We start from the raw sequence: 57,671 nt of genomic DNA, 5'->3' as shown, positions 1-57,671 counted from the left end.
GACCATCCTTTAGTTTACGGATTGCTTTTACAGTGGCGTCGTTCATAACGAATACAGCCTTATTACGGTAAGGTGCCTTTAGTGAATAGAACAGATCAAGTACCTCGTCCATAGTAATTGCCGTAGCACCTGCAGTAGTCACACCAATTTGGGCACCACCTGTAGAAGCAAGTATACCTGTCGGTTTTCCAGATCCATCACCGGTAAAGAACGCCTCTTCCTCTTTGTTACCGATACGTCTAGCAAACTCCTTAGAGATGTAGGCTTCAAGATTGAACACAGAATCGTTGAGAAGTTCCTCGGAAACTTTAATCATGGTAGCGAGTTTGTAAGCTCCTATAGAAACCTGTCCGAAACTATCATCGCTATCTGGGATAGTGCCTTCTTCATCCACCCAGGAAGCAGTACCTTTTGTAGCTACAACAGGAATTTTCCTATCGCCAGAAGATGTATTGATAACATTGGCCAGTGAACGGAAAATGTTCTCTTCCTCAAGAGCCTCTACTAAGGTACGTTCAAACTCGTCAGGCACAAGATAACCACCCTCGGAGTCTGTACCGATTTGAAGGGCATTTCTTACGTTTACATCAAGACCTTCACCTGCACGAGTACGCATAGCATTCCAGAATGCTTTCTTGTACTCTGCAGACGCACGTCCTGTCTTATCTTCAGCATGTTTGGACGGTGTGTTTGTAATAGGGCTACTAGTGGCTTTGGAAAGTTCTAAGTCAATAACCGCCTGACGTTCCAAACGTTCTATTTCCTTACCAAGTGCAACAACTTCAGCCTCCATCTTTTCATAGGTTTGTGTGTCCTCTGCGGATAACAATCCATCACCGCCACGTTTTGAATCAAGGAATGCCTTCGCCGCATCCCAAACCTTAGCGCGTTTCTCGCGCAATTCAAGAATTTTACTCATTGTTATTTCCTCCTTTAAATTAGTGAGAAATTAAAGAAAGCCGCTTATCCAGCGACTCTATAGGTGTACCTGTCTTTTGTTTTTGTTTTTTGGGTAGTTTGCTAATAAGTGAGTTAGTAACCGCCATCCTGCTAAAGATAAGGCTATCTGCCAAATCCGGTGTTTCATTTTCCATAAACATGATCTTATCTGCAAAACCAAGTTCGATGGCTTTATTTGCATTCATCCATGACTCTGCATCCATCAGATGAGAAAGTTTTGTTCGGGAAAGACCGGTCTTCAACTCATAGGCATTAATAATACTTTCCTTGACCTCATCTAATAGAGCTTTAGCTCGCAGCATTTCCTCGCTGTCACCGATGGCAATGGTCGAAGGGTTATGAATCATAATCATGGATACCGGCGACATATATACATCTCCACCCGCCATTGCAATAACAGAAGCCGCACTAGCCGCAAGACCATCAATTTTTACAGTGACCTTACCGGTATAGTCCATAAGCATGTTGTAAATCTGAGCTGCTGCAAACACATCACCGCCAGGGGAGTTAATCCACACTGTAATATCACCGGTGCCAGCCAGCAGTTCATCTTTGAACATCATAGGTGTGACCTCATCACCCCACCACGTTTCTTCAGATATCACTCCATTTAAATAGAGAGTGCGCCCTTCATCAGAATCTCGCACCCAATTCCAGAACTTCTTCATTTACTGACCTCCTTCGGTTTTGGCAAACGCTCCTGCGTCAGCCAGTTTCGTCATATTTCCGTTAACCAGATATAAATCGCCACCTTCCTCAGCTGGGATACGGTTCATGTCCTCCAATTCACGGATATCATTAGCTGACATCCAGCCATTTTGCCGTCCAATAGCATAGCCATTCATTCGGCTTTGATAATCGCCGCGAAGCAGACCATCTAAATTGAACTTGATGAATACTGATGTTTTCTCAGAAGGCAAAATAAGCGATTGCTGGAGACTTTGCTCCCATCTCACTACCCATGGATCGAGAGTGTATTTTACAAACTCCAAAGACTGCTGCTCGATATTGGAGAAACTAGATTTCTCAAGATCTCCTACCATATGGGGAGGCACACGGAAAATCCTTGCAATCTCATTGATTTGAAATTTCCGTGTTTCTAAAAATTGTGCCTGTTCTGGAGGTATACCGATGGCTTGAAACTTCATGCCCTCTTCCAATACAGCGATTTTATGTGCCTTAGCTGTGCCTTGGTAAGCACTATTCCAGCTATCCTTGACTCTCTGTATGTCTTTAATTACTCCTGGGTGCTCCAACACACCGCCGGGATTGGCTCCATTAGCAAAGAATGCCGCACCATACTCTTCGGTAGCAAGTGACATACCGATTGCATTTTTCGCCATAGCAATAGGGCTATAGCCAATGAGTCCATCAAAACCTAAGCCTGGTATGTGAAGTACATCATCTTTGCGAAGTGTGACATAGCCTCCCTTTGGATTCAGGCCACTTTCGTCTGTATCCCGGTAGTAGGTATAAACCAGTTCACCATTTGATGCTCGACTTACTTCCATCTTGTTAGGAAGTAGGGGATAAAGCGCAATTGCCTGGCCACGACCATTTCGAACTATCTGTGCATAAGCATTGCCCCAAAGTAAAAGATGACTCATCAGTGTTTCTCGAAACACAAATGAAGTCATCTCTGGATTTGGTTCATCATGAAGAAGGTAATACAAAGGGTGGAAAGGAATCTTTTCTTTACCTCCATCAGAACGATATCTATATACATGTAGTGGCAGTCCAGCAATCGCTTCAGCTAGTATTCTTACGCAGGCATACACCGCTGTTGCTTGCATTGCAGTACGCTCATTTACTGTTTTGCCAGATGATGTACCGCCAAACAGGAAGGAAAATGCGCTACCCACACGGTTTTGCGGTTTATCCCTTGAACGAAACAGTCCTTTTAATAAATTCATAGGCCTCACCTCCAAATTGAAAGAATTACACCACAAACAATCATTGAAATTTATAGAATTATTAAACCTCTCTCGTCATACACCGAGTCTCCACTATTACCTGGTCCACAGCGGATGGCGCGGTCGAGTGCCATAATAGTTGCCACTGCTCCATCTATTTTTTCTGTACTTTTTTCCTTGTCCGGTTTTATATTTCCAGCCGGATCTGTTTTTATATAGATGTTATCCATCATCCACCGTAGTACTGGATGCCCGCCGTGTGCTATTCTTTCTTCTAATGTCAATTTCATAAGTTCCTTTGTAGGTGGTGACATATCTTTAAAACCTTGACCGAAAGGAACTACAGTAAAGCCTAACCCTTCAAGATTTTGCACCATCTGAACAGCGCCCCAGCGGTCAAAAGCAATCTCTCGAATGTTGTACTTTTCCCCCAGTTCTTCAATGAATTTTTCAATGTATCCATAATGGACTACATTTCCCTCGGTGGTTAAAATATAGCCTTGCTTCTCCCAAAGGTCGTATTGCACGTGGTCTCGTCGCACTCGGAGGTCAATATTATCCTCCGGCATCCAAAAATACGGGAGAACGGTATATTTATCTGTTTCATCTTCCGGTGGGAACACCAGCACGAAGGCTGTAATGTCAGTGGTAGAGGATAAATCAAGTCCTCCATAGCATACTCTACCTTCAAGGCTCTCTGGTTTTACTGGAAACGCACAGGCATCCCACTTTGCCATTGGCATCCAACGGACAGATTGCTTAACCCACTGGTTCAGACGCAGCTGTCGAAAGCTATTTTCCTCAGCAGGGTTCTGCTTTGCACTTTCACAAGCGGCTCTAACTTTATCGATACTTACTGTAATTCCTAAGCTTGGATTTGCTTTCTTCCATACTTTAGGATCAGTCCAATCATCCTCTTCTTTGGCACCGTAGATTACGGGATAAAAAGTAGGATCGTATTTTCTGCCCTCAATAATATCAACCGCTTTTTGGTGTGTTTCATAGCAGATACTCTGGGTATCCGTCCCTGCAGTGGTGATAAGAAAATATAGCGGTTGGGTTCTCGCATCACCGGACCCTTTTGTCATAACATCAAATAGTTTCCTATTTGGCTGAGTATGAAGTTCATCAAATACCACCGCATGCACATTCAGTCCATGCTTAGTATAAGCTTCTGCGGATAGAACTTGATAAAAACTGTTGGTTGGCTGATACACAAGTCGTTTTACTGACATAATCGGTTTAATCCTTTTTTTAAGTGCCGGACATTGATCAACCATATCCACTGCTACATCAAATACAATGGATGCCTGTTGGCGATCAGACGCACAGCCATACACTTCTGCACCCCACTCACTATCACCACATGTCATATATAGGGCAACTGCCGCCGCCAATTCACTTTTACCGTTTTTCTTTGGAATTTCAATGTAAGCCGTGTTATATTGCCGATAACCACTTTCTTTCACGGTTCCAAAAATATCGCAGATTATTTTATCCTGCCAGGGTAAAAGCTCAAAAGGAACTCCTCGCCACTGTCCCTTGGTGTGTTTTAAGCAATTAATAAACTGAACAGTACGCTGCGCCTTATTTTCATCATACATGGCTTTTTCCTCCATGCAGCAAAATAAGCTCCATTGGGTCTGCTTCCTGCGGACTACTTTCGGTAGCAATCCGGCTCCGTGCCGACGGAGTCAGCCCAAACTGCTCACAGAACTTGAGCATAATTTTTAAATTTGTTTGCGCAATCGATACCTGTGGCACCTGCTGCAAATATCCGTTTGGCGTGCGAATCATGGTACCATGCTGACTAATAAACTCTTCAGCTTCCTTCCACCTAGCATAGGCTTGGCAATACCCAGCAAACGCTGCCATATCCATTTCAGTTAATAGACCTAACTGCTCTAGTGTTTTCCCCATACGTTTCCATTCTTTTTTTGCTTCCTCTTCTAGCCAAGCCGGACAGCGAGGGGCTTTTTTATCTGGCTTGGGTTCATTTTTATTGAGCGGTCTGCCGCCTGGATTGCCTTCTAGCACTTTCATCGCGGTTGGTTTTGGCTTTCTTCCTCGTTGCGCCATATTCCCCACCTCCTTCTCTTGGCTTGCAAAGAAAAAAGACCTCCGAAGAAGTCTTTTTTCGATTGGTTCTGTTCAAATATATTACTTTTCAAGTTTCCGACACATGTCCTCACCATAGACCACACTAAGCCTGCCGCCACTGTCCCAAGCAACCATAATACTCCCCATATCATCGACACCATTTACCGTGCCATAAGTTCCAATTGGCGGCGCCTGTTCATCGTTCATGCGAATCAATTCCACTCTCGTACCAACAGGGTACTTCCTACGCAGTTGTTCGACAATTTCTTTCTTAACAAACATCTCCATCCTCCTTGGCTTTGCTGACTACAAAAGCCTTTTGCAAAATATTCTTATAGAGCTTTGTTTTAATCCTTTCATCCACCCTTTCATACGAAGGCATTATTGCCTTCTACTACCTAAAGGCGGTTAAACCGACAAAAGAGTGTTCCTATAATTAATTACTTCAAATGCCTGTCGTAATTTTTTTCATAGTTCGAAATGCAGTTTATCCTATCACTCCTTTTAGTAATGATTTTTGATAACTTGCCTAGGCTTTATTACATACATCACTCTAAGTAGCATATAAGTCAAGAATTTATCAATAATTTAGGTTATCTGTGCAATGGTTTTGCCAATAGCGTATACCACTGTTACTGTCACACCGTTTCCTGCTTGTTTATATAGCTGTGCATCCGAATTCACCTTAGCTGCTTTTTCAAACAGTTCATCGCTAAATCCTTGCAATCGAAAACACTCTTTTGGCGTTAGTCGACGTATTCGTACTAACTTACCATTCCAAACCACCACACCTGTCGCACACGAACAGGAAAGAGTATGCGCAAAGCCGTGTCCAACCCTAGCACGGCGAGTTTCTGACGATGGATAAGAAAGGTCTACCGAATCGCCAGGATATGTCGTCTGATACCCTAGCTTTGTAGCATTGCGCAAAGGAATACCAGCGATAGCAGGCTCTGAGTCCGCTTCGCATGTTTCTTCATGATTTTGCTGAACTTCAATCATGACACCATGCCGATCTTGGCCTGTCAAAGTAAACATCGGCTCATCAGCGCCTTTTATCCTGCGACCATTCTGGCGCTTCTCCGTCCTGTCTGGAGTAATAACGGGATACGCTTGATTATAAGTTGCCCCAAACTCTTCATTCACTTCAAGAACAGCACTATTCATAGCCGTGCGATTGGTTACACCAGCCGTATATCTAGCTGTGATACACCGAGCTTCTTCTGTTATCTTTGGAGCTTTAATCGACTGATCAATAAGATACAACCCTGTTTTTGCGCCAACCCCTCCCGCACTACTGATCAGAGCGCTAGAAATACCAGATGGATCATACACGCGATACCCCTGGCAACCATCTATAATCCGCTTAAGATTTCCACAGCTTTCTGCGCCGATAGGTAATACTTCTCGTCTACCTCTACTTCTAAGATGTCCGATAGTATACACCCGTTCCCGATTTTGGGCGACTCCGTAATCTTTAGAGTTGAAAACCTGCCACTCGATATCGTACCCAACTTCGGCCAGTTCACAGATATATTCGAGGAAATCCCATCCGGCATTGCTTGATAAAAGACCTTTAACATTTTCGAGGATAATCCACTCGGGTTTATCTTCTTCCGCTTTGCCTTTGAGGAGGTCAACGAAGTTAAAAAATAATCCGCTTCTGTCACCGTGAAGCCCGCTTCTTCCCCCTGCAATAGACAAGTTTTGACAAGGACTTCCCGCTGTCCATATATCTGCTTGAGGAATGTCATCTGATTGGAGTTTTGTAATATCGCCTCCATACCATTCTCCTTCCGTATCATACATAGCACGGTAAGACCGTACCGCAAATTTATCATTTTCGCAAAATCCTATACACTTCATTCCCGCTAATTCTAGCCCTCGGCGAAAACCGCCAATACCGGAAAAAAAATCAATGAACGTCAACTGCCTTACATCAGCCATCATGTTCCGCCCCCTTTAAAAACAAAAGGCACAGAACATTCCATGCCTCACTCAATTTCTTCAGTTTTATGTTCTACTGCTTTCTTAACATCCTCATAGGAAAATCGCATCCCCTTACGCAGTAAAAATACACCAGATGAGTCTCCATTAACTTCAATAAATCTATTAACTATCACATCCGCAAATTTTCCTTCCAGTTCAACCCCATAGCAAATTCGTCCTGTTTGTTCACAAGCTATCAAAGTAGAGCCACTTCCTAAAAAAGGATCAAGAACGATACAATTGCTCATACTGGAATTTTGAATAGGGTAAGCCATTAAAGCCACAGGCTTCATGGTCGGATGTTGTTTCGACGAAGTTGGACGATCATACTCCCATACGGTGGTTTGCTTACGATCCGAGTACCACTGATGTCTACCAGCCTTCTTCCATCCAAACAAGCACGGCTCATGTTGCCATTGATAGGGCGAGCGTCCAAACACCAGTGAGTTCTTCTTCCAAATACAGCATCCCGAAAGATAAAAACCTGCATCAGCAAAAGCCTTGCGAAAGTTAATTCCCTGCGTATCTGCATGAAATACATAAATAGAAGCATCGCTTTCCAGGTTCTGCTCCATATTGACGAATGCTGCAAATAGGAATTTATAAAAATCTGCATCTGGCATATTGTCGTTTTGAATTTTCCCAGCAGTTTCCTCGACGTTAACATTGTATGGCGGGTCGGTTACGACTAAATTAGCTTTAATACCATTCATAAGCGCTGTATACGTCTCTGGTAAAATAGCATCACCGCAAATAAGTCGATGTTTGCCGAGTAGCCATATGTCTCCTTTTTGTGAAATGGTCGGCTTCTTTAAAGCTGCATCCACATCGAAATCGTCTTCCTTGATTTCCTTGTTGTGGACCTTTGAAAAAAGTTGCTCAATTTCCGGCGCTTCAAATCCTGTGAAGTCCGTATTAAAATTAGCAGTCTGCAAATCCAGAATCAAGTCAGCAAGAAGCTCTTCATTCCAAGCACCTGTAATTTTATTAAGCGCAATATTGAGCGCCTTGACTTTATTTTCGTCTTTAATATCGACTACCACACACTGCACTTTTTCGTAGCCAAGGTCTTTCAGTACGGTCAGGCGTTGGTGACCACCGATAACCGTCATATCATAATTCACAATAATAGGCTCTACATAGCCAAATTCCAAAATAGAATTTTTAATCTTCGCGTATTCCTTATCTCCTGCTTTCAACTTTTTGCGCGGATTATATGCCGCCGGGCGAAGAACTTCTATCGGCAACAATTGCCATGTCATTTCACTCATGCTATATCTCCTCACTTTTCTCGGGAACTACATAGGGTTCTCTACCTTCTTCCTCCCGCCAGAATCGATCATGAACATAACATTCATGACGACAATATCTTCTATTTTTATTTCCATATGCCGTAAATTGCTTCCCGCAGTATATACAATACTTTTCATAAAAAGCCGTTTTACTTTTCTTCGAATCCTCTGGATGATCAGCCCACCATTCGCGCCTGCATGCTTCTGTGCAAAATTTTCGCTTTCGGCCTATATTTGGTTGCTCTATTACTTGTCCACAGCGTGGGCATGTAATTTCCATTTGAGTTTGTTCCTGTATATTTGCTGCTACTTCTGTAGCATAACCATCTAATCCGTGGCTTTTGCAGTAGTTTCTCACACTATCTCTAGACAGCCCCAGAACAGAAGCAATGGATTTATAGCCTACACCCTTCATGCGAAACTCACGTATCTGTTTTGATTGAATGTCTGTCATTGTTTCACATCCTTTCTGCGTAATTTGAATATAAAAAAGCTGCAAAACGTTGCATTTAAACAATTGTTTTACAGCTTTTTTACTAATATTTTAGCAAAAGTAATATTACTTAGAAACCCTTCCAAGCGCCATACTTTCGCGATAATTTAATGTTGAGGAGCAAAAGAATCTAGCCTTAGGTATCCCCCCTTGCTAATTCTGCGATTTTTCACGCGAAGGGGGGCGGCGGTCTTGGCGTTGGCGGCTCACAGAGATTCAGACCGCCCCTGGGGGTTAGTACTTGAATTCCTGGTACCGGTCCTCGGTCATTGTTTTGGTATCGTGGCATGATTTGCACAATGGTTGCCAGTTGCTTTCATCCCAGAATAGTTTGCGGTCGCCTCGATGGGGAACAATGTGATCCACCACCGTGGCTTTCTCAAGTCGCCCGTTCTCAAGGCACTTTGCGCACAATGGATGTGCTTTTAAGAACCTTGCTCTTACCGCACGCCAGCGACTATTATATCCTTTTTCCTTTGTGCCTTTCGCATCTTGACGATGCATCGGTGCGTGTTCCTCACAGTACTGCGAACCATAAGGAATAAGTCTTGCACAGCAGGGATGCTTGCACGGGGTGTTAGGACGTTTCGGCATAATTATTTCTCCCTTCTTATGTACGGATGCGTGAAAGGATGAAAGACGCATCCGGCCAAAGAAAAAGAGACTGGGGGAGAACCCAGACTCTGTATGCTTTCCTGGCAATTATAAGTATAGCGCGGTCGAAATGAAAAAGCAGTACACCTTTAGTACACCTTCAGTAAACCATTCAGCAGAATATAACCTTATTCTTTAAATGATACGTATCCAAAATGATATTGAGAATTTGAAATTGTTTGTTTTAAATCTCTTCCAGTACTTGTTATTTGCATCATGCTCGCATTAATTTTTGTTTCATCTTGAATGTTAACAAGTTTAATCCAAATGCGCGCCTTTTCACCATCAAATTCAACCGGAAGTCTTTCTTCAGGACATTCCACCGGAAGCTTAGCAGAAAACACTTCAACAACATCAGCGCTAAATGCGATGTCATTATCGAAATTTTCGTTGTTGACTGCAAAAAGGATTTTCACCTTTTTCCCAGCCGCAATCTGATTGTTGTAATATTTCACTCGATCCTGACTCATCCCATAAAACAAAGACTGTGTAGAAAACCAAGTAAAGCCTCTGATCTTTTCATCGTTCATATAAACCCTAACTGTTTCTTCTCCATCAAGTTCATCGCCTTCATTTGTTGCGGATATTCCCAGCTTCATAAACAAGTACTCTGGTATTGAATCATCAATCTTACTATCTCGATCAGCAATCATGTTCTTCATCCCCTCAACATTTAAGTATTTTTTTTTGAGGTTCAAATACAATTCTTCGTCTTTAGCCAGCATATACATTTCTACCACATCATTAAGTGCTGCCGTTTTTGTAATCCCCTTGATTGTCACAAACTCGTTAAACATATCCTGAATTGTGTCCGCTACGGTAATCGTCATATAATTTTGTCTTCCCATATTACACCTCCATATTTTTGTACCATATATCCGGTATACTTATCTTGAGATAAATGTACCATGCTACCGTTAGAGTGTCAATGGTAAAACAAAAAATCTTTTAATGCTAAAATTCAATCAGTTATATTCTTCGTACGCTCCGATCTGTATCTGTATCGCCTTTGTGATTTTCTCCATTATGACATCGCTGCTTATGTAGCCCTTCTTTTCAAGAAGGCGATCTTTGTCTACTGCTTCCACCTGCTCAGCAAGAGCTAGGCTTCCACGACTCAATCCACACCCGGCTGTTACTGGAATATACACATGGGTTGGAAGAAATCGCTTCTTGTGTATTTTTGAAGTTAGAGGCACAACGGTGATAACCGGAGAATAGGCATTGGCTCTATTATTGCTTACTACAATCACAGGACGGACTCCACACTGTTTTCGCGTATCTATGTTCTTGCCGAAATCAACGAAATAAATATCTCCTCTTTTACACATCACATTCACCTCAACTCAAAATGTATTCTGCTATTTCTTTGTCGTGGATGGCATATAAGATTTGCAATTCCCGAATTGCCTTCTTTCGGTACTTTGCCACCATCGTCCGGCTGACATGGTACTTGTCGGCTAGATCATCCCATGTCAGCCCTTCGATGACCATATCAGAAATGAAGTCCGGGAGAATGCCACTCAAGGAAAGAACAGCTGTTTCGAAAAAGATTAATTCCTCTGCAAGCATCGAATGCTTCTTTTCCAAATGCTCCCGCCAATCAAGGTTGATTCGCTCCATCTTGTTTCTATATGTCATGGCGATGGTTGCTGTCTTTTCTGAAACACCGCTTGTCTGAACACGCTCACCCTCTGGATGGGAAAAGTACATAGAGTCAATCATCTCTGTTTCAGTGATGCCTTTAAAATTCAATATCTGGTTTTCAAGACAAGTTCGCTCCATCACCATCTGCTGATATTCCTGCATTATTTTTTCTATCCTTTCGCTCATACTGCACCTCCAATCCTGGCTTTGACTGCTTCAATAAGCGCAGACTGCCTCATATCCTTTGCTTCCAGCGCCCTCATCACATCCTCGTCATGTGTGCCACGGGTGATGATGTGTTGAATAACCACGGTGTTTTTCTGACCCTGCCGCCATAGTCTTGCGTTCAATTGCTGATACAATTCCAAAGACCATGTAAGTCCAAACCATACTACTGTAGAGCCGCCTTCCTGAAGATTAAGCCCATGTCCTGCAGAAGCAGGATGGATCAGCGCCACTGGTATCTTCCCAGCATTCCAGTCATCGATATCCTTTGAGGTATCAATTGTTCTCACATCAAACCGCTCACGGATACGGGCAAGATCGTGCTTGTACCAGTAAACCACTAGAAGGGGTTTGCCGTTGGCGGCTTCAACCAAATCCTCCAGTGCCTCCAGCTTCCTGTCGTGGATGCGTAGGACTTTCTTTTCCTCTCCGTAGACTGCACCGTTTGCCATTTGAAGAAGCTTGTTGGAAAGCCCAGCTGCATTGATTGCATCAATTTCCTCTCCCTTGATTGACAGAACCATGTCCCTCTGGAAACTTTCGTAAAGCTGCTGCTCTTTCTTGTCCATTGAAACTTCAATACGGTTGCTGATTTTTTCCGGCATATCGAGGAAGTCTACAGCTTTCATGGAAATGCATATATCGGAAATCAGTTCATAGATAGCTTCTTCTGCTCCATCTCGTGGTTTATATGAATATATAATTTCACGGTTTCGCTTATCCGGCTTGAAGAACCTGTCGCGGTATCCTCCGATAAACCGTCCGAGCCGCTGGCCCATATCAAGCAGATACATCTGCGGCCATAAGTCAAGAAGCGAGTTCGGTGCTGGAGTGCCTGTTAACCCAATGACCCTCTGAACTTTTGAGCGGACTTTTTTCAGAGCCTTAAACCTTTGTGCCTTATTGGATTTGAAACTGGAAAGTTCATCGATCACAACGGTATCAAAATCCCACCGGCCCTTTTCAATAAGCCATGATACATTCTCCCGGTTTATGATATAGACAAAGGCAGGTTTGTTAAGCGCAGCTTCTCTTTGTTTCTGGCTGCCAAGAACTAAAGAGTATGTCAGTCCCGTTAGATGCTCCCACTTTGCCAGCTCCTTCGGCCAGGTATCCTCAGCCACTCGCTTAGGAGCAATTACGAGAATTTTTCCGATGTCGAAATTATCCAAAGCAAGCAACCATAATGCCGATAAGGTAATGATCGTCTTGCCAAGTCCCATGTCTAGCATTAGACAGCAGACTGGGTGCGCCAGTATGAACTCCTTAGCATATTCCTGATAATTATGCGGTTTGTATTTCATCAAGCACACCTCCAATCTTTTCTTTATTGTCCACGCAGTAGACCTGAAACCCCAAAGCGGTCAGCTGCCTTGCCCGTTTCTCCTGCAATGGCCGCATGGTTTTTCCGGTAGCTTTCAATTCCACGAAAGCCAGCTTGCCACCCGGGAAAAGGACAAGGCGGTCGGGCACCCCATCGAGACCGGGGGATACAAATTTGACAGCAAGCCCACCACGCTTTTTTACTTCGATGACCAATTTTCTCTCTATTAAACTTTCTCGCAAAAGACCATCTCCTTTCATCACTTGTGCCTATGTTTCGTGCCTAAGCTAAAAACTTCTATACGCGCGTACACATACATACACGTGCCTATTTCCTATATTTAATATATTTTTATTGCTCATTATGGTTTTTTATAGGCACGATAGGCACAAGCCCTGCAAACCAACTTGTTTTACTACCGTTTTCGGCTGTGCCTTTCTACGTGCCGATGCTTTTCACGGAACGACAGGCATGTGCCTAACTCTCCGATTTCATGCCTTGCTTTTCTCTGACAAAGGTCTTCTGGGGTCCATAAAGGGGGTAATAAGTCTTTCCGGTTTTGTTGGAGGTCAGTTTTTGCCACCCCCCGATACGAGTCAAAATGCCTTCGATTTCATAAGAGTCGGTGCGTTTAAGGTTCTGGCGCTCTTTGCCGAAGCATTCACACCAGATTTCCATCACGCAGACCTTGTCGCGGATGATAGTCCCTGCTGTAGCTGCACCATCAAACTCGCTACCGCCCAGAAAGCTCCTTCTCTGATAAAGATCCATGCCATCCCAGTTCTCCGGAAGCAGATGATCAAGGTAATCAGTTATAATACCCTCACGGTCATCGGACTCCATTGCCTGTTGCTGAGCAACATAAGCTTGAGCTGCCACTTCGCCTTTAAGGAACAATTCTTCTCCGGCACGATACTTCACAATAGCTTCAGCCCAAACCTGGTCGACCTCGGTTAAATCCCACGCATTATATTTCCCGTTGCCCGTAACATGAACAGGCCAGAAGCGTCTGTTTCCTGTGATGTCACGGAGGAAGCCACTCTCAGCATTTGTTGACCCCACGATGATGTTGGTTCTTGGATGGCTTTCCACATTGACGCCATAGGACTGACGGAATTTATCGTCTGTCCGGCTGATGAAAGATTTGACTGTCTCCACATCCACCTTCTTGATGCCCGCCAGCTCCCCAAGCTCAAGAATCCAATAGCCCTGCAGCTTCTCTGCAGCGGTCTTGTCCTTCATATCCGAAATGGACAGACTGTCCGAATACCACTGCCGTCCAAGAAGAGCAAAGAGTGTGGACTTGCCAACTCCCTGCGGACCATTAAGAACAAGGATGGAGTCGTACTTGATGCCGGGCTCATATACACGGGCAACAGCGGCACAAAGTGTCTTTCTGGTAACGGCTCTGACGAAGGCGGTATCGTCCGCGCCGAGGTAGTCAATGAGCAGCGTGTCGATACGTTCCTCGCCGTCCCAGCTGAGTGTTGCCAAGTATTCCTTAATTGGATGGTAGGTGCGTTCTGCAGATGAAACCGCTAGTAGCGCGTCCTTAAATTTAGTAGGTGACCAGATCCCGTACACCCTCTCAAAGTACACTTTTGCGCAGGCAAGGTCGGCATCACCCCAACCGGGGCGCACTTGGCTCCACGGCAATTCTCCAATCACATCAAGCATACTTTTGAACTCGTTGTATACGATGGGTTTGAGGTTGCTGTCATAGCGGATAATATTAGCAATATTAGTCAGGGTATCTTTAACCCTCCCCTGTTTGTCCAGCTCTATAAAGGTCTGCCAGTTTTCTTCATCAACTCCATCAAACTCTGCCATAGCCTGACTCTCGCGCTCTTTGGCAAGGCGTAGCTTCACCTTTTCGTCATCAACGACAAATTCTTGCATGGCTTTGAAGGATGGCAGCTTGGAGGGCTCTGTGTCCTCGTCCGCTCTGGCATCCAGACCACCGAACTTATGGATTCGCACCACATCAAAGGCGTTCATGAGATGCCCGCAAGCAGGGTCTGTAGCATGGTGGCTGTATGCGTATTTATCTTCATAGATGACCACACCCGCCTGGGAGTCCGCGGGGATATAATCGTAGCGACCGGTCATTGCACTCTTTCGGTACACATCAGTAAGGAACATATCAATGGCATCCGTCACAGAGTATGTGCGACAGAACGCTCCGACCATTCCGGGCTTTTCCAGCGGGTCAGCCTGTTTCTTGACCTCACGCTGCACCACAGTCTGCTGTCGTTTAGAAACAGGCCATTCAGCTGAATTGTGCCAATCCTTATATTTGGCAAGGACTGCATCTGGGTCGAGAAGAGCGCCGTCTATCTCATGGAACACGAACTCCCCGTCAGCGGAGGTAGACGGCCAATACATCAGCCTGCTCGGTTCGTAGGTGGTATCGTCAAAGAGCTCAATACCGATTTCCTCCGCTATCTTTCTCGCTACCGCAGCGTACTCATCAGGCGATACCTCTCGGGCAAGTGGGATAATAAGGCGGAGGCGCGGCTTCTCCGGCGTGTGCTTATGGGTGGCGTAGAAATAGCACTTGAAGGAAAAGAACATCTCGATCTGTTCGATGGTATCTGGCAGTGCGTAATCCATATCCAGGCATAACCCGGAGCGGGTCAGGACACAGTCTTTTTTTCGTCTGCCGCCTTTCAGCGTTCCGAGTACGAAGCCTCCCACGTCCTTGATCTCATCCTGCTTGGCCTTGCTGAGTTTCTTGTACTGCTCCACCGTCTCGGCGGTTCTGTGCGTAGTTGATATGCGGTCACGGAAATCGTCCAGTTCCATCTCCGTCAGATTCCAGCGTTTGTCCATACGGGAATTGCCCGTACAAAGCCTTATTTTCAATTGCTTTCCCTCCCTGCGGTAAAGAGTTCTATATTTCTTGCGGTTCGCTGACGGAGCCGCCTTGCTTCCTTAAACCTTGAGGTGTACTCGCGACACTCCTCTGATTTCGCCGGATAGGATGTTGCCTTATCGGCACACTTCTGCATCTGGGCAAAATATCTACTCTCCAAACCATGAAGGAAAGCAAGTAGTCTGTCCTTATCCGCTTCCAATGAATATCTGTGTATCAGTGCAAAGACCTTCCTAGCTTTGTCCAGAGGACATGGAAAAAAGCAATCAAGGTTCAGCTCCATATATCCTGCGGGATAATTAATCTTTAGTTTTCTGGCATTTGCGTCTGCCTGGCGGATGCCTTCGTATGCGGTTGGATCATAATAGCCTTCGGCATTGTATTTGCTGATTCCCAAAGCCAAACACCTCCCTATGCACTTAGCCTGCGTTCAATGACCGGCAACAGACCGCATTCATTTTTAAGCAAGTCATAAAGGAACAATCTGCCCTTCTGCGTCCAGTAGGTATGCATTGCACTTCTTTCAGCATCAATCGCATATGTTTTTGACTGGGTGTAGCCTTGGTCTGCGTAACACTGATATAAGAGCCATGTGTTACACTGCTTGTACTGAACGCCCAGATCGTGAAGCATTTTATTGAAGGCCTTTCCGGACATTCCGTAATCTTTCGCAATCTGGCTGACAGGGATAACACTCTTATTCTGTAAAATCAAATCGTAGTAGCTGGCTTTCGGCTGCAGTTCACAAATGATCTGTCTGCTTTGCGCATTCTCAAGCTCCAGAAGTTTGATTCTCTCTTTTTCTGCCTTCAATTCCTGAAGGGCGGATATAAAGAGGTCCGGATCATTCAGTAGTTCCTCTTTGGCATAAAGACCGTGCTTTCTAACAGTTGGGAGAACATCATCAAAAACCCAGCGTTCAAACTTTTCTGCGGATGGCAATTTACTGTTAACAATCAACCGATAAAGGTCACCCTCAGGAATAAAGAGCATTTCAATTGTTTTCTCAGGCGATTGTGGGTGCGGTATGCCTCGTTTTAGGGCATACCTACAATGTGCATCGATAGCATTCTGTGGCTTGGCATAGCCTAACGCCTTTGCCACATCGCTACCGCAGAATAGTGGCTTGCCGTCCTGTTCCAGTGTTCTAATTTCACCAAACTCGATATTTTTGAAAATCTTAATATTATTCATAATCCTTAATCCTCCTAATCTTTTTTATAAAAATCACATTCGTAACCGTCCGCTCTAAGCGGCAATCCTGTTGCCCATTCCGGAGCAACCGACATTATCCTGCATATATCTTCAACGCTTGAATATCCTTCTGAAACCTCCAGCACAGCTTCATCGTGAATGTGCATCACAATTTCAAATCCGCTGTTGCGAAGCCTGAGCATGGCGAGTGCCAAAAGGTCGCGGCTTGTTGCCTGCACGATGTTCTCGACCAGTTTTGGGCCATAGGTTTCGATCCTCAGCCACTTCTTGCTTTCGCCAATCCCCTCATAAGTCAGGCCTTCACGGCCAAACTTGTTGGTATCGAGTCTCGGCTTGATATAGGAGAGCTTTCTGCCGGAGGGCAGTGTGATGAACAGGATGCCGGACTTGTAGGAAAAGCACACCTTGCCGACGACCATTTCCTTCTTTTCACGTACAGCCGAAGTGGCAGCTGCATCTACATCCCACCAGAACTTTGTAATGTGGGGATTCGCGCTTCTCCACTGATTGACCAGTATGGGCAGTTCTTCTTCAGTCAGCCCCATGTCCAAAGCTCCCATTGAAGTCAAAGCTCCGACAGATCCGCCATAGCCCAAAGCCAGTTCCGCAATCTTGCCCTTCTGCCTAAACGGGCTGCCTTTTGTTATTTCCTCAATAGGAACACCGAACATGGCGGATGCCGATGCCTCATAGATCTTTCCGTGGCTGGCAAATACATCAAGACGCCATTTCTCACCAGAGAACCATGCGAGCACTCTTGCTTCAATTGCAGAAAAGTCCGCTACGATAAACCGGGTACCAGGCTTTGGCACAAAGGCAGTTCGGATTAGTTCCGACAACACACCTGGAACGGAGTCAAATAGCAAATCCACATCCTCATACCGGCCTTGTTTTATAAGGCTTCTGGCAAGAGCCAAATCCGCCAGATGGTTCTGTGGCAGGTTCTGAACCTGGACAAGCCTTCCTGCCCAACGTCCTGTCCGATTCGCCCCATAAAACTGGAGCAGACCGTGGACCCGCCCATCCGAGCAGACGGAGCGCTCAATGGCTTCATATTTCTTGATCGAGGTCTTTGCCATCAACAGCCGCAGCTTCAGAACCTCCAGCACCTCTCCATCCGTTTCTGGAATGAGGCCCTTGACCGATTTTTTATCAAGGCTCTCCACCTCGACACCTCTGTCCATAAGCCATTCTTTGATTTGGGTGACAGAGTTAGGGTTGTTAAGCCCAGTCAATTCATAAGCCTGTGCAGTCACCATATCTTTGTACTGAAGATCACACTCAACGGCATGAGATACAAGATCACGGTCAACCATGATGCCTCTATCATTGATTTCCTGGTCGAGCCTATAAAGTTCCATCTCGCTTTCGGGAATCTGAAAATTCCTGAGTTTCCACCTTATCTCCCGCTCCGCATCCACATCCCTGATGCAGTAGGTTTTGAAAAGCTCCCATTTTTCAGGCGAGTGTTCCGGCAGGTTTCTGGTTCTTCCTTCGTTTGTCTTGGTCGGCTTGCATGGAATGGAGAAGTATCTGACCAGGTCGGTGCCTTCCTTGAGCTTTTTTCGCCTAATATCCAAAACCTCGCCCACACCGTCAAGAGACAGTGGCAGTGCAAGCATCGCCGACTGCACCGCCGTACACTGCCAGGAAGCCGGAGATAGAGGTGTGTTCAGGTATCTTGAAAGACAGGTTCTTTCGAATGCTGCATTGAAAGCTGTCTTTATAACGCTTCCATCGGTTAGTGCTTCAAGGACTTCTGCAGGAAGCTTCTCCCCGCAAGCCAGATCCACTATCTTAGTTTCTTCATCATCAAATGCGTAAGCGAATAGCAGCACTGTAAAGTTGGGACTGTCTACATAGGCATAAACGCCGCATTTCGTCAGATCCACATCTGAATAAGTCTCAATATCTATTGATAAATACATTTCATCCTCTCCTTGTATGTAAAGGGCAGCAGTTGCCCACCGCCCCACATTAGTTCTTAGCCGAGGAAATCCTCATCTTCCGCAGTTCCAAAATCATCGGTTGCCCTTGAGCGTCCTCCGAGTGCCTCACCGTCCTTGAGCTTCTGGATGTTGCCAAGGCCCGCCGCAACGCCGCGGTTGCCGTTGGAGTTGTAGCCATAGAAGGTTACGCTGACACGACCGTAACAGCCGGAGTAAACTTCGCTCTGATCAAGGATTGGCTGTACTTTTCCGTCCACCACCTGTGGAGCCTGACGGCTGTTGGCATTGAAAAAATAGCAGCCTTTGTAGGCTTCGTCCTCGGGGCGGTCGATATCGCCATCGCGAAGCGGAGTCTTGAGATTGGCGGGAATCTTACCTCCCCACTTAGATGCAGAGTCCTTCTTGGCCTGTTCAATAGCTGCCTTTATGGCTTCGACAGTCTTGGTATCACTTTTAGGCACGATAGCCGAAACGCTGTATTTCGGATCACCACCATTTACGGAGTCTGGCTCCCAGCAGTGAAGATAGGAAAAACGGCAAGGTACGATAACCTTAGTTGCAGATGTATTCTTGTTCATAATTAAACCTCCTGAAATTCCGCCGCAGCGGTAGTTTTATTGATTGCTTCTCTTTTATCTGAAACCGGCACCAATGTGATCTTGCCTTGAGGCTTGTACACCAGGCGTCCGAGAATACGGGTAAACTCCTGTTTGCCCATAAGTCGCTCCATCTCTGTGATAGTCACCAGTGAACGTTTATAGATATCTGTGTAGCCGGCGGTCGTTGCGGCCTCTGCCACCTCGTTCTCACTTGTGTATTTCCGGTTGCTTCGACCTTCTACCAGTTTGAATCCATTCCATTCTTTGCCGTGGACGATAGCCTGGTCCTGAGCAAAGGCATAGACATCAGCTGACCATTTCGCCAGTTCATCGGATACTTTCAGCACCTCTGCAATCTCATCATCAGAGAGCAGAGCAGGCTGACGAAACTCCATCTTTGCTATGGCAAGGAACTCTTCAGCCCTTGCCCTGCACTGGTTTCTCGCCTTGCAGAAACGGCACCAGCTGCCTGCATTGAATTCACCTGCTCCCATCAGTGCCATGGCGCCTCTGGGTTTTAGTACTTCCTCACCCCATGCCTTCAAAGTATCCGGAGCAATATCCCAGGTGCTTGAATTGTTTAAGCGAGGCTGAAAGATGGTAAGCCGGACAGTTTCCACATCATAGAGCATTTCTGCCATGCCGAGGATTCCAAGTCCGTAGATCATCAGCTGCGGATTCTCTTCCGCATAGACCGGGACCCCCTTGCCAAGCTTTAGGTCAATTATGTGTACCACCTTGTCCGTGACAATCACCATATCCGCTGTGCCGAAACACTCATCCACATACTCTGAAGCATCAACCCGCTGTTCAACAGTGAATACCGGGCAGCTGCAGATGCGCTTGGCTTCCTCGATCTCGCCTATGACAAAAGAGACATATTCATCCACGGCTTCGAGCAGCTCGTCCGAGTAATAATCGGAGACGGGTCGTCTACTTCTTTGTTTAAGGTGCTTTCTGATGAGATGCTCTGCCAGCGCATGGCCGGCAGAACCCTCTGCTGCATATTGGGACTCTTCTTCTGCGAACTGCTCCTCAAGCACCAAAGACGGAGGACAATTCAAACGGCGATTTGCCGATGAAGGAGAAAATCTTGCATGTCCGCTCATTAAAGCACCTCGGCTTCTTTGAGAAGAGACTCATAATCCTCCGGCTTCACACCGGAGAGCTTTCCTGCATCGTATTTCATCAGCAGAGCCTTGACCTCGCGGGTTTTGCCTACCTTGCTTTTCTCAGCAAGAACGGCGCGAACATCCTCAATGCTTATTTTGATTTCCTGTTTTTGTTCAGCTACAGGAGGCTGTTCTATGGCTTGTCCCTCAGCAGAACAGGCCGCCAAGGTGCGATATCCGGCAGCAAGTTTCTCGAACCCGTCAGCCAAAGTTAAATAAATTTCACTCATAGCAATTCATCCTTTCATTCAAATTTCAGACCTTTGACAACACTTCGGAAATGGTCATCCACACGCTCATCAAGGATCAGGGTTTTAGGGTTTATCTGTCTGAGCTGCTCATCGTACATCCTCACTGGGATGCGGATTTCCCTGGCAGCTTCAAGTTCGTATTCCATTCCTGCTGTTATTTCCGGACCGAGAAGCCATATCAGATCACAGTCCTTCATCAACTCGATGCCAAGTTCAATTCCTTGTATTCTCTCGTGCTGGTCATTCTCGTCCAGGAACTGCGGAAAATATAGGTGCGGTACCACCGGCACGTAACCGCAGCCGCATATGATCTTGGCAGCATACGCGGCCTTCTTGGTGTTCTTCTCGATGTCTCCACGGTAGGGACTACATACAAAAACCTTCTTCATTGCATTCACCATCCTTTCGAATTCAGGGGTGTTACCCGTGCTATTTGTTCAGAGCAAAGTCGTTGAAAATACTGTTCATTATGGCGAGGTCTTTGCCAGACAGCTGCGCGCCGAGCCGTTCCAGCAATTCCTTCTGTTCTGGTTTCAGATACTTACGGTTCATGTAGAACCCATCCATAACCCGGACACCGCCGCCATATCGCCCACGTATAGTTTCCAGAGGGTAAGAAAGCGACAGGCAGTCGATATCATTTCTAATGGTCCGGACACTGACTCCAAACTCAAACGCCAGATTTGCCATCGTCTCCTGCCGTCTGTGGCAGAGTGTTTCCATGATTTCCTGGCGTCTCTCGTTAGGTCCCATCGCTTTCTTCACCTCCTTCCCTTGCTCTGTGGCTTAATACTAAAAGTTAAATAGGCAGGCTCTTTTCCTATTTAGAAAAACTTTTTAGCGAAACTTAGAAAAAGAAAAATGCCACGAGTTGGCCAACTCATGGCTTAATATTACTGTTCTAACGCGGGTTTGCCCCGGACATGAAAAGTCCGTTTTTAACGTAAAAAAGGCCCCCTACAAGCTGCAATTTATATCGCAGTTTATAAGGAGCCTTGAAATTCCAGAAAAATAACCGGACAAAAAATGTCCGGTCGTGTTAGAAATTATTTGATTATTATTCTTCTTTGCTCAGTGGCTTACAGTTATTTGCCCTTAAAATCTCATTACATTCATAGATTGAGTTCTGGTAATACGAATTCAGAAGCATCTGGTATATTATATGTTCCTCATCAATTCTGAAGGTATGACCGGCTTTCTTTATAAGATCAGCGCTTAAAACAGGGTTTAGTTGCAGACCTATACAGACAGCTACAACTGTTGGTAGCTTATGTTGTTTTCTATCGTCGTTTCTCATGCGCTGTATGGTCTTATTATTTATCAATGACTTCTCTTCCAAGAATTCTACAGTATAATCCAATCGATCCATATGAGCTATAAGAGTTCCTGAAAATGTGGCAGGAAGGTTGCGCAGGACGTTCGTTATCTGTCTTACTTCATAATTGATTCTCTTTAATTCTTCAGCTCTGGCTTCGGTTAACTGGTTCTGGTCGGAATTACTGTATTTGGCTTCTACTATTGTGTCTGAGACAGCATTTTTAAAAAGTACACATTCAGTGTAGTAGGAGACTCCGTAGTTATTATTCTTTCGGGCCTTGAGATCAAATATAAGACAACATTCATCGATGTGCTGACTTGCATAATCCGTAAGCTCAGCATACCCGTTTACATTCTGGCGGATATACTTGGAATCATTAATACAAAAATGAGCATCAACATAAACATATTTACCGGAATCCAGCAATTTCTTGAAATCATCATTCGTTGCGTATTCAAATAATGCATCCTGCATCCCGATGGTAAAGGTCTGATTATGTTTCAGAGCTGCTTTTTCAAAAGCATAATTCGAAATATAGTGGTCATCGATATATGTTAAAACTCCAATAACCTCAGTGTAACCGAAGTCTATCATTCGAATTTTTGCAGCCTGCCTTGATACCTCGAAGAAATCTGATAGTTCAAAAACCACAGATTCCATAATGTCAGTGATGTTGTTGTTCTGCAGCACCCGCTTATTTTTAGCTATTAGTTCCTCTACTTTTTGCCGTGCTTGTTTTGCTGGCATCAGTATTCGAGGTGCTAATGAATTGGCATGCCATTCCATCCAATCTAACGGAGACCTTTTACTTTCCGGTCTTATGCCTTCCTGAACCTGGCAACTAATAACTCTGGCTTCTTCATTATATAATTTCTCAAGTTCAAAAAACTTTTTGTGCAAAGCCCAATGAACACATTCATGAATGATGGTATTATTCATCGATCCCACATTGCGCATAAAGTACACGTCAGGGTCTACAAGGATTGTTCCTCTTTTTATAGCTAAAGGCTTGTACACTCTTGATTCACGGTCATAATATTGAATCTCGCAATCTGAGAAGTATGTCTGCCCGAAAACAGAGCAAGTCTTTGTTATATGTACCTCCTGAACATTAAGCCCCATTCTCTTTGCGACTTCGCGAGTTTGTACTGCCATGGGTTTCTTCAATGCTTCAGGATAATATTTTGCTAGGAATTCTTCTGCTACATCATCCAGTTGTTCCTTATAGATGATAGGTACTAGGTACTCAGATAAATGATTCTTTTTATTATTCCGGTACTTATTATAAACATAAATGCCGAATATTTTAAAATTCTGAAATCCATCCTCTAACTCTGCAGAACAGGAAATTCTAAACCATTGCTCTATGCCATCGGTTTCACGATTTCTCTTTACTGTTTCTGCGATCTCGATTTCTGCGGATACTACCACGTCAAAGAGAATTTCGTTACCTAGGGAATCGGTTATATCAACAAGCTTGACCTGGAAATCAGACAAGGTTGCATCATCCGGACTTCCAATTCGGTGTGAATTGCTGTCTATTTTATCTGGGTTATCTTCTATATATGCCGATAACTCATTAAAGATGTCATCATAGAACATATCTTCAATGACATCTCTGAATGAATTAAGCTTTGCCATAAACCTCCCCCCTTTTGGCCAGAGCGTTTTGTTAACTTAAATGAAAATTGAAGCACCGAACCTTTCAATGGTATAATGTTTCTGCTAGAAAACAAACCAATCGAAAGGACGATGCCTCATGCAGAAAATTATACCGATTGTATGCCCTAAATGCAACAATAATCACCATTTCCATAAGTTTGGCAAAGATAATTTCGGCCATCAAAAATATCGTTACCTTACCTGTAAATATCAATTTGCCCCAGATACTCTTCCAAAAACCAGAGGTGAAAAATATCCTCCTTGCCCTATGTGTGGAAAAGCTTCATTCTTGCATCACGATTATCGAGACTATTCCAACTTCCGTTGCTCTGATAAAAAATGCAATCATTCATTTTTTATCAGAGCAACGGAAGCTTTGCCACCATCTATCTCTAAACTTTTCGGCAAATCTGATTTAAAACGTATGCGCCATCCAATCCATTTAATCATCACTGTATTAACTCTTTTTTTCATAGGCAAAAGCTCTACTCGCAATATATCACTTATGCTTTATCAACTCTACAACATCAAACTTTCTCATGTTACTGTTGCTGAATGGTGCAAAAAATTTGCTCCAATTTTTGATAATATTTCATTAAAACTCATTCCTACTATGGATTTTAACTCTGATGAGTGGCATGCTGACGAAACAGTTATTAAGATCGCAGGCAAGAAATACTATATCTGGTTCATCATTGATAGCGAAACCCGTTTTGTTCTTGGATTTCATCTTTCTCCACATCGTTCTTCTCCACAAGCACATGCTCTATTTCAGCATGTTTCTCACTTAGGAAATCCCAAAGCCATTGTTAGTGACCGTTACAGTGCCTATAAGGTTCCTACTAAATGTTATTTCTCCAATGCAAAACACATTCGTGTTGAAACCTTTAAAGATGATATTAGCAATAACCTGATTGAAGCTTTTAACAACCGATTCAAGGCTTGGTACAAGACGAAGCGTGGCTTTCATTCCTTCGACTCTGCTAATGCTACTATTTCTGTATTTGTTTTCTTTTTTAATTTCATTCGCCCTCATACCGGACTAAATCAACTAACACCTGCTCAAGTTGCTGGAGCTAACTACAAGCCAGATATGAAAAATTTATTTACTTTAGCAAGCTAATATAATTTTATGATTTTCTACGGAAACATTAGCTATTTTTTCATTTTTACTTAACAGAGCCTTTAAAAATATCCGAATTATACACGTTAGAAATTAGTAACAAATGTAATTTTCACTTTTAGTACTAATACCACAACTAATACACTTTTGGTACTAATATCACATTTCAACTGTGTTATTATTATATCATAAAGTCATAACATTGGGAGGATAATAGTGGAAATAAAACAAATGTTATCTATGCAGTTTTTTGTTTCTAATTTAAATAATTATATATCTTACAAAGGGTTTTTAACTGTTAGAGAACTAGCAGACTTTCTTTCCATTAATTATAATCGATTGGTATCATGGCTTAATTTCCAAAGAACTCCGTCTCTTGCTGTTTTAGATAAAATTGCGAATAAAATGCAAATTTACTCAAAAGACTTAATTGGTCGCCAAATAGATTTTAATAGCTATGGGTTTATTGGTGGAATAGAGAATTTATCTAATGTGCAATTTTGCATAAATTTACGTAAGTACTTAAACAAATATGACATAAAGACCGCATCAGACTTTGTTGCTTATTTTGACGGAGTTTTCTCTGAGCACACCTATTACTCATACTTTAAAAATAGTAACAGCAAAACACCGTCTTTAAAATCTTTAGAAACTATATCGCGTTTTTTAGAAGTAAAACCATCACAATTAATTGAATGAAAGGGAGGAAAGATATATGCAAAACAATTCTTATAATGCAAAGGTGTCCAATGAAATACTGGAGAAATTCTCAAATTTAATTAAAATCTTAGATGATGAAAGTAACTCTATACCGTCCATAGCCAAAAGAGCATTTAATTTTAAAGGGAGAAAATCAGAAAACATAGCCTTAAAGGTTCTGGATTATATTAGTACCCCAGAATCAAAAATTTGTGACCCTTTTATGGGATCTGGATCTTTTGTATTTGCTAGCAGTATGTTAGGTAGAGAGACAGTTGGTATTGAATTAGATAACTATACCTACAATGTTATAAAAACTCTTCACTCAAAAATTGATTATGATAAACTTGAGCTCATGTTTCAGGAAATCAAATCTGAAATATTTAATGATGTAATGTACTTATATAAAACTCATTGTTGTGGTGAAGTAAATTATATAAAAACATTATATTTTGATCCAGTTTCACAAGAATACTTTAATCCTCAACCCCACAGAGAAATTGTTGACGGAAAAAATGTTAAACTTTATTACAAATGTCCGGTTTGCGAAGATACTTCTAAGACATTTTCTACTGAAGATGAACAAAAGCTTTCCGAAGTAAACTCTCTAGATACCTCAAGATTCCCGGATCATGAACTAATAACAAATAGTCGTATAAATATTACTTCAAGTACAGGAGCCGATCGCTATGATAGAAATTTTTCTAATAGAAACAAGTACGCACTATTATTAATTCAAGATAAAATATCATCGCTTCCTGACTGTATAGAAAAGGATTTCATACAACATGCTCTCGTTTCAGCTTTAACTCTAAGTAAGATTACTCAGTACGGTTCTAGTTCTGATATTTTATATCATGTTATACAGAATAAAGCACAAGACATGAATGTTTGGTATCTATTTGAATCAAAATACAATAATATGGTGGCTTATAATAAATACTATTGTGAACAATCACCGGATAAAGAGACATTGTTATCATTTGCTAATATAATGAATGGCGACTATTCCACAATTCTAAGTCAACCTAAATTTAATCAATATTTTGACGTGATTTATACAGACCCACCTTATACAGATCAGGTACCCTATTTAGAAAGAAACCAGTTGTATCGAGATTGGCTATTTAATTTTTCGGATAAAAATCAATTTCAGTTAAGTAAGCAAATGCTAGATGAAGAAATTGTGGTAACCAATGCACCAAGCAGAAGAGAAAAAGACATCAAGAATTATTATGAATCTATAGATAAGATGTTTTCTATATTTTCAAAAATAATCAAAACTAATGGAACGGTTGCTTTTACACTCAATCTAGGTAAAAAGAAGTTTTTTGAAACTTTCTCAAAATTTATTGATTTTGCTCGAAAGAACGGTTTTGAATATATCTATAGAATTGATCTAGCTAAAAATGATCCAACGCTCAGAAAACAATCAGCGTGGAGGGATACTCTCTCTACTGAGATGCTAATTTTCTTCATTAAGTTAGATGAAGATAAAGCCTATTGGTATAAAGATGACAGAAACATTGAATTAGAGCTAGGGAAGTTAATATATAATCAGATATTGAAGAATAACGGAATTACTCTCACCACTACTTACAAGGAAGTATCTAGAAAGATTCTAAATAAGCAGGTGGAAGATTTAACCGAAAATGAAATAAACAGGATTAGAGGTTTAATTTCCGAACAATTTATAATAGATCCGCGAACCTCTATGATTTACGTTGATCCAGATAAGCTATATTTATCGATAGAAGACAACACGACTTTATTCAATAAACTCTATGACATTGTACCGATACTAATTAATAACCTACTTGAAAAATGGGGCTCTTTTACACTTGATGATTTGTATTTTGAAATTAGTAGTAAAGTCTGTAATGGTGACCCTAGCATTCTAGCTCAAATTCTTGAAGATCCTTCGAGGGAAAAGTATATCGTAAACTTGATAGAAAACTATTGTAACACAGATGAGAAGAGTTCATATACCAGAAAAACAAGAGTATCTGCATCTCCTACAGAAGATGCTATCGATATCTCAATGCTCGATGGCTATAGTTTTGAAAATGTTCTTAAAGATCTTTTAACATCTGAAGGATTTATAAATGTAATACGCATAGGCGGTGCAGGTGACAGGGGAGTAGATCTTCGAGCTAAGAAAATTAATCCTCAAACTGGAGAATTGGAAGGATACATTTTCCAAGCTAAGCGCTGGATTGGCAATGTCGGTGGAGAGCCGATACAAAGACTGCATAGTATGATGGTACAGTATTCAGCCGAGATACAACATGCAATTTGTATTACTACTTCTGATTACACTGAACACGGTAAAAGAGAGGCAAAAAGCACAGGGGTAGAAATTGTTAACGGAGAAGAATTGATTGAACGTTTAAACACTGCATTTCCAGGTAAGTATTATCACGGCCTACTTGACTTCCATAATAATTAGAAACTAATAGAGGAGACTATAATAGTCTCCTCTAAATTGTCCATTTCCCTTTAGTAGTATCCCAAGTTAGATACTTTTCAAATATTTCCACTAGGCTCTTATATTTAAGCGCTAACTCGGAAAGCCAACCGTTATGAATTATAAATTCCATTAAGCCATCATCATATAGTTCTGGCGTTGATTGAGGTCCATTAGTTTTAATAATATATTTAGCATGTTTAATGATATTAAGTTCCATTTCTTCTATACTCTCAACTTCTCTAACCTCTTTTTTTACATATGGTTCTTTAATAAAAAAAAGTACCGCATCTCCATTCAAGGATTTTTTGGGGCTAATAATATTCTTCAGCGTGTTCTTTTTCTTAACATGAACCTGCGACAAATATCTAAAACCCGCTTTTTCTAAAATATCTATAAGTTTTTTCCAAACATCAAGATTACTATCATGAAAATACATGCACATGTATTTATCATTCTTTACTTTTCTACCAACTTTAGCAAAGGCATCCTCTAAAAGCTTATAATACTCAGCTTCATCTTTTTTTCTTTCTGGTGCAGTTGAAACAACAATTTCGTCTTCTAAATTATAATCCAGGTTCAAAAATGGTTTATATAATTGCATATACTCCGAATATAATACCTGTCCCAAATATGGGGGATCGGTAATTACAAGATCTATGCTATTGTCGGGAATATCTTCTTCTGTGATAAACTGAATTCCTTTATTAATAATTTTGAACTCACCTGGTTTCATGTCAAACAAATTATCAGATTTGCCTCGATTAGGACATAAATTTTTCTGGGCATATTCTAAGGAAGAAATTAAAGCTTTTGCTCTCTTTCCTATCACAGGTAAAATATTTTTTTCTACACAGTTTTTTTTAGGAGTCCACAAAGGCCATTGTGAGTTTGAATGAGTATCTGTAATCTTGGACAAGTGTAAGCTACTTAAGAGGATATAGTTCAATAATTCTTGTTCTTCTTCATTAAAAGTCTTTATGATTTCAAGCACTTTATCAATGATATAGAAGTTTCTTTTAGTAAAAATATCAGAAATTTTTTGTCCCTTATATACTGCAATTCTTGTATTGCTCAACAACTCGACGTTTCTAACAAAATTAATCTGATAGTATTGTTCCATTTCATTCATCATTAAGTAATCTTCTTCAGATGAATCTTTTCTCAATATCTTTTTACTACAATTGCAATTATAGTGAATCTCCTTAATTACTGGGTTACTTGTAAAATCTTCACGATCAAAAATTGTTTTAGTAATGATTCCTTTTTCTTTACATGAATCACATGTCGTTTCATAGTAAACATTTAATTGCTCAATTTCATCTAAAAATCTAGCAATAAAAGTTTTTACGTTTCGAAGATTATATTTCTTTAACAATACCTCAATAATAAATATCGGAACTTGGTTAATTTCGACTCCAACAGCTTTTCTCGAATATTTTTTTGTTATTGCTTGTATTAGTGTGACCCCCGAACCCATAAAAGGATCAAATACAATATCACCTTTTTCTGAAAAGCTCTCTATTAAAATATCACAAATATTATACGGTTTTTGAGACCAATACAAATGCGATTTATATAGATCATTGTTATTAGAGGCAACTGTGTTTTTAATTTTCATTTTTACTTCACTTAAGTCTTTTATCATTCTACCACTCCCCTAATATTTACAAACAATTAAATACTCCAATACTTTTTTAGTATCTTTGTTTCTATTATTGGAGTGTTCATATTCCTCGGTAAAAACATTTATTTTATTTCTTCCGAACTTTTTTTCTGCAGTTTCGATAATATCTTCAATATTCATAGTATACCTATTCGTCGCTTGTTGTTTTGTGTCTCTTGGGTATGCATAGCTCAAAGCTAAATTCATTCTGTTTGCCTTGCAATAATCAAAAAGTATGCTTGTTTGGTCTAATGCTGTTGATCTTTGGCTTAATGGTGACTGAAATCGGTCTTCACGATATAAACCTTTTGAAATCTTACCTCTATATAGAGAGATATCATCATAATCATATAGCGTTACAGTGTTTAACAAATGATAGTATCTAGAGTACTGCATATCAGTATATGGTGGATCAGCGTATATAAAACCCACTTCCTGTTTCACACGGTCAATATTGTATATTTCTGATATTGGTTTATTAAACACAACATTGTCATGACTACTTATAACAAAATCTGATGATTGAAACTCAGATAGTTTTCTCTGAAAATACTCAAGGATTGATTTCTGTCTTACACTAAACAATTTAGTTTTATTATTTTCTATACTAAGTGGTTGAGCCATGTGCCCATCTTTTGAAAAAGTACATTCTTTCATAGCATAAAATAACGCTGCTAGTAAAACATTTTGAAGTGCGTTATCTTCTAACAACTCTATTGCGTACCTGATAGAGTCTATTTCTATTGATTGATGTACTCCAAAATATGTATTCGCATAATAAGTCGTAAATAGCATATATGGGATTTCATCTTTCTTTATTTTTAAATCTTTCGTTGTTCTGATTGTGTTATTATATAAGCTTAAATAACCATTCCATACAGTGGGATAGTTATCATAAAAATTTTTAATTTTTTGTACATCTTTTTCTTGAATAAGCTCTTTTTCTTTTACTACATACTCACCAAACAAGTTAATTAAATCATTATGATTTTTCTGATAAAACTTTTCAAATTGTGCTTCATACGTATCCCACAGCAATTTATTATTATACTGGAGTAAAGCTTTTGCAATTACAGAAGAATACACTTCACTATCATTCGCAAAAATTCTATAGTATCTTTTTAATGCATAACCGACAGAACACGATCCGGCAAATATGTCAAAGACTGCTTTCTTCTCATCAATCACATCAATTGTATTTTTATATATAAAATTCAGCAAGTTTTTTTTGCTTCCTTGGTAGTTTAGTATTGTGAATACATCATTGCTAAAGTTTTCCATATATTATTCTCCTTTAAAAACTATCTCTAAAGCATTATAGCATAACATAGTACAAATGTCACAAGTTATTATTTTTTAGTCAATTTTACTACATCGCAATGATTATAGATCACTTATCCATGTTGCTAAAATTGTCATACGTATGGATGAGCAGAACAACTGGATAACTAATGATAGAAAATCCTTTTACGAAATAAACCAATTGAGCTGATTATCCATCCATCCTGTCTACACAACCCTATGAATTTATCTAACCTGTCAACTCAACCCTACACACATTTTTCACAGTTGACCTATTTCCTCAGAAACAAAAATAAGGATTTTCAAGATTAAAAGGCACTGCCAGACATTAGGCAGAAAATCTTTCAACCTAGAAAACCCTTTATTTATCAGTGTTTTGAATACTCCTATTTCTCCACTCTTGACATCAATGTCACGCACTCAACGTGAAATGTTTGCAAATATTAATTTTTCTATACTTTTTCACAGAACTCTTTTACTTTCGCGTAAAAGTTAAAACCAACCTAAATATTTACCCCCCTAAAAGAAAAGATTCGCCTAAACTAACGTCTAGGCGAACATAATAAACACATATTTAATTTTTCAAAAAGCCTTAAACCTTATGTTTTAAGGCTTTTTCCGTTCTATCAACGCTACACACTCGACGTGACTTGTTGCGCCGAACATATCTACTGGTTGTATTTCTTTTGCTGTATAGCCTAATTCTGCTAGGATTGAGATATCTCTTGCTAGGGAGGCTGGATTGCAGGATACGTAGACGATTCTTGTTGGGTTCATGTTTGCGAATGATTCTAGGACTTGTTTTTCACAACCGGCGCGTGGTGGGTCTACTACGATTACATCGGGGCGGATGCCCTTTTCATAGAGATCCGGCATTATTTCTACGGCATCCCCAACGATAAATTCAGCATTTTCCACCTTATTATTTTCGGCATTTCTTATGGCATCCTTCACTGCTGGCTCTACGATTTCGATACCGTAGACTTTTTTCGCTTTTTTCGCTAAAAATAAACTAATCGTACCTGTTCCACAATATGCATCAATGACTGTTTCTTTGCCAGTTAAATTTGCATATTCTACTGCTTTATTGTAAAGAACTTCTGCTTGTTTAGTATTAACTTGGAAGAATGATCTTGCGGATATATTAAATGAGAACTCTCCCATTTTATCAACAATCGTCGTTTTGCCCCAAAGTTTTAATGTCCGATTTCCCAGGATGACATTTGTATGGTTTGGATTAATATTTTGGATAATGCTTACTACTCCAGGAATATTACGACGTAATTCTTCGACAACTTTCTCTTGCTTTGGTAAAATCTCTGTACTTGTTACCAAAACAACCATAATCTCGCCACTGGCAATACCAACACGTCCAATCACATGGCGAAGTACGCCTTGGCGTGTTTTTTCATCATATGTTGTTATATTTAATCTTCTTATTACACCGCGAACAGCATTGGCAACAAGATTATTCGCTTCATGTTGTATCACACAATTTTCTGTATTGACAATCGCATGTGTTCCTTGTGCATAACAGCCAATAATAACATCATTACCATTTCTGCCAATTGGAAATTGCATTTTATTGCGATAATGCCATGGATGATTTGCGCCAAGCGTTGGATGAATCACAACATCATTTTGCTTACCAATTCTTTGCACTGCATCTACCACTTGTTGACGCTTCACCTCTAACTGCCCTTCATAATCTAAATGCTGTAATTGGCAACCACCACACTTATAATAAATATCACATTGCGGCTTTGTACGATTTGGACTAGCCTTTATTACTTGACAAAGACGTCCTTTTGCATAATTTTTCTTTACTTCAGTAATTTGAACTTCTACCGTTTCCCCAATCAACGCATAAGGCACAAAAACCGTAAAGTCTTGATATTTTCCTACGCCTTCTCCACTGTGTCCCATGCTAACAATCTCTACATTATACTTTTTCCCTTTGATTACGGGTATTTGTACTTTCAAACTAAATCCACCTTTTCCATCTATTCTATATGTTTCATATTTTAAATAAATTCTCTCAATATTATAACGCCATGTTCAAGGTTTCTGCAAAAAACCTACCACTCGACGTTTCAACGAGGCGGGAAAGATATACTCACCGCCTGTTATTTGCAACTCTTCTCCATCTATAGCGGTGGGAGAAATCTTATTCCGAGTTATAGAAAATGGAGCCGCATCAACAGCCCCATTTCTATTGTTCTTTTTCATAAAACAATTTAATTTTTCCTGCTAAAGTCGTTATCTTTAACGGCAATTTCGGCCCAAGTTCTCCGTCTAAATCACTTTCGATTTCTTCTTCACATTCGATTTCAATATCTTTTGCCTGTAAATAAATCACACTGTTATGACGCGTAATGTTACTGCCCGCAAGCATTTCTAATGTCAAAGTCATAAACTCAGGAATACTGCATTGTTTGATTAACACCATGTCTAATTTACCATCGTTAATCTTTGCATTGGCTACAACATTTTTCATACTTCCTACTGTGCCACTGTTGACGATAACGAATAAAAATATTTTTTCTTCAATGATTCTTCCATCCGCTTTGATCTTCATCTTACGCGCGTGAAACCCCGGAATTTCACCTAGCCCTTTTAGATAGTATGCCATTTTTCCCAATGCATTTTTTAAGCCTGCATCTACTTTATGTGCAACGGAGGTAAGAACGCCTGCACTCGCAACGTTAATAAAATATTTATTGCCAATTTGCCCAATATCAATCGGCATAACCGAGCCTTTAGCAATCGTTTTAATATATCTATCTAAGTTTTTATTAATTCCTAAAAAAGATGCAAAATCATTCGACGTTCCGCTTGGAATTAAACCAATCGGTAAATCAATGTTTTCTGTAATCATTAAATTAATGATATCGTGGATGGTTCCATCTCCACCGGCAATAATTACACCATCTGCATTTAACGAACGCACAAATTTAGCAAATACGATTTCATTATTAGGTAATGTGCGATACGGAATAATAATGCAGTCATGTACACTAAATTTTTCAATAAGTTCATCTAGTTTGTATTTAAATAAAGCATCTCCAGAGACAGGATTATAGACTAAAATTAACTTTTTCATTTTCATCTCACCCCACAAATAAACGAGGCTGTTTCAGCAGACAAACTCCTACTGAAATCAGACAAGAAACAATAATATACGATGATAAACATTTTAGGTTTACGCTTTAAATACACCTACACGTTGTAATAATTTAATAATAAATTTTCCTACCATAGGAATGCGCTCTATATCTCGTTCATTCATTCCACCAAGTAAAATCAATACTAAGAAGTATACAATAGAACCTGCAAGAATTGCGCCTAGAGTGGCCAGTGTATTACTTGCTAGGCTCGAAAAAATTTCTAAATAAGCAATATACATTATGCCGCTCATTGCTGCAGTTGCTAAAATGTTTTTTGTAATCTGCTTAATATCTACGCCATATCCAACATATTTATGTAGAAAATACATATTGATCACTGCTGCAATTCCAATATCAGCAACTGTCGCCCAAGCCGCACCTAGAATACCAAAGTTAGGATTTGCAACCATAATCCAGTTTAAAGCAACTTTAGCTACAGCGGCAATAATCATATTAATCATCGGAATGGTTGTATGACCAAGCCCCTGTAATACTCCCGTAGTTACTTGATGAATGCCAAGCAGTACAATGCTCATTGATAAAACACTCACTGTAGGGCCTGCACTTGCTGCATTGTAAATCAATTGAGAAATTGGTGTATCAAGCATAAATACAATTGCAAATGCGGGAAAACTAATTAAATAAGTAATCCGCATTGCAGCTGACGTCTGTTGGTAAACACGAAGTTTATCACCAAGTGCTTTCGCTTCCGAAATTGCTGGAACAATACTAATTGCCAAGGAAGCTGTAAGCAACGTAGCCAAGTTAATCAGCGGCACAGCCATACCCGTTAAATATCCAAATAATTCTGTCGCTTGTCCAACTGTATATCCAGCAACTTCAAGTCTAGCTGGAACAATCATTAAATCAAGATTCGCTACAATCGGCAACATAACGCTCGATGCCGATACAGGAAGCGCTAGCGCAAAAATCCGCTTCACAATCGTAAAACTGGATTCGCGCTTACCCTTCTCCTCGAGATGATCACCATACTCACGCCGAATATCCCGTTCTAACTGCCAATGATAATATACGAGTACAATCAATCCGGTCACCGCACCAGCAAATGCACCGAAACTAGCTCCTGCTGCTGCAAATTCTAGACCTCTCGGCAAAAATAAATTTGCGAATAATACCATAGTAATTACACGAAAAATCTGTTCAACTATCTGCGATACAGCCGTCGGTGTCATGCGCTGCCACCCTTGCAAGAAACCACGTGAACTTGCAAGAATAGTAACAAAAAAAATGGCTGGAGCTAACGCAGCAACGGAGTAATATGCCCGTGGATCACGAATAAATCTATATTCAATCAACCACCCTGCACCAAAATAAGTAGCCAAACTAAAAATAGCTCCGGTCACAGCCATAACTGCCATTGAAATACGAAAGATTCTCTTCGCTCCTAATATATCTTTCAATGCAACTTTTTCTGCCGTGATAATCGAAATCGCAACTGGTACACCAGCTGTTGAAACACTAAGTGCTAATAAATAGATAGGAAAAGCCATTTGATATAAGCCAATCCCTTCTCCTCCAAGTACCCTGGATACAAATATCCAATTTAGTGATCCAATAACTTTGACAACAATCCCTGCTATCGCTAAAATAAATGTCCCTTTTAAAAATGAATCACCATGATCATTCTTTTTTACTTCACTACTAATTGATAACACCTACCTCAAAGCAAATAATTGCTTTTCTTTTCAAATCTATTTATTATAATATAAGTATGTTCTTTTTTTATAAAACAACTCTACTTCATTTGATTTTGTAATTAATGAAGTAGATTTTCATTTGATAGATTTCCCCATATAGCTTAAGTAAAACATTTTTACTTAAATTAATCTTAATCAAGCCTAAATTATATCATTTATTTCCTTACTATACCAGCATTAATTTTAAAGAAGGTGACTTTCCATGCCAAATAAATATCTCGAATTCAATATCAGCATTGGACAGCAAAAACCAGAAAGCATCGTCAATACTGGGACCAAATGTCCTTTTTGCGATCGCTCAGCCTTAACAAATGTTATCGCTCAAGATGGCGATATTATTTTAATAAAAAATAAATATCCTGTACTTAAAGATACTTTTCAAACTGTACTCATCGAAACGACCGAATGCAAAAGTGAATTATCTGAATACAATAAAGATCATTTGCATCGTCTATTTAAATTTGCAATACATCATTGGCTCGAAATGCAAACATCTAAAGAATATCAATCCGTCTTATTCTTCAAAAATCACGGGCCACTTTCAGGTGGAACTATCCGTCATCCCCATATGCAAATTGTTGGCTTAAAATACGTTGATTACCATGAATATTTTGATAATTCACATTTCAACGGGCTCATCATCGATGCTAGAAACGGTGTAGAATTAAACCTTTCAACTAAACCACGTGTTGGATTTTCTGAATTTAATGTTGTAATGCTTGAAACCAACAATAATATTGAACAACTTGCCGATTATGTGCAAACTACAGTACATTTTCTTTTAAATAACTTCAACAAAAAGTGTAAAAGCTACAATCTATTTTTTTATTTTATTGATGATTTAATCCGTGCAAAAATTATTCCGCGTTTTCCTACATCACCAATTTATATGGGCTATGGTATTCCACAAATTTCAGACCAATTAATCATTACTGCTAATAAAATTAAAAGCTTATATTTTTCAAAATAAAAAAGAAATTAGGGTGTTGCAAATGCAACGCCCTAATTTCTCTTTTTATATAAACTTATGCTTTCTTTTTATCTGGTGGAACTGGATAAAATTTAATATCTGGATTATTATCAGTAATCCATCCCAACGCCCATTCATTAGAAACGAGTAAAACTGGACGTTCTTTTATATCGTAAACAAACATTCCTCTATCCGCGCCACGCAATGAACTTGGCGTAATTTTTTCTTTCCTATTTTCCATCCAACGAGCAACCTCATACGGTTGCATTTGCATTAAAATATCTACACCATATTCATTTTTTAAACGATATTCTAAAACTTCAAATTGTAAGCTTCCTACTGTACCAATAATATAGGATTCCGTACCTGCTCCAGCTTGTTGGAATAATTGAACTGCCCCCTCTTGCGTAAGCTCAGTAATCCCTTTAACAAATTGTTTTCGTTTCATTGTATCTTTTGCCTGAACACGCGCAAATTGCTCCGGTGGGAATACCGGAAAATCTGGGAAGTGGAATTTATGACCTTGACTACATAAAGTATCGCCCATACCAAAAATTCCTGGATCAAATAGACCAACAATATCCCCTGGATAGGCTTCATCAATAATCGTTCTATCTTGTGCTAAAAATTGTTGTGGTTGTGCAAGTTTAATCATTTTACCTGTACGGTCATGATATACTGACATTCCACGCGTAAATTTACCAGAACAAATTCTCATAAAAGATAAACGATCACGATGTGCCGGATTCATATTTGCTTGAATTTTAAAAATGAACGCAGAAAATTTTTCATCCTGCGGATCAATGATCCCATCTGATGATTCTCTTGCTGCCGGAGGTGGTGCAAGTCTTAAATATTCTTCGAGAAAATTTTGCACTCCAAAGTTTGTCATCGCGCTCCCAAAGAACATCGGTGTCAATTCGCCATGCTGCACTTTTTCATCATCGAATTGTTCCCCTGCCATATCGAGCAATTCAATATCTTCACAAAGTGCTTGATGATTTTCCTTGCCAATACGCTCGGCAAATACGGGATCTTCTACACTACCAACCTCAGAAGCAATGACATTTTGTCCATGCGTTCCATCTTCGGAGAATAATTCCACTTGGTTTTTCTGGCGGTTATATACCCCTTGATAATTGCCATCGATCCCAATTGGCCAGTTCATCGGATAAGCACGAATTCCTAGTACCTGTTCAATTTCTTCCATTAAATCAATTGGCGACTTACCAAAGCGATCGAGTTTGTTGACAAAAGTGAAAATCGGTATCCCACGTTGTCTACAAACTTTAAATAATTTTTTTGTTTGTGCTTCGACACCCTTAGCAACATCAATAATCATGACAGCACTATCTACTGCCATTAAAGTGCGATATGTATCCTCACTAAAGTCCTGATGCCCAGGTGTATCTAAAATATTAATTCTATAACCATTATAATCAAATTGTAACACACTGGATGTTACTGAAATTCCACGTTGTTTTTCAATCTCCATCCAATCAGATACTGCATGACGTTGCGTTTTCCTTGATTTTACTGAACCTGCTAAATGAATTGCACCACCATATAACAGCAATTTTTCCGTTAAAGTTGTCTTTCCGGCATCCGGATGAGAAATAATCGCAAACGTACGTCGACGATTAATTTCCTTATTAAGTTCTTCTGCTGACATCTAAATCCTCCAATATAAATAAATACATAATTAAAAAACGATAACTATCGCTTATTTAAAAAATTTCATGTTTTTTTCTAACCTTGTTATTTTACCACATTTGCGAAAAAAATCGTAATTATAATTAAGAAATTTTTTAAATTCACATTTTTAATTAATAATTCATAAACTACAAGTGACAAAACCATCTATTTTGTTTTATCCAATAAGTGACGTTGTCTAAATTTCAGCTAGAAAAAAGATAACATCAGGGCTTGGATTATTACATGTCTGCTTTACTTACTTTTCTATAGGAGGGAACTTATTATGGGTTGTGGATGTTCAGGATTCGGCGGCGGTAGCGCTTGGATCATCATCATTATTATTATCTTATTATTTGCTTGCTGTTGTGGAAACAATAACTGCGATTGTTCCTCTGGCTTCTGGTAATAAAAATAGGACTGCTTTTGCAGTCCTATTTTTATATAAACCCTAAGAAACTCCCCAAAATTTTTTCTCCATCGGGTGTCAATATGGATTCAGGATGAAATTGAATACCTTCTACTTTATAATCACGATGTCTAATTCCCATAATCATACCATCTTCAAGTTCTGCCGTAATTTCTAAACAGTCTGGTAAAGATTCTCTTTCAACAATAAGAGAATGGTATCGTCCTACCAAAATATCTTGTGATAACCCTTGATATGCACCTGTACCTATATGTTTGATTGGTGAGGTCTTTCCATGAACAAACTTCCCTGCCCGAATGACTTTGCCACCAAATACTTCACCAATTACTTGATGGCCTAAACAAATACCTAATATCGGGACTTTACCCGCAAAGACTCGAACAACATCTTTACAAACCCCCGCATCATCTGGAGTCCCGGGTCCTGGCGAAATCACAATAGCTTCATATTTTGCCGAATCAATTTCAACAGTAGTGATTTTATCATTGCGAATCACTTCAACTTCTCTTCCCATATTTGCAATCATTTGATATATGTTATACGTAAAAGAATCGTAGTTGTCAATTAATAAAATCATCGCCTTCAACCTCCTCTACCACTTGAAACATCACTTTCGCTTTTTGCAGAATTTCACCATATTCTTTCTCTGGCACAGAGTCCACTACAATTCCCGCTCCAGCCCGAATTGTAGCACGCTCACCTTCGACTTGAATCGTGCGAATTGCGATACACATATCCATGTTTCCTTGAAAATCAATATAGCCTACAGAACCCGCATAAGATTCCCTCTTTACAGCTTCCAATTCATGAATGATTTCCATTGCCCTTACTTTTGGTGCACCACTCACCGTTCCAGCAGGAAAGCAGGCTTTTAATGCATCAATTGTAGAATATTTTTGTTCTAATTGCCCTGAAACTTCCGAAACCATATGCATTACATGCGAAAACTTCTCTATTTCCATCAACTTATTTACTTTTACTGTGCCAGCTTTGCTGATTCTTCCAATATCATTTCGCCCTAAATCCACTAGCATCGCATGTTCAGCACACTCTTTTTCATCTGCCTTTAAATCTTGTGCAAGGAGTTCATCTTCTTGATTTGATACACCACGCGGTCTAGTCCCGGCAATAGGATAGGTATATACAGTATCGCCACTTACTTTTACAAGCATTTCCGGCGATGCACCCACTAATTTTAAGTTGCCAAAATTCATATAAAACATATAGGGCGAAGGATTAATTTGCCGTAGTCTCCGATATAAATAAAATGATGGCTTTTTTAAATCACAAGTGAACTGCTTGGATAAAACAATCTGAAAAATATCGCCTGAAGCAATATATTCTTTTGCTTTCAACACTTTTTGGACAAATTCTCTTTCTTCCTTTCCATATCGTTCACTAAAGCCTAACTTATGCCCTGAATGATATCGCTTTTCTTTTACTTTTACTTTTTCTTTTTTTATCTCATTTTTGATTTGTTGGTTAATATAATAAATCTTTTCTAGTGCCGTTTGATATAAAAATTCAGCATCAATATTACGGTTATTTGGCGTCAAATAAACAATTTTTGATGTGTGCTTCAAATGATCCATGACTAAAATCACATGACATAAGAGGAATTGTCCAAGCACCATATCCTCAGGACTTTCCATTTGCCTTATACGTTCAATCGTCTCAATCGTTTCATAAGAAAAGTATCCAACTGCCCCACCACCTAGTAATGGCATATGAAAACTTTGCCCCGCATCACTAAAATAGCTAAGATATTCTTTCACTGCCTGCATCGGACTTTTTTCGATTGTTTGACGGCCATCAAATGCATCAATAACAAGCTTGTTTTTATAACAAGTTAACGTTGCAAAAGGTTCTGCACCAATAAAAGAAAATCGCCCAAAATTCGTATGCATATCGACGCTTTCTAAAATAAATCCTATATCATCGCCAACGATTTTATAATAAAGCGAAACCGGCGTCTCCATATCGGTTGAAAGCTCCGCAGTTACCGCAAGAACTTTTTCCGTTTCCGCACGTTGACAAAACTCTTTCAAGCTTGTTTCTATCCGCATATTATTCCTTCCTTTCGTCTAATGCTTGACGAATGGATTTAATTAAGCCAATTGCACCTGCAAAATCACTCTCTAAAATTCTCTTTACAACTGCGCTTCCAACAATCGCACCATCCGCAAATTTAGTTGCTTCAACAGCCGACGCGCCATCGCCAATCCCAAAACCAACGGCAAGCGGAATATCCGTTTGCTTACGTACCATCCGAATCACTTCATGAATCGGCGTATAATCAATTTTCCGTACACCGGTAACACCATTGACCGATACACAATAAATAAAGCCATCTGCACTTTTACAGGTTTCAGTAATTCTTTCTGACGTTGTATTTGGCGTTACAAATTCAGCTAAATGAAAATGATGCAAACGGCAAAACTCAGCAATTTCTTTTGATTCTTCATGTGGTAAATCTGGAATAATTAATCCATCTAAGCCAGCATTTTGAAAATCAGTAATAAATTTTTCAATGCCTACATTCATCATCGTATTGATATATCCCATTCCGATTAAGGGAATTTGTGTATGCTCGCGCAATTTTTTTACTAGTTCTAATACCTGTTGCATCGTAGCTCCATTTTGCAAAGCTTTTACTCCGGCCTCTTGAATAACGTGCCCATCGGCAATCGGGTCGGAAAACGGAATGCCTAATTCAACAACATCAGCCCCAGCTTTTTCGGTAGCCAAGACAAGTTCAAACGTTTTTTCAAAATCAGGAACACCTGCCATAAGATAAATGACTAACGCTTTTTTCCCTTCTTGTTTTAACCTTGCAAAAGTACTGCTTAATCTAGACATCATTCTAATTCCTCCCCTAATGCTTTCGCTACCATTTGAACATCTTTATCGCCTCGTCCTGATAAACACACAACAACCGCCTGATCCTCCGTCGTCGTTGGCATCAGTGTTTCTAAATACGCCAGAGCATGTGAGCTTTCCATCGCCGGAATAATCCCTTCTGTCCTTGACAATAACTGAAAAGCAGCTAATGCTTGTTGATCATTTACCGAAGTATACTGCACGCGATTCGTATCTTTAAAATAAGAATGTTCGGGACCAACACCAGGATAATCAAGCCCCGCTGAAATAGAATACGCTTCAATCACTTGCCCATCATCATCTTGTAAAAGATAACTATATGCACCATGTAAAACACCAGGGCGTCCTTGGCTTAAAGATTCTGCATGATCGCCATTTGCTCTTCCTCTACCTGCTGCCTCCACACCAATTTTGATAATATCTCTATCATCTTTAAATGGATAAAACATTCCCATTGCATTACTACCGCCACCAACACAAGCTAAAATATGCGTAACTTTTCCACCTGCTAATGATTTCATCTGCTCTTTTACTTCCTTGCCGATGCAAGATTGAAAATCTCTCACAATCATCGGATAGGGATGCGGGCCAACTACCGAGCCGATAATATAATGCGTATCTGTAATATTCGCAGCCCAGTAACGAATCGCTTCACTGGTAGCATCTTTTAGCGTCCCTGTTCCACTTGTTACCGGAATTACTTTTGCGCCAAGCAATTTCATTCGAAAAACATTTAATGATTGCCTTTCTATATCTTCTTTTCCCATAAAAACATGACATTCTAAGCCAAACAACGCAGCAACTGTAGCACTTGCGACACCATGCTGCCCCGCTCCAGTCTCAGCAACAATACGTTTTTTCCCCATCCTTTTTGCCAAGACGGCTTGACATAAGGCGTTGTTAATTTTATGTGCACCTGTATGGAGTAAATCTTCACGTTTTAAATAAATTTTTGCTTTTCCATAATGATTTGTTAACCGCTCCGCATAATAAAGTTTTGTCGGACGTCCAGCATATTCTCTTAAATACGTCCTGATTTCCTCTTGAAATTCAGCATCATTTCTATATTTTTCATAAGCTTGCTGTAATTCCATTAATACTGGCATGACGATTTCCGGTACATATTGCCCACCATAACTTCCAAAACGCCCTTTGCTATTTGGCATAATAAACTCCTCCTTAAAATCCTTTAACTAATGATAACTCTCTTGTTTTTGCTGCTATATTAGCGGCTTTCACTAATCCTTCGCCCACTAAAACCCCACGGATAAAGTGTTTTTTTACTCTTTCTATATCCTCTCGATTTTTTATTCCACTCTCACTGATAATTGTTCGATTTCGATCACAATACTTTACTAAATCTAATGTATTTTGTACATCCGTTGTAAAGTTTTTTAAATTTCGATTATTAATTCCGATTAGCTCCGCCCTTGTATCATTTACCACATTTATATCTTTTTCATCATGTACCTCAACGAGACAATCCACCCCAATCTCCCAAGCCATATGCAAATATTCTTTTAATTGCGCCGGAGATAAAATACGAGCAATTAATAAAATTGCATCAGCTCCGGCGCGCCTTGATTGATAAATTTGATATTCATCAATAATAAAATCTTTTCTCAACACCGGAAGTTTTGTAATCTCTTTTACTAAAGCAATATCCGCTAAATTTCCTAAAAAATGTTCATCTGTATGAATAGATAAAGCCATTGCCCCATTTTTTTCATAAATTTTTGCCAGCTCCAGTACTGTATAATTCGTGCATAAGCGCCCTTTAGACGGCGATTGCAATTTGCATTCGGCAATTAAACTCCACGGCGAATTACGCATAACTTTTGATAAAGCAAACTTGCCAAAGGAAATGTCTTTTTGTATCTCTTTTAACGATAAATACTTTTTTTCTTGCTCAACAGTAATTTTTTTCTTTGCGACAATTGCATCTAACATTTTTCACCCTCCGTTCCAACTCATGAACCTGCTTAATGAAGTCTATAATCTTCCCCTTTGACTTTATCCCATTACTTTCAACTCCCCCAGACACATCAACTCCTGCCGGATTTAAAACATTTATCATTTCTCCGACATTCATTTTACTAATTCCACCAGCAATGAATACCGGCAAATGAAGCTTACTTAATTTTCCCTTTGCAGTTTTCCAGTCAAAACATCTCCCCGTCCCCCCTGCACTACCGGCTTGATAAGTGTCTATTAGTATCATATCGACAGAATATTGATAAAGAATTTTCGGATCAAAATCTTCTTTATATCGAAATGCTTTAATAATTGGATATTTAATTTTCTTGCAATATTCAATTGTTTCATTGCCATGTAACTGTACATAATCAAGATGACAGAAATCAGCGATTTCATTTACCCTTGCTGGTTCTTCATTCACAAAGACGCCTACTTTTGCCACAGATTTTATTTCCGCACTTATCTTTGCCGCTGCTATCGGATTTATATAGCGCCTGCTGTCTGCAAAAATAAAGCCCATTAAATCAGCCTTATTTTCTTCTACTACCTTTGCAATTTCCAGCGATTGAATTCCACAAATTTTAACAAGCATTTTCTATCCCCTCACGACTAAATGCAATCAAAGCTTCCAATTTTACTAAAGCAGCACCACTGTCAATCGTTTTTTCTGCCAACCGAATACCTTCTGTAATACTTGGTGTCTTATTTGTGATATAGAATCCTGCAGCCGCATTTAATAACACAATATCTCGTTTCGGCCCTTTTTCACCATTTAAAATTGCGCGAATAATTTTTGCATTTTCTTCAGGATTTCCCCCTTGATAATCAGCTAAAGTTCCGCGTTTAAAACCATACCTTTGCGGATCAATATGATATGTCTTCACCTTTCCATTTCGCATTTCACTTACTTTCGTTGGAAAGTTCGTTGATATTTCATCCATTCCATCCTCACTATGGACAACCATCGCTTGCTTAACCCCTATTAGGTTTAATACTTCAGCAACTTTTTCGGTTAAGCTTTCTTCATACACACCAACCAATTGATAATCTAACTGCGCCGGATTAATGATTGGTCCCAAAAGATTAAATACTGTACGGAACCCTAATTCCTTACGTGGATTTGCAACCACGCGCATAGCTTTATTCAACGCAGGTGCAAATAAAAACCCTATATCTAAATGTTCAATTTCTTCACTAACTTTATCTGCCGATTTATCAACGATAACACCCAGCTGACTAAGCACATCAGCACTGCCACAAGCGCTAGAAACACTGCGATTTCCATGTTTGGCAACAGCAACACCACCACCTGCTAAAACAAAAGCCACTGTTGTCGATACATTAAATGTCCCTTTCGTATCTCCACCTGTTCCACAAGGACAAATCACCGGTTTGCTATGCTTTACGCGATCTGCATGTTGTAGCAAGGTATGGGCAAATCCGGAAATCTCCTCGCTTATTTCACCTTTTACTTTTAAGGCTGTTAAAAATGATCCGATCTGTGCATCTGTTGCGTTTCCATTCATAATAATTTGCATAGCTTGCCTTGACTCTTCCTGGGATAAATGTTCACCCTTTATCACTTTACTCAAATATTTTTTCAACATATAAATCCCTCCCCAATAAATAAATAAAAAAAGAACCATCTCACCCTTACAAGGGGCGAAATGGCTCGCTGTACCACCCTAAATTCAAGATTTTTTCTTAAAAAACTTTAGAGAATAAAAAACACCTCATCCCCTAAAGGGACGAAGTGTATTCGTTATACCACCCTAAAATTTTTCGAAAGAAAAACTCTCCTCTTTTTCAAGTACGGGAATATCTCTAGCAATATCCGATACTCTAGCCAAATAACGGTGGCAACCGTCCCAGCCTACTCACAAAAAGCTTTTGGTGGACTCTCACAGAACCATTCGATACGCACTTTAGATCGGTCATCACACCTCTGGAAATCCAGTCACCGACTCGCTGAACAAAAGTATACCTATCTACTTTTTCTGCTCACTGATTTACAATAATCTTTAATTATTTATTATAATACTGCCAATAATGTAAACTGTCAAGGATTTTCTCGAGAATTTTTACCGTTTTTTTGAAAAGAATCTACCGATAGTTGATTTCCATTTGTCTCCATTAAAATTGCCCCCGCCTGGTCGGTACGCAAAATTTTAATATTTTCTTTATTTAATCTATTTAACACTTGCGGATTTGGATGACCAAAACTATTCTGAAAGCCAACAGAAATAATTGCATATTGTGGATTTACCGCTTGTAAAAACTCTTCACAAGAAGAGGTACGCGAGCCATGGTGGGCAACTTTTAACACCGAACTTTTCAATCTATGTTTTCTCATTAATTCTTTCTCCCCATTACTGTCTATATCCCCTGTAATGAGTAGACTAAAATCTCCATAACTCACACGAAATACATTAGAAATTTCATTCCCTGTTCGCGACTCACTCACTTCGCCCGCCGAAAAAATTTCAATTTTAACACCATCCAAAACAAAAAACTGGCCATCTTTTACCGTAACAAAATCTTGGCATTTTTCTAAGGAATAGCCTAATGTTTTTGCATATTCGCTTCGGTCTTCCCGACCGACAATCACATTTTGCACTGAAAATTCTTTTAGTAAACTCCCTGCCCCACCTGCATGATCCTCGTGTGCGTGAGTTAAACATAAATAATCAATTTCTCGTATTCCATAATGACGCAAATACGGAATAACAATTCGTTTGCCAATATCAAAATCACTAATTTCGCGTCGCATGCCTCCGGTATCAAATAGCATCGTTCTACCATGTGGTGTCGTAATCAATATAGAATCCCCCTGCCCGACATCAATGAAATGTATCCTTAACGGTTGAGCAAAGATAAATTGACTGCTCCATAAAAAAATAATGGTGACAATTGCACTACAGATAAGCTTTTTCTTTTTCTGCCAGCACAGCAAAAAATTTGGAATTTTCGGTGATGCATAACCGCAGAGCCAAAATAGCAGCAAATAATATACAATGCCACAAAGTAAACCGCCTGACGGTAAATATAAAAGCCCATAAGGAATCATCGCTATAGCTCTTGCCATAAAATAAACTAACCCAATCGTCAAACTACAAAGAATAAATAAACCTTTTCCCACAACCGAAAAAACAAGACTTAATAAAACTGCACACAAGCCACCAATCATTGCCCATTCTATAAACGGCACAATAATAAGATTTGCCAATAGTGCACTAAGCGAAACATTATTAAAATACCAGGCAATAAAGGGAATGACTGCTAATTGTGCAGCAATCGTAATCGCTAAATTTTCCGCAATAAATAGAGGAACTCCCTTTAAAAATTTTTTTATTTTAGGCGCGATATACAGTAATCCGGCTGTCGCCATAAATGAAAGTTGAAAACTAATGTCAAAAATTAATCTAGGGGAAATAGCTAAAATCCCCAACCCTGTCAAAGCTAGACTATAACGCGCATCTTTCTCCCGATTCAATGCCAATGCCGAAAACGCTAAAATCCCCATAATCGCCGATCTGACTACCGGCGAAGTAAAGCCTGAAAAAATCGCATAAAAAACAATTGCTAGAATAACAAGAATTGCTGATAGGCACGCTGGAAATCGTAACATTTTCCCAATAATATGTACGGTTCCTGCCAATAGAGAAATATGCGAACCGGACACCGATAAAATATGAACGATTCCTGTCACCGTAAATGCTAGCGCTAGTTCCTCTTTTATTCCATCATATCCGCCAAATAACATTGCAAATAATGCTGCCGCATCTTCTTTGGGCATTGCTTCTTCCATCATATTCTGAACTGCTGTTCTGGATTTTTCAATCCATTTAAGAAAAGCGTTTTGTCCTGCTGAAAGAATTTCCACCGTATTTTTTTCGGCTTTACAATTTGCTCGAATCCCTTGTCGTTGCATCATCGCAACTATATCTAAACTTCCCGGATTATTATATCCATGTAATTCTCTAATTTCCCCTGAAAAACGAATACAATCGCTAATATGCGCAATCGTATGCGAGCTATCCTGCAACGCAAAGACTTTTAAGTTTCCGTTTACCTGTACTTTCTCCCCCGCAAATTCTACTGTATGAACCTTTACAATATAATGCATACTTCGCTTGTTCCCCGCAAGCGTTCTTTCTTGTGGAATCTCTATAACTTCACCTTGCACTTGCAGCGTTTTACCAACAAAATTGCTAATGTCATTCGGGGCAATGCTATCTGCCTGCGCACAACGAATCATTCCCGCAATAAAAAATAGCAACAATACAAAATAAAGAAGCAATTTTTTATTTTTCCAATATAAATAAATACAACCAAATAAAGCAATACAAAAGGAACTATACAGGATAAGAAAAGGGATTTTTACCTGAGTTACTGTAAAAATCCCTAAAATAAATCCACCAATAAGAGCGTTAGTAAAAGCTAAATAATTCATATTGTAATCCGATCCGCCAGCTTTTTAAATTTAGCTTCGCCGATTCCCCTTACTTTTTTCACCTCTTCAATGCTTTGAAAACTGCCAATTTGTTTGCGATATTCTAAAATTGCCGCCGCTGTAGACGGACCAACACCCGGCAATGAATCTAATTCCGCTTGATCTGCTGTATTAATATTAACCAGCCCATAATTATTAGTTTGGCTCGATTTATTATTTACTTTTTTTGTATGCTCTGCTGTTAAGTTTTGCTCAGAAAGCGCCTCTTCTTGTATTGGAACTTGTATTTGTTCACCGTCTTTAAGTAACTTTGCCATATTAATCTTTGTTACATCTGCATTGGGTAAAGCACCACCACAAGCATTCACTGCATCAATTACTCTCGCTCCTCCATCCAAAGAAACAACGCCAGAACGTACGACACCACCACAAACATAGACAGCAATTTGTTCCTTCTTTTGAGTTTCTGATAAATCACCTTTGCTTAAAGGTATACTCTCCTCTTGCTTTGTGTAACCATACATTCCTCCACCGACCATGACCAATGCTAATAAAAGAAATACAACTATGGATTTCCGATAAATTGGCATATTTATCACCCCGATATTGTTATTATCAAGGTATTTCTACATAATTTAACATTTACCTGCACAATTTATCTAAATATCCTTAAAAATAAAATAGCGAATTACAATAATTTTGCAATTCGCTATTTTTATTTTTATTTTACTACAATATTCACAATTTTATTTGGTATACAAATTACTTTAACAACTTTTTTCCCATCAATAGCAGCTTGTACTTTATCCTGTTGCATTGCTTTTTCTTCTAAACCTTTTGCATCAAGACCAGCAGCTACAATAATTTTATCCCGAACCTTGCCATTTATTTGCAGAACTATTTCTACCTCATCTAAAACAGTAGCTGCTGCATCATATTCAGGCCATTTTTCTTTATGAACACTGCCTTCACTGATTACTTCATTCCATAATTCTTCTGTAATATGTGGAGCAAAAGGCGCAAGTAAACGAAGTAATGATGAAATAACTTCACGCATCAAACTATCATTTAATGCTTCGCCTTTGTCTTTTGCAGTATAAATTGCATTGACTAATTCCATGATTGAGCTAATTGCGGTATTGAAGTTAAATCGATTTCCAACATCCTCAGTTACCTTTTTAATTGTTGTATGAAGAACACGGCGCAACTCTTTTTCAACTTTTGTCAGCGTAGTTACATCATATATAGCTTCGCCCTTCGCTACAGATGCTGCAAAATGATCAACAATACGCCATACTCTGCCTAAGAAACGATGCGCTCCTTCTACCCCTTGATCGCTCCATTCCAAATCGCGTTCCGGTGGAGCAGCAAACAACATAAATACACGTGCAGTATCCGCACCATATGTGCCGATAATTTCTTCCGGAGAAACAACGTTTCCTTTAGATTTTGACATTTTTGAACCATCTTTAATTACCATTCCCTGGGTAAGTAAGTTTTTGAAAGGTTCATTAAAGTTTACTAACCCTGCATCTTTTAACACTTTGGTAAAGAAGCGTGAATAGAGTAAATGTAAAATCGCATGTTCAATTCCACCGATATATTGATCTACCGGCATCCAGTAGTTTGCTTTTTCACTATCAAATGGCATTTTCTCATTTTTCGGGTCGGTGTAGCGCATATAATACCAGGAAGAACAAATAAACGTATCCATTGTATCCGTTTCACGACGTGCTTTCCCACCACATTTTGGACAAGTACAATGTACAAATTCTTCAACTTGTGCTAATGGAGACACTGCACCAGCTTCAAAATTCACATTAGCTGGAAGCATTACTGGCAAATCTTCTTTTGGTACAGGAACAACACCACAGTCTGAACAATAAATTACAGGAATCGGCGCGCCCCAATAACGTTGACGGGAAACTAACCAATCTCGAAGACGATAGTTTACGCGACGTTTCCCAATATTATTTTTTTCTAACCAATCTAAAATGGCAACTTTTGCTTTTTCTACTGTCATTCCAGTAAATTCACCAGAGTCAACTAAAACCCCATCTTCGGTATAAGCATTTGTCATCTCATCTAATACTAAAGTTTTTCCTTCTGGAACTACTACAATTTTCTTTTGCAAATTATATTTATTTGCAAATGCCCAATCGCGCTCATCATGCGTAGGTACACCCATAACTGCACCAGTACCATATTCATATAATACGTAATTTGCAATCCAGATTGGTACACGTTCACCAGTGAACGGATTTACTGCATATTCCCCTGTAAAAATGCCTTCTTTTTCAACATCAGTAGCAGTACGATCAAGTTCACTTTGGTTGCGTACCTTCTCCATAAAAGCCCTGATTTGTGCTTCGTTTTCTTTACCTGAAATCAACTTTTCAACCATTGGATGCTCTGCAGCCAAGACGACATAGCTTACGCCAAATACCGTATGTTGACAAGTTGTATAAACGGGTATTTTCTCTTGGATTGACGGAACATCAAAACTAAATTCTGCACCCTCACTGCGACCAATCCAATTTTCCTGCATCGTTTTTACTCGATCCGGCCAACCTTTTAACTCTTTTAAATCTTCAAGCAATACATCAGCATAATCAGTAATTTTAAAGAACCATTGTTCCAGCTCTTTTTTTACAACTTCTGAATCACAACGCCAGCATTGTCCATCGATAACTTGCTCATTTGCCAATACCGTATTACATTGATTGCACCAATTCACAGCCGCTTTCTTTTTATATGCTAATCCTTTTTCATAAAACAATAAGAATAACCACTGCGTCCAACGATAATATTCCGGCGTACAAGTCGCTACTTCACGATCCCAATCGTAAGAAAGTCCAATTTCACGTTGTTGCCTACGCATATTTTCAATATTTTTAAATGTCCATTCAGCAGGCTGTACACCATGTTTAATTGCCGCATTTTCCGCCGGCATTCCAAATGCATCCCACCCCATCGGATGAAGTACATTAAACCCTTGCATTGCTTTATATCTAGCAATAACATCACCGATAGAATAGTTACGAACATGCCCCATATGTAAATTTCCTGATGGGTAAGGGAACATTTCAAGTACATAATATTCTGGTTTCTGTCTATCAAGTTCTGTTTTGAATGCACTGTTTTCTAACCATTTTTCTTGCCATTTGCGCTCAATCTCTTGCGGAGAATATTTTTCGTTCACGTTTGTGCCTCCTTGAATATTTACAAAGTAAAGTAGACTTGATTCAGCGGAGCTTTTACTCCATTCGAATTTTAGTCGTCCCTGAATAAATAAAAAAATCCCTTGGCATATTGCCAGGGACGATTATATCGCGGTACCACCCTGATTGACACCTCTCTTAGATGTCCTCTCATTTATGCTTGTAACGCGAATCAGCGTCGGCCATTAGCCGAATCTCCATAGCGAGTTCAACTTTTTTACATATTGGCTCACATCACCCGCCAACTTTCTGTGCTGCAAATAAAGTTTACTACTCTATTTCATCGAATGATAAAAAATTTTAGTAAAATACTATACATTTGTTCATTATAGCTTTTCACCTGCAGAAAGTCAACTTTCATCAATAAATAAGCACTTTACTCCATATGTGTACATAGCCAGTTCTATTCAAAAGCAAGTTGCATAAACTTTAATATTGGGAGGTGCGTTTATGTACAAATTGATTATTGGTAATGTTAGAGTAAATGTTTTAGACGATAATATTTCTCGCACACAAGCCGTAAATGCAGCGAGACAAGCAATTTTAGATGCAGGCAATCAAAATAAACTGCTTAGCAGTGTAGAAATTTCCCGTTTAGGGGATGAACTAGAAGTAAATACTATAGAAAGAACAGGTGCAAAACTATTACGAAAAAGCTTAAAACAAAGTATGCTTGACGGCATTCTTACTGCAGCCTGTGAAAAACTTTCACCGTCTGATGGATTTAGTTTAAAAGATGCTTGGTTTGACAACGATACAAGTCAAGAGTGGCATGGCAGCGATGTCATCAACATTCGCGAAGAACTAATTAACAAATTAGAAGAGTGGATCAAAAATGCTTAAACCCTAATACATATTTTTAAAGTAATCCTAATGGATAAAATCCTTGGATTACTTTTTATTTTACTAAAATTGATTATTGTTATAAATTCTTCTATAATATACTTCATAAATCATTATAGATTTGACGATAACATAATTTTTAAATTCGTTAAATCATTGAATAAACGGAGGCACTATGCATCAATATCTTTTTTTTATTGGAGATTTTCCGATTCGCTCATACGGACTAGTATTAAGCATGAGCATCATTTTAGCAACAGGCGTTGCCTACTTTCTCGCTAAACAAGATGGACGCTGGCATAATCATATCATTGATATGGGAATTTATTGTGGGTTAGGCGGAATCTTAGGTGCTAGATTATGGGATGTTTTCTTCTTTGATTGGGGCTATTATCAACACCATTTAAATGAACTTTTCTATGTTTGGCAGGGCGGAATGGCAATTCAAGGTGGAGTTGTTCTCGGCTCAATTGTAGGCATCCTGTATACAAGATACTACAAAATTGACACTTGGGCACTCGCCGATATTATTGCCCCTGCAATTATTTTAGGACAAGCTTTAGGACGAATTGCAAACTTACTTAATGGAGATGCTTTCGGGCATCCAACGGGTAGCTCCTTTGGCATCATCTATCCAACAACGACTCTTGCTTACCAAACTTATGGAAATCAACCTTTATGGCCGGCAGAAATTTGGGAGGGACAAATCGACATCGTCATTTTTGCACTTCTTCTTATTTTCCGTTCTATCAGACATGCCAAAGGTCAAGTATTTATTCTTTATACGATGCTCTACTCATTAGCCCGTTTCTTTTTAGAATATTTACGTGGAGATTACAACAATCTTATTCTCGGACTAAAATCAGCGCAATGGACAAGCTTAATCGTGTTTTGTATTGGTTTTTGTTTGTTCATTTGGTGCGGTATTCGTGAAAAGCGAGCCAAAGAAAAGAATTCATAATAAAAGGCTGAAGAACACAGCTTACGCTGTAAATTCTTCAGCCTTTTATTCTTGATACAAACTTTTATATTTGTTTTTGCTTTTTAACACTTTCGTTACATATTCACGCGTTTCTTTAAACGGAATTTGTTTCACATCTTGAAACGACATATCCCATTGATATTTTTCCATCCACTCTTTTACATTGCCACGCCCCGCATTATATGCGGCAAGCATTAAAACTTCATTTCCTTCAAACTCTTTATGCAGTGATGATAAATACCAAGTACCAAATCGAATATTAATTTCCGGGTCCTCTAGCTCTGCCAAAGTGAAATCTTCATCTTCCATTTGCTGTGCTATCCACTTTGCTGTTTCCGGCATTAATTGCATTAAACCCATCGCACCCTTGTGCGAGCGCGCTTGAAAATTAAACTTACTTTCACTTAAAATGACTCCTGCAACTAAAAAAGGATCGAGTTTTTTTTCGGCAGCATAATCAATAACCAATTCACGGTACGGATATGGATAAAACACTTTCTTTTGAAACCATGCACTTTGAAAAATAGCATAACAAATAAAACTAAAACATACTAAAACCCCGAAAAATGCCTGCCACTTTATTTTTTTATAAGATGACAAACGCATCACTCCGCTTTTTTCTTGATAACGTAACACCAAATGATTATCCATGAAAAATCTAATCGTTTCCTTTCAATCCATCCCTCAAATATCTCCAGCGATTTGAAACTTGTTTTTTAGTATAATCTATATCCTTATTATTATCAATAACGAAACTTGCTCTTTTTACTTTTTCTTTTAGCGACATTTGACTGTTAATTCTCGCTTTTGCTTCTTCTTTAGACCAGTTATTTCTCTGTATCAATCGATTCAATTGATTTTTTTCATCTGCATAAACAACCCATACTTCATCCGCCATTTTATCCCAACCAACCTCAAATAAAAGAGGAATATCAAGCACAATGACTTCTGTCCGCTTCTCTTCTAATACACTTAAACAATGCTCAATTTCTGATTTAATATACTTATGCGTAATTGATTCCAGGATCTTTTTCTCATTCTCATCATTAAAGATAATATTACCTAACCGAATTCGATCAATACTTTTATTTTTAGTCAATATTTCTTCACCAAAATGTGCAACAATTTCTTTCCAAGCATCTTTTTGTGGTTCTACAATATTTCTCGCTATCTTATCAGCATCAATAATGTCTGCGCCCAACTCTTTTAGTATACGGCTTACTGTACTTTTTCCACTTGCAATGCCACCTGTTAACCCCAGTATAAACATCTTACACATCCTCATTTTTGACATTGCGGACAAAAATGCGTACCCCGCCCGCCGACTTCAATTTTTTCGATAATACTTCCACAAAATCTACATGGCAGTCCATTCCTTCCATAAACAAACAAATTCTCTTGATGACTACCTTTTTCACCATTTCCATTTCGATAATCTCTAAATGTCGTTCCACCATCATTTATTCCAGCATCAATTACTTGATTAATCGCTGCATGTAGCTGGTTAATTTCATCCACAGCCAATGAATTACCTACTCTTTCCGGATGGATTTTGGAAAGAATTAAACACTCATCCACATATATATTTCCTAAGCCACCAATATATTTCTGATTCAATAAAAAAGATTTTATTTTCCCACGATTTGATTTTAAGGCTTCTTGCAAATAAGCAATCGTAAATGCAGCAGATAACGGTTCCGGCCCCATATTCGCAAGTCCGGAAATTCGCCATAATTCATCTTTCTTTATCGCATACAAAGTCCCTAAAGTACGCGTATCAGCATAGGTCAATACATCACCATTATTTAAGTGAAATACAATTCTTGTATATGCATCACGTTCATCGCCTTCACTTACGTAACATAATCTTCCTGTCATTCGCAAGTGAATAACAAGCATATCACTATTATCTAATTCCAATAATAGATACTTCCCTCTGCGTTTAAAATCTGCGATTGTTCTACCGATTATCATCGACTCAAAGTTTTCAACCGTAGGCCACTTTACTAACCTAGACAACAAAACTTCCACATTGGTAATCATTTTATCTTTTAATCTATCTACTAAGTTTCTACGAATAATTTCAACTTCAGGCATTTCAGGCATTTTACTCGCCTCCCATCACTTTGCTTGCGCCCAATTTTCCCCCATATGAATATCAATGGTAAGCGGTACGTTAAGCTTTGCTACACCTTGCATAGAATTACGCAAAATTTCAGATACAATTTTCATTTCATCCTTTACGGTTTCAATGACTAACTCATCGTGTACCTGTAGCAAAATTCGACTACGTAAATTTCTTTTCTTTAGTTCATGAAAAGCATCAATCATCGCTTTTTTTATAATATCTGCGGCTGTTCCTTGTATTGGGGTATTCATTGCTGTACGTTCAGCAAAAGAGCGTTGATTATAATTACTACTATTAATTTCCGGCAAATACCTTTTTCGTCCAAATAAAGTTGTGACATACCCTTGTGTATGGGCATCTTTCACCATCTGATCAATAAATTCTTTTACACCTTGGCACTTTGTAAAATAACTTTCGATATAAATACCGGCTTCTTTCCTCGTCACTCCCAAATCCTTTGATAAACCATAATCACTAATCCCATATACGATTCCAAAATTTACGGCTTTTGCCCGACTTCTCAATTCACTTGTCACTTCTTCCATTGGTACACCAAATACTTCTGATGCAGTACGCGTATGAATATCTTGATTTTGTGTAAACGCTTCAACAAAATTTTTATCACCTGACATATGCGCCAATACTCTAAGTTCAATTTGTGAATAGTCAGCAGATAATAAGTAATCATAGCCGATGCCTGGCACAAAAAGTTCACGAACTCTCTTTCCTGCATCCGTCCTTACAGGAATGTTTTGCAGATTCGGATCAGAGCTACTCAAACGACCGGTAGCAGTTACCATTTGATTAAACTGAGTATAAATTCTACCTGTTTTTTCATGAATTAATACACTTAGTCCATCCAAATACGTTGATTTTAATTTTGTTAATGTACGATATTCTAGAAGTTTGCGTATAATTGGATGATGATGCACTAAAGACTCTAAAACTTCAACATCCGTAGAATAACCGCGTTTTGTTTTCTTTATGATTGGCAATTCTAATTTTTCAAAAAGAATCTCACCAAGCTGTTTTGTTGAATTTACATTAAACTCCTGCTCTGCTAATTCATAAATCTCTTTCAATAAAACTTTTATTTTTTCCGCTATTTCTAATGCCATATCCTGTAAATTATCTACATGTACACTTATTCCCGCCCCTTCCATGGCGGCTAAAACTTCTACCAAGGGAATTTCAATTTCGTCGTACAAGCTTTCTAAATCATTCTCTTGTAATTTACTATGCAAAACTGTAGATAAATCATGAATACACAACGCCGACCAAGTTGCATAAATACATTCATTCTCAAAATCTTCTGGTTGATTATATTCTCCCAAATAACGTTCCATTAGTCTTGCTAAATCATAATTGTTATTTGTCGGTTCTAATAAGTACGCAGCTAACATTGTATCAAATAAACTACCTGCAATTGTTATATTTAAAGGATGACAAGCATGATACATAGGTTTTAAATCATGCGTAATTTTACAAATCGTCGCATCCGACAACAGTGCAAGGATATCCATCCACCCTTCAATTTTACTATCAATATAAGCACTATCACCATTTTCTGTAACGACTGCTAGCCCTTTTAAACTCATTTCCGGAATGCGACCATCTAAAACTGGTGCAAAAACGAATTTTCTTTCTGCACGAACCAATCGAATTAATCTTTCTACTTCCTCTTTATTTTTCAAATATACTGGCTCCGGCAATTCACTAACCACTGTACCAAACCCAAAGTCATCCGTTTCTCCAGGAAATAAAGTATCTAATCGCGACAAAACACTCCGAAATTCATATTGATTGCAAAAATCTCTTATTTTTTTAGTGTCAGGCTGAATTTTATATGATTCTAAATCAAATTCGATATCCATATCCCGAACGATGGTCGCTAATTTTTTCGACAGAATTGCTAATTCACGATTTTCTGTTAAACGCTCTTTTAATTTTTTGCCAGAAATATCATCAATATGCTCCAAAACATTTTCTAAAGAGTTATATTCCATCAATAGTTTTGTCGCTGTTTTTTCTCCGACACCTGGAACCCCCGGAATATTATCAGAACTATCTCCCATTAATCCTTTCAAATCAATTAATTGTAATGGTTCTAATCCATATTTTTCTTTAAATGCAATCTCATCAAAAATCTCCATTTCAGAAATGCCTTTTTTCGTCAACATCACTTTTATATTTCCACCAATAAGCTGCAAGGCGTCTTTATCGCCAGTAACTACAATAACCTCATGCCCTTCATTTGCCGCTCTTGTTGCCATTGTACCAATAATATCATCAGCCTCAAAACCAGCTTTTTCAAC

Annotated in this window: 52 protein-coding genes and 2 other annotated features (2 of these 54 running past the window's edge); of the genes, 7 read left to right on the top strand and 45 right to left on the bottom strand. The window is 39.4% G+C overall.

Annotated features, from left to right (window positions below; all coding sequences use genetic code 11):
• The 25 genes from ACWZFG_RS02900 to ACWZFG_RS02780 all read right to left on the bottom strand — a co-directional run.
• Nucleotides 1-919 carry the 5' portion of a phage major capsid protein gene (locus ACWZFG_RS02900; protein ID WP_012102984.1) on the bottom strand. Its footprint begins 287 nt before the window's first position, so 919 of the gene's 1,206 nt are visible here — the first part of the coding sequence; the start codon lies at nucleotides 917-919; the stop codon falls past the left edge of the window.
• A 19-nt stretch (nucleotides 920-938) separates the two neighbouring features.
• Nucleotides 939-1,628 (bottom strand): head maturation protease, ClpP-related, encoded by a 690-nt coding sequence (locus ACWZFG_RS02895; protein ID WP_195923617.1) that lies wholly within the window; start codon nucleotides 1,626-1,628, stop codon nucleotides 939-941.
• A complete protein-coding gene (locus tag ACWZFG_RS02890) occupies nucleotides 1,629-2,873 on the bottom strand; it encodes a phage portal protein (protein ID WP_012102986.1) in 1,245 nt (414 codons plus the stop codon).
• 50 nt (nucleotides 2,874-2,923) lie between these two features.
• Nucleotides 2,924-4,477, bottom strand: a complete 1,554-nt coding sequence (locus ACWZFG_RS02885; protein ID WP_455577023.1) for a terminase large subunit — start codon at nucleotides 4,475-4,477, stop codon at nucleotides 2,924-2,926.
• Nucleotides 4,470-4,952 (bottom strand): phage terminase small subunit P27 family, encoded by a 483-nt coding sequence (locus ACWZFG_RS02880; RefSeq protein WP_018702350.1) that lies wholly within the window; start codon nucleotides 4,950-4,952, stop codon nucleotides 4,470-4,472. The genes ACWZFG_RS02885 and ACWZFG_RS02880 overlap by 8 nt, the downstream gene beginning before the upstream one ends.
• Before the next feature lie 81 nt (nucleotides 4,953-5,033).
• Nucleotides 5,034-5,255, bottom strand: coding sequence for a DUF4314 domain-containing protein (locus ACWZFG_RS02875; RefSeq protein WP_455577022.1), 222 nt, complete (start codon nucleotides 5,253-5,255; stop codon nucleotides 5,034-5,036).
• A 306-nt stretch (nucleotides 5,256-5,561) separates the two neighbouring features.
• Complete coding sequence (dcm, locus tag ACWZFG_RS02870) at nucleotides 5,562-6,920, bottom strand: DNA (cytosine-5-)-methyltransferase (protein WP_455577021.1); 1,359 nt, start codon at nucleotides 6,918-6,920, stop codon at nucleotides 5,562-5,564.
• 47 nt (nucleotides 6,921-6,967) lie between these two features.
• The gene (locus ACWZFG_RS02865; RefSeq protein WP_455577020.1) at nucleotides 6,968-8,233 is read right to left on the bottom strand and encodes a site-specific DNA-methyltransferase; all 1,266 of its coding nucleotides are present in this window, start codon (nucleotides 8,231-8,233) and stop codon (nucleotides 6,968-6,970) included.
• 1 nt (nucleotide 8,234) lies between these two features.
• Nucleotides 8,235-8,708: an RNA polymerase subunit sigma-70 gene (locus ACWZFG_RS02860; protein WP_455577019.1), complete on the bottom strand. Its 474-nt coding sequence runs from the start codon at nucleotides 8,706-8,708 to the stop codon at nucleotides 8,235-8,237.
• A 273-nt stretch (nucleotides 8,709-8,981) separates the two neighbouring features.
• Entirely contained in the window at nucleotides 8,982-9,251 is a 270-nt protein-coding gene (locus ACWZFG_RS02855; RefSeq protein WP_455577036.1) for an HNH endonuclease, read from the bottom strand.
• Nucleotides 9,252-9,529: 278 nt separating this feature from the next.
• Nucleotides 9,530-10,249, bottom strand: coding sequence for a hypothetical protein (locus tag ACWZFG_RS02850; RefSeq protein ID WP_455577018.1), 720 nt, complete (start codon nucleotides 10,247-10,249; stop codon nucleotides 9,530-9,532).
• 117 nt (nucleotides 10,250-10,366) lie between these two features.
• Nucleotides 10,367-10,732 (bottom strand): type II toxin-antitoxin system PemK/MazF family toxin, encoded by a 366-nt coding sequence (locus ACWZFG_RS02845; protein WP_455577017.1) that lies wholly within the window; start codon nucleotides 10,730-10,732, stop codon nucleotides 10,367-10,369.
• Nucleotides 10,733-10,742: 10 nt separating this feature from the next.
• On the bottom strand, nucleotides 10,743-11,234 hold the full coding sequence (locus ACWZFG_RS02840) for a hypothetical protein (RefSeq protein ID WP_455577016.1): 492 nt from the start codon (nucleotides 11,232-11,234) through the stop codon (nucleotides 10,743-10,745).
• Nucleotides 11,231-12,577 carry an SNF2-related protein gene (locus tag ACWZFG_RS02835; protein WP_455577015.1) on the bottom strand — a complete coding sequence of 449 codons (1,347 nt, stop codon included), beginning with the start codon at nucleotides 12,575-12,577 and terminating at the stop codon, nucleotides 11,231-11,233. Before ACWZFG_RS02835 ends, ACWZFG_RS02840 begins: the two co-directional genes overlap by 4 nt.
• On the bottom strand, nucleotides 12,558-12,857 hold the full coding sequence (locus ACWZFG_RS02830; protein WP_455577014.1) for a VRR-NUC domain-containing protein: 300 nt from the start codon (nucleotides 12,855-12,857) through the stop codon (nucleotides 12,558-12,560). Before ACWZFG_RS02830 ends, ACWZFG_RS02835 begins: the two co-directional genes overlap by 20 nt.
• A gap of 217 nt (nucleotides 12,858-13,074) precedes the next feature.
• Nucleotides 13,075-15,462, bottom strand: coding sequence for a VapE domain-containing protein (locus tag ACWZFG_RS02825; protein WP_455577013.1), 2,388 nt, complete (start codon nucleotides 15,460-15,462; stop codon nucleotides 13,075-13,077).
• A complete protein-coding gene (locus tag ACWZFG_RS02820) occupies nucleotides 15,459-15,869 on the bottom strand; it encodes a hypothetical protein (RefSeq protein WP_455577012.1) in 411 nt (136 codons plus the stop codon). Before ACWZFG_RS02820 ends, ACWZFG_RS02825 begins: the two co-directional genes overlap by 4 nt.
• A gap of 14 nt (nucleotides 15,870-15,883) precedes the next feature.
• Nucleotides 15,884-16,666 (bottom strand): phage antirepressor, encoded by a 783-nt coding sequence (locus ACWZFG_RS02815; RefSeq protein WP_455577011.1) that lies wholly within the window; start codon nucleotides 16,664-16,666, stop codon nucleotides 15,884-15,886.
• 14 nt (nucleotides 16,667-16,680) lie between these two features.
• Nucleotides 16,681-18,615 (bottom strand): DNA polymerase, encoded by a 1,935-nt coding sequence (locus ACWZFG_RS02810; RefSeq protein WP_149734495.1) that lies wholly within the window; start codon nucleotides 18,613-18,615, stop codon nucleotides 16,681-16,683.
• A gap of 56 nt (nucleotides 18,616-18,671) precedes the next feature.
• Nucleotides 18,672-19,214: a DUF2815 family protein gene (locus ACWZFG_RS02805; RefSeq protein WP_188128254.1), complete on the bottom strand. Its 543-nt coding sequence runs from the start codon at nucleotides 19,212-19,214 to the stop codon at nucleotides 18,672-18,674.
• Between the two features lie 2 nt (nucleotides 19,215-19,216).
• The gene (locus ACWZFG_RS02800; RefSeq protein ID WP_455577010.1) at nucleotides 19,217-20,344 is read right to left on the bottom strand and encodes a DUF2800 domain-containing protein; all 1,128 of its coding nucleotides are present in this window, start codon (nucleotides 20,342-20,344) and stop codon (nucleotides 19,217-19,219) included.
• A complete protein-coding gene (locus tag ACWZFG_RS02795) occupies nucleotides 20,344-20,637 on the bottom strand; it encodes a hypothetical protein (RefSeq protein ID WP_455577009.1) in 294 nt (97 codons plus the stop codon). Before ACWZFG_RS02795 ends, ACWZFG_RS02800 begins: the two co-directional genes overlap by 1 nt.
• 14 nt (nucleotides 20,638-20,651) lie before the next feature.
• Entirely contained in the window at nucleotides 20,652-21,047 is a 396-nt protein-coding gene (locus ACWZFG_RS02790) for a DUF7768 domain-containing protein (RefSeq protein ID WP_455577008.1), read from the bottom strand.
• 40 nt (nucleotides 21,048-21,087) lie between these two features.
• Nucleotides 21,088-21,411 carry an HTH domain-containing protein gene (locus ACWZFG_RS02785; protein ID WP_455577007.1) on the bottom strand — a complete coding sequence of 108 codons (324 nt, stop codon included), beginning with the start codon at nucleotides 21,409-21,411 and terminating at the stop codon, nucleotides 21,088-21,090.
• A gap of 304 nt (nucleotides 21,412-21,715) precedes the next feature.
• Nucleotides 21,716-23,617 (bottom strand): ImmA/IrrE family metallo-endopeptidase, encoded by a 1,902-nt coding sequence (locus tag ACWZFG_RS02780; protein WP_455577006.1) that lies wholly within the window; start codon nucleotides 23,615-23,617, stop codon nucleotides 21,716-21,718.
• A gap of 118 nt (nucleotides 23,618-23,735) precedes the next feature.
• Between ACWZFG_RS02780 and ACWZFG_RS02775 the strand changes: the two genes are divergently transcribed.
• The 3 genes from ACWZFG_RS02775 to ACWZFG_RS02765 all read left to right on the top strand — a co-directional run bounded on the left by ACWZFG_RS02775 (nucleotide 23,736) and on the right by ACWZFG_RS02765 (nucleotide 27,909).
• A complete protein-coding gene (locus tag ACWZFG_RS02775; RefSeq protein ID WP_455577005.1) occupies nucleotides 23,736-24,761 on the top strand; it encodes an IS6 family transposase in 1,026 nt (341 codons plus the stop codon).
• 216 nt (nucleotides 24,762-24,977) lie between these two features.
• Nucleotides 24,978-25,460, top strand: a complete 483-nt coding sequence (locus ACWZFG_RS02770; protein ID WP_455577004.1) for a helix-turn-helix domain-containing protein — start codon at nucleotides 24,978-24,980, stop codon at nucleotides 25,458-25,460.
• A gap of 16 nt (nucleotides 25,461-25,476) precedes the next feature.
• Entirely contained in the window at nucleotides 25,477-27,909 is a 2,433-nt protein-coding gene (locus ACWZFG_RS02765) for a restriction endonuclease (RefSeq protein ID WP_455577003.1), read from the top strand.
• 31 nt (nucleotides 27,910-27,940) lie between these two features.
• On the opposite strand, the gene ACWZFG_RS02760 is transcribed toward ACWZFG_RS02765, so the two are convergent.
• From ACWZFG_RS02760 to ACWZFG_RS02740, 5 genes are all read right to left on the bottom strand, one after another.
• Complete coding sequence (locus ACWZFG_RS02760) at nucleotides 27,941-29,575, bottom strand: DNA methyltransferase (RefSeq protein ID WP_079413276.1); 1,635 nt, start codon at nucleotides 29,573-29,575, stop codon at nucleotides 27,941-27,943.
• Nucleotides 29,576-29,587: 12 nt separating this feature from the next.
• Nucleotides 29,588-30,874 (bottom strand): DNA adenine methylase, encoded by a 1,287-nt coding sequence (locus tag ACWZFG_RS02755; protein WP_079413274.1) that lies wholly within the window; start codon nucleotides 30,872-30,874, stop codon nucleotides 29,588-29,590.
• Between the two features lie 627 nt (nucleotides 30,875-31,501).
• Nucleotides 31,502-32,878, bottom strand: a complete 1,377-nt coding sequence (gene rlmD / locus ACWZFG_RS02750) for a 23S rRNA (uracil(1939)-C(5))-methyltransferase RlmD (protein ID WP_455577002.1) — start codon at nucleotides 32,876-32,878, stop codon at nucleotides 31,502-31,504.
• Between the two features lie 229 nt (nucleotides 32,879-33,107).
• A complete protein-coding gene (locus tag ACWZFG_RS02745) occupies nucleotides 33,108-33,998 on the bottom strand; it encodes a YegS/Rv2252/BmrU family lipid kinase (protein WP_177504968.1) in 891 nt (296 codons plus the stop codon).
• Nucleotides 33,999-34,097: 99 nt separating this feature from the next.
• The gene (locus tag ACWZFG_RS02740; protein WP_177504967.1) at nucleotides 34,098-35,738 is read right to left on the bottom strand and encodes an oligosaccharide flippase family protein; all 1,641 of its coding nucleotides are present in this window, start codon (nucleotides 35,736-35,738) and stop codon (nucleotides 34,098-34,100) included.
• A gap of 244 nt (nucleotides 35,739-35,982) precedes the next feature.
• On the opposite strand from ACWZFG_RS02740, the gene ACWZFG_RS02735 reads away from it, so the two are divergent.
• Nucleotides 35,983-36,750, top strand: a complete 768-nt coding sequence (locus ACWZFG_RS02735) for a DUF4931 domain-containing protein (protein WP_147669938.1) — start codon at nucleotides 35,983-35,985, stop codon at nucleotides 36,748-36,750.
• Between the two features lie 55 nt (nucleotides 36,751-36,805).
• On the opposite strand, the gene ACWZFG_RS02730 is transcribed toward ACWZFG_RS02735, so the two are convergent.
• Nucleotides 36,806-38,422 (bottom strand): peptide chain release factor 3, encoded by a 1,617-nt coding sequence (locus ACWZFG_RS02730; RefSeq protein WP_455577001.1) that lies wholly within the window; start codon nucleotides 38,420-38,422, stop codon nucleotides 36,806-36,808.
• A 306-nt stretch (nucleotides 38,423-38,728) separates the two neighbouring features.
• On the opposite strand from ACWZFG_RS02730, the gene ACWZFG_RS02725 reads away from it, so the two are divergent.
• Nucleotides 38,729-38,851 (top strand): hypothetical protein, encoded by a 123-nt coding sequence (locus ACWZFG_RS02725; RefSeq protein WP_418627198.1) that lies wholly within the window; start codon nucleotides 38,729-38,731, stop codon nucleotides 38,849-38,851.
• Between the two features lie 31 nt (nucleotides 38,852-38,882).
• On the opposite strand, the gene ACWZFG_RS02720 is transcribed toward ACWZFG_RS02725, so the two are convergent.
• From ACWZFG_RS02720 to leuS, 10 genes are all read right to left on the bottom strand, one after another.
• Nucleotides 38,883-39,449, bottom strand: coding sequence for a glutamine amidotransferase-related protein (locus tag ACWZFG_RS02720; RefSeq protein WP_177504965.1), 567 nt, complete (start codon nucleotides 39,447-39,449; stop codon nucleotides 38,883-38,885).
• Nucleotides 39,433-40,938 carry an anthranilate synthase component I gene (gene trpE, locus ACWZFG_RS02715; protein ID WP_177504964.1) on the bottom strand — a complete coding sequence of 502 codons (1,506 nt, stop codon included), beginning with the start codon at nucleotides 40,936-40,938 and terminating at the stop codon, nucleotides 39,433-39,435. Before trpE ends, ACWZFG_RS02720 begins: the two co-directional genes overlap by 17 nt.
• Before the next feature lies 1 nt (nucleotide 40,939).
• Nucleotides 40,940-41,734, bottom strand: a complete 795-nt coding sequence (gene trpA, locus ACWZFG_RS02710; RefSeq protein ID WP_177504963.1) for a tryptophan synthase subunit alpha — start codon at nucleotides 41,732-41,734, stop codon at nucleotides 40,940-40,942.
• A complete protein-coding gene (gene trpB, locus ACWZFG_RS02705) occupies nucleotides 41,731-42,918 on the bottom strand; it encodes a tryptophan synthase subunit beta (RefSeq protein WP_177504962.1) in 1,188 nt (395 codons plus the stop codon). The genes trpA and trpB overlap by 4 nt, the downstream gene beginning before the upstream one ends.
• 13 nt (nucleotides 42,919-42,931) lie before the next feature.
• Nucleotides 42,932-43,702, bottom strand: coding sequence for an indole-3-glycerol phosphate synthase TrpC (gene trpC, locus ACWZFG_RS02700; RefSeq protein WP_177504961.1), 771 nt, complete (start codon nucleotides 43,700-43,702; stop codon nucleotides 42,932-42,934).
• Nucleotides 43,662-44,321, bottom strand: coding sequence for a phosphoribosylanthranilate isomerase (locus ACWZFG_RS02695; RefSeq protein WP_177504960.1), 660 nt, complete (start codon nucleotides 44,319-44,321; stop codon nucleotides 43,662-43,664). Before ACWZFG_RS02695 ends, trpC begins: the two co-directional genes overlap by 41 nt.
• A complete protein-coding gene (gene trpD / locus ACWZFG_RS02690) occupies nucleotides 44,311-45,336 on the bottom strand; it encodes an anthranilate phosphoribosyltransferase (protein WP_147669930.1) in 1,026 nt (341 codons plus the stop codon). The genes ACWZFG_RS02695 and trpD overlap by 11 nt, the downstream gene beginning before the upstream one ends.
• A 134-nt stretch (nucleotides 45,337-45,470) precedes the next feature.
• Nucleotides 45,471-45,743, bottom strand: a binding site (T-box leader).
• A 45-nt stretch (nucleotides 45,744-45,788) separates the two neighbouring features.
• On the bottom strand, nucleotides 45,789-48,182 hold the full coding sequence (locus ACWZFG_RS02685; RefSeq protein WP_177504959.1) for a DNA internalization-related competence protein ComEC/Rec2: 2,394 nt from the start codon (nucleotides 48,180-48,182) through the stop codon (nucleotides 45,789-45,791).
• Nucleotides 48,179-48,772: a helix-hairpin-helix domain-containing protein gene (locus tag ACWZFG_RS02680; protein WP_147669928.1), complete on the bottom strand. Its 594-nt coding sequence runs from the start codon at nucleotides 48,770-48,772 to the stop codon at nucleotides 48,179-48,181. The genes ACWZFG_RS02685 and ACWZFG_RS02680 overlap by 4 nt, the downstream gene beginning before the upstream one ends.
• A gap of 131 nt (nucleotides 48,773-48,903) precedes the next feature.
• Nucleotides 48,904-51,384 carry a leucine--tRNA ligase gene (leuS, locus tag ACWZFG_RS02675; RefSeq protein ID WP_177504958.1) on the bottom strand — a complete coding sequence of 827 codons (2,481 nt, stop codon included), beginning with the start codon at nucleotides 51,382-51,384 and terminating at the stop codon, nucleotides 48,904-48,906.
• 112 nt (nucleotides 51,385-51,496) lie between these two features.
• Nucleotides 51,497-51,696, bottom strand: a binding site (T-box leader).
• A gap of 157 nt (nucleotides 51,697-51,853) precedes the next feature.
• Here leuS and ACWZFG_RS02670 point away from each other — a divergent pair.
• The gene (locus ACWZFG_RS02670; RefSeq protein ID WP_177504957.1) at nucleotides 51,854-52,246 is read left to right on the top strand and encodes a hypothetical protein; all 393 of its coding nucleotides are present in this window, start codon (nucleotides 51,854-51,856) and stop codon (nucleotides 52,244-52,246) included.
• Between the two features lie 175 nt (nucleotides 52,247-52,421).
• Nucleotides 52,422-53,207, top strand: a complete 786-nt coding sequence (gene lgt, locus ACWZFG_RS02665; protein WP_147669925.1) for a prolipoprotein diacylglyceryl transferase — start codon at nucleotides 52,422-52,424, stop codon at nucleotides 53,205-53,207.
• Between the two features lie 45 nt (nucleotides 53,208-53,252).
• On the opposite strand, the gene ACWZFG_RS02660 is transcribed toward lgt, so the two are convergent.
• The 4 genes in view from ACWZFG_RS02660 to polA are tightly spaced (at most 15 nt apart) and all read right to left on the bottom strand, a layout consistent with a single transcriptional unit that may run on beyond the window.
• On the bottom strand, nucleotides 53,253-53,879 hold the full coding sequence (locus ACWZFG_RS02660) for a lytic transglycosylase domain-containing protein (RefSeq protein WP_177504956.1): 627 nt from the start codon (nucleotides 53,877-53,879) through the stop codon (nucleotides 53,253-53,255).
• Nucleotides 53,880-53,886: 7 nt separating this feature from the next.
• Nucleotides 53,887-54,498, bottom strand: a complete 612-nt coding sequence (gene coaE, locus ACWZFG_RS02655; protein ID WP_177504955.1) for a dephospho-CoA kinase — start codon at nucleotides 54,496-54,498, stop codon at nucleotides 53,887-53,889.
• A gap of 11 nt (nucleotides 54,499-54,509) precedes the next feature.
• Nucleotides 54,510-55,334, bottom strand: a complete 825-nt coding sequence (gene mutM / locus ACWZFG_RS02650) for a DNA-formamidopyrimidine glycosylase (RefSeq protein ID WP_177504954.1) — start codon at nucleotides 55,332-55,334, stop codon at nucleotides 54,510-54,512.
• Between the two features lie 15 nt (nucleotides 55,335-55,349).
• Nucleotides 55,350-57,671 carry the 3' portion of a DNA polymerase I gene (gene polA / locus ACWZFG_RS02645; RefSeq protein ID WP_455577000.1) on the bottom strand. The gene runs 312 nt beyond the window's last position, so 2,322 of the gene's 2,634 nt are visible here — the last part of the coding sequence; the start codon falls outside the window, past its right edge — the gene reads right to left on this strand; the stop codon is at nucleotides 55,350-55,352.

The sequence above is a fragment of the Anaerosinus sp. genome, assembly GCF_965318445.1.
The sequence above is the reverse complement of the archived record's forward strand: the minus strand, read 5'-3'. Positions and strand labels throughout refer to the sequence as shown.

Coding starts and splice junctions, on each gene's coding strand:
- ACWZFG_RS02895 (WP_195923617.1), bottom strand. CDS start 1,628: ATGAAGAAGTTCTGGAATTGGGTGCGAGATTCTGATGAAGGGCGCACT.
- ACWZFG_RS02890 (WP_012102986.1), bottom strand. CDS start 2,873: ATGAATTTATTAAAAGGACTGTTTCGTTCAAGGGATAAACCGCAAAAC.
- ACWZFG_RS02885 (WP_455577023.1), bottom strand. CDS start 4,477: ATGTATGATGAAAATAAGGCGCAGCGTACTGTTCAGTTTATTAATTGC.
- ACWZFG_RS02880 (WP_018702350.1), bottom strand. CDS start 4,952: ATGGCGCAACGAGGAAGAAAGCCAAAACCAACCGCGATGAAAGTGCTA.
- ACWZFG_RS02875 (WP_455577022.1), bottom strand. CDS start 5,255: ATGTTTGTTAAGAAAGAAATTGTCGAACAACTGCGTAGGAAGTACCCT.
- dcm (WP_455577021.1), bottom strand. CDS start 6,920: ATGGCTGATGTAAGGCAGTTGACGTTCATTGATTTTTTTTCCGGTATT.
- ACWZFG_RS02865 (WP_455577020.1), bottom strand. CDS start 8,233: ATGAGTGAAATGACATGGCAATTGTTGCCGATAGAAGTTCTTCGCCCG.
- ACWZFG_RS02860 (WP_455577019.1), bottom strand. CDS start 8,708: ATGACAGACATTCAATCAAAACAGATACGTGAGTTTCGCATGAAGGGT.
- ACWZFG_RS02855 (WP_455577036.1), bottom strand. CDS start 9,251: ATGCATCGTCAAGATGCGAAAGGCACAAAGGAAAAAGGATATAATAGT.
- ACWZFG_RS02850 (WP_455577018.1), bottom strand. CDS start 10,249: ATGGGAAGACAAAATTATATGACGATTACCGTAGCGGACACAATTCAG.
- ACWZFG_RS02845 (WP_455577017.1), bottom strand. CDS start 10,732: ATGTGTAAAAGAGGAGATATTTATTTCGTTGATTTCGGCAAGAACATA.
- ACWZFG_RS02840 (WP_455577016.1), bottom strand. CDS start 11,234: ATGAGCGAAAGGATAGAAAAAATAATGCAGGAATATCAGCAGATGGTG.
- ACWZFG_RS02835 (WP_455577015.1), bottom strand. CDS start 12,577: ATGAAATACAAACCGCATAATTATCAGGAATATGCTAAGGAGTTCATA.
- ACWZFG_RS02830 (WP_455577014.1), bottom strand. CDS start 12,857: ATGAAAGGAGATGGTCTTTTGCGAGAAAGTTTAATAGAGAGAAAATTG.
- ACWZFG_RS02815 (WP_455577011.1), bottom strand. CDS start 16,666: ATGAATAATATTAAGATTTTCAAAAATATCGAGTTTGGTGAAATTAGA.
- ACWZFG_RS02810 (WP_149734495.1), bottom strand. CDS start 18,615: ATGTATTTATCAATAGATATTGAGACTTATTCAGATGTGGATCTGACG.
- ACWZFG_RS02805 (WP_188128254.1), bottom strand. CDS start 19,214: ATGAACAAGAATACATCTGCAACTAAGGTTATCGTACCTTGCCGTTTT.
- ACWZFG_RS02800 (WP_455577010.1), bottom strand. CDS start 20,344: ATGAGCGGACATGCAAGATTTTCTCCTTCATCGGCAAATCGCCGTTTG.
- ACWZFG_RS02795 (WP_455577009.1), bottom strand. CDS start 20,637: ATGAGTGAAATTTATTTAACTTTGGCTGACGGGTTCGAGAAACTTGCT.
- ACWZFG_RS02790 (WP_455577008.1), bottom strand. CDS start 21,047: ATGAAGAAGGTTTTTGTATGTAGTCCCTACCGTGGAGACATCGAGAAG.
- ACWZFG_RS02785 (WP_455577007.1), bottom strand. CDS start 21,411: ATGGGACCTAACGAGAGACGCCAGGAAATCATGGAAACACTCTGCCAC.
- ACWZFG_RS02780 (WP_455577006.1), bottom strand. CDS start 23,617: ATGGCAAAGCTTAATTCATTCAGAGATGTCATTGAAGATATGTTCTAT.
- ACWZFG_RS02775 (WP_455577005.1), top strand. CDS start 23,736: ATGCAGAAAATTATACCGATTGTATGCCCTAAATGCAACAATAATCAC.
- ACWZFG_RS02765 (WP_455577003.1), top strand. CDS start 25,477: ATGCAAAACAATTCTTATAATGCAAAGGTGTCCAATGAAATACTGGAG.
- ACWZFG_RS02760 (WP_079413276.1), bottom strand. CDS start 29,575: ATGATAAAAGACTTAAGTGAAGTAAAAATGAAAATTAAAAACACAGTT.
- ACWZFG_RS02755 (WP_079413274.1), bottom strand. CDS start 30,874: ATGGAAAACTTTAGCAATGATGTATTCACAATACTAAACTACCAAGGA.
- ACWZFG_RS02745 (WP_177504968.1), bottom strand. CDS start 33,998: ATGAAAAAGTTAATTTTAGTCTATAATCCTGTCTCTGGAGATGCTTTA.
- ACWZFG_RS02735 (WP_147669938.1), top strand. CDS start 35,983: ATGCCAAATAAATATCTCGAATTCAATATCAGCATTGGACAGCAAAAA.
- ACWZFG_RS02730 (WP_455577001.1), bottom strand. CDS start 38,422: ATGTCAGCAGAAGAACTTAATAAGGAAATTAATCGTCGACGTACGTTT.
- ACWZFG_RS02725 (WP_418627198.1), top strand. CDS start 38,729: ATGGGTTGTGGATGTTCAGGATTCGGCGGCGGTAGCGCTTGGATCATC.
- ACWZFG_RS02720 (WP_177504965.1), bottom strand. CDS start 39,449: ATGATTTTATTAATTGACAACTACGATTCTTTTACGTATAACATATAT.
- trpE (WP_177504964.1), bottom strand. CDS start 40,938: ATGCGGATAGAAACAAGCTTGAAAGAGTTTTGTCAACGTGCGGAAACG.
- trpA (WP_177504963.1), bottom strand. CDS start 41,734: ATGATGTCTAGATTAAGCAGTACTTTTGCAAGGTTAAAACAAGAAGGG.
- trpB (WP_177504962.1), bottom strand. CDS start 42,918: ATGCCAAATAGCAAAGGGCGTTTTGGAAGTTATGGTGGGCAATATGTA.
- trpC (WP_177504961.1), bottom strand. CDS start 43,702: ATGTTAGATGCAATTGTCGCAAAGAAAAAAATTACTGTTGAGCAAGAA.
- ACWZFG_RS02695 (WP_177504960.1), bottom strand. CDS start 44,321: ATGCTTGTTAAAATTTGTGGAATTCAATCGCTGGAAATTGCAAAGGTA.
- trpD (WP_147669930.1), bottom strand. CDS start 45,336: ATGTTGAAAAAATATTTGAGTAAAGTGATAAAGGGTGAACATTTATCC.
- ACWZFG_RS02685 (WP_177504959.1), bottom strand. CDS start 48,182: ATGAATTATTTAGCTTTTACTAACGCTCTTATTGGTGGATTTATTTTA.
- ACWZFG_RS02680 (WP_147669928.1), bottom strand. CDS start 48,772: ATGCCAATTTATCGGAAATCCATAGTTGTATTTCTTTTATTAGCATTG.
- ACWZFG_RS02670 (WP_177504957.1), top strand. CDS start 51,854: ATGTACAAATTGATTATTGGTAATGTTAGAGTAAATGTTTTAGACGAT.
- lgt (WP_147669925.1), top strand. CDS start 52,422: ATGCATCAATATCTTTTTTTTATTGGAGATTTTCCGATTCGCTCATAC.
- ACWZFG_RS02660 (WP_177504956.1), bottom strand. CDS start 53,879: ATGGATAATCATTTGGTGTTACGTTATCAAGAAAAAAGCGGAGTGATG.
- coaE (WP_177504955.1), bottom strand. CDS start 54,498: ATGTTTATACTGGGGTTAACAGGTGGCATTGCAAGTGGAAAAAGTACA.
- mutM (WP_177504954.1), bottom strand. CDS start 55,334: ATGCCTGAAATGCCTGAAGTTGAAATTATTCGTAGAAACTTAGTAGAT.